45 protein-coding genes and 6 pseudogenes (1 of these 51 running past the window's edge) are annotated in these 57,671 nt (G+C 70.9%); 24 read left to right on the top strand and 27 right to left on the bottom strand.

Annotation, left to right across the window (positions count from 1 at the left end):
- Both treZ and QMK30_RS22110 read right to left on the bottom strand, forming a co-directional pair.
- Positions 1-708, bottom strand: partial view of a malto-oligosyltrehalose trehalohydrolase gene (treZ, locus tag QMK30_RS22115; RefSeq protein WP_283520021.1) — the beginning only. Its footprint begins 1,047 nt before the window's first position; the window shows 708 of its 1,755 coding nt (coding positions 1-708); it begins with the start codon at positions 706-708; its stop codon lies beyond the left edge, outside the window.
- Positions 709-748: 40 nt separating this feature from the next.
- Positions 749-1,299 (bottom strand): annotated as a pseudogene (locus QMK30_RS22110) (GNAT family N-acetyltransferase); the annotation flags it as partial.
- Between the two features lie 15 nt (positions 1,300-1,314).
- Between QMK30_RS22110 and QMK30_RS22105 the strand changes: the two are divergent.
- Complete coding sequence (locus tag QMK30_RS22105) at positions 1,315-1,725, top strand: hypothetical protein (RefSeq protein ID WP_283520020.1); 411 nt, start codon at positions 1,315-1,317, stop codon at positions 1,723-1,725.
- Here the strand turns inward: QMK30_RS22105 and treY are convergent.
- Positions 1,621-3,990, bottom strand: coding sequence for a malto-oligosyltrehalose synthase (gene treY / locus QMK30_RS22100; RefSeq protein WP_283520019.1), 2,370 nt, complete (start codon positions 3,988-3,990; stop codon positions 1,621-1,623). The two genes, QMK30_RS22105 and treY, sit on opposite strands and share 105 nt — an antisense overlap.
- 81 nt (positions 3,991-4,071) lie before the next feature.
- Here treY and QMK30_RS22095 point away from each other — a divergent pair, with 81 nt between their 5' ends.
- Entirely contained in the window at positions 4,072-5,427 is a 1,356-nt protein-coding gene (locus QMK30_RS22095) for an MFS transporter (RefSeq protein WP_283520018.1), read from the top strand.
- On the opposite strand, the gene glgX is transcribed toward QMK30_RS22095, so the two are convergent.
- Positions 5,381-7,525: a glycogen debranching protein GlgX gene (glgX, locus tag QMK30_RS22090; protein WP_283520070.1), complete on the bottom strand. Its 2,145-nt coding sequence runs from the start codon at positions 7,523-7,525 to the stop codon at positions 5,381-5,383. The genes QMK30_RS22095 and glgX overlap by 47 nt on opposite strands.
- Positions 7,526-7,722: 197 nt before the next feature.
- Here glgX and QMK30_RS22085 point away from each other — a divergent pair, with 197 nt between their 5' ends.
- The 4 genes from QMK30_RS22085 (at position 7,723) to QMK30_RS22070 (ending at position 12,134) form a co-directional block, all read left to right on the top strand.
- The gene (locus tag QMK30_RS22085; protein WP_283520017.1) at positions 7,723-8,595 is read left to right on the top strand and encodes a Tat pathway signal sequence domain protein; all 873 of its coding nucleotides are present in this window, start codon (positions 7,723-7,725) and stop codon (positions 8,593-8,595) included.
- Between the two features lie 67 nt (positions 8,596-8,662).
- Positions 8,663-9,985: a copper amine oxidase gene (locus QMK30_RS22080; protein ID WP_283520016.1), complete on the top strand. Its 1,323-nt coding sequence runs from the start codon at positions 8,663-8,665 to the stop codon at positions 9,983-9,985.
- 110 nt (positions 9,986-10,095) lie between these two features.
- A complete protein-coding gene (locus tag QMK30_RS22075; RefSeq protein ID WP_283520015.1) occupies positions 10,096-11,331 on the top strand; it encodes a DUF5919 domain-containing protein in 1,236 nt (411 codons plus the stop codon).
- 80 nt (positions 11,332-11,411) lie between these two features.
- Positions 11,412-12,134: a 3'-5' exonuclease gene (locus QMK30_RS22070; protein ID WP_283520014.1), complete on the top strand. Its 723-nt coding sequence runs from the start codon at positions 11,412-11,414 to the stop codon at positions 12,132-12,134.
- A 42-nt stretch (positions 12,135-12,176) separates the two neighbouring features.
- Here the strand turns inward: QMK30_RS22070 and QMK30_RS22065 are convergent, their stop codons facing one another.
- Positions 12,177-13,034, bottom strand: a complete 858-nt coding sequence (locus tag QMK30_RS22065; RefSeq protein ID WP_283520013.1) for a phosphotransferase enzyme family protein — start codon at positions 13,032-13,034, stop codon at positions 12,177-12,179.
- Between the two features lie 157 nt (positions 13,035-13,191).
- Between QMK30_RS22065 and QMK30_RS22060 the strand changes: the two genes are divergently transcribed.
- The 4 genes from QMK30_RS22060 to mgt are packed head-to-tail and all read left to right on the top strand — an operon-like array spanning position 13,192 to position 17,502.
- Positions 13,192-14,109 carry a carbohydrate ABC transporter permease gene (locus QMK30_RS22060; protein WP_502963195.1) on the top strand — a complete coding sequence of 306 codons (918 nt, stop codon included), beginning with the start codon at positions 13,192-13,194 and terminating at the stop codon, positions 14,107-14,109.
- Complete coding sequence (locus QMK30_RS22055; protein ID WP_283520012.1) at positions 14,106-14,945, top strand: carbohydrate ABC transporter permease; 840 nt, start codon at positions 14,106-14,108, stop codon at positions 14,943-14,945. Before QMK30_RS22060 ends, QMK30_RS22055 begins: the two co-directional genes overlap by 4 nt.
- On the top strand, positions 14,945-16,237 hold the full coding sequence (locus tag QMK30_RS22050) for an ABC transporter substrate-binding protein (protein ID WP_283520011.1): 1,293 nt from the start codon (positions 14,945-14,947) through the stop codon (positions 16,235-16,237). Before QMK30_RS22055 ends, QMK30_RS22050 begins: the two co-directional genes overlap by 1 nt.
- A 56-nt stretch (positions 16,238-16,293) precedes the next feature.
- A complete protein-coding gene (gene mgt, locus QMK30_RS22045) occupies positions 16,294-17,502 on the top strand; it encodes a macrolide-inactivating glycosyltransferase (protein WP_283520010.1) in 1,209 nt (402 codons plus the stop codon).
- A 42-nt stretch (positions 17,503-17,544) separates the two neighbouring features.
- On the opposite strand, the gene QMK30_RS22040 is transcribed toward mgt, so the two are convergent.
- On the bottom strand, positions 17,545-19,824 hold the full coding sequence (locus QMK30_RS22040; RefSeq protein ID WP_283520009.1) for an MMPL family transporter: 2,280 nt from the start codon (positions 19,822-19,824) through the stop codon (positions 17,545-17,547).
- Positions 19,825-20,202: 378 nt separating this feature from the next.
- Here QMK30_RS22040 and QMK30_RS22035 point away from each other — a divergent pair, with 378 nt between their 5' ends.
- The 5 genes from QMK30_RS22035 (at position 20,203) to QMK30_RS22015 (ending at position 24,187) form a co-directional block, all read left to right on the top strand.
- Complete coding sequence (locus tag QMK30_RS22035; protein ID WP_283520008.1) at positions 20,203-21,399, top strand: S8 family peptidase; 1,197 nt, start codon at positions 20,203-20,205, stop codon at positions 21,397-21,399.
- Positions 21,400-21,497: 98 nt separating this feature from the next.
- Positions 21,498-22,049, top strand: a complete 552-nt coding sequence (locus QMK30_RS22030) for a DUF1697 domain-containing protein (RefSeq protein WP_283520007.1) — start codon at positions 21,498-21,500, stop codon at positions 22,047-22,049.
- Positions 22,042-22,413 (top strand): nuclear transport factor 2 family protein, encoded by a 372-nt coding sequence (locus QMK30_RS22025; RefSeq protein ID WP_283520006.1) that lies wholly within the window; start codon positions 22,042-22,044, stop codon positions 22,411-22,413. The genes QMK30_RS22030 and QMK30_RS22025 overlap by 8 nt, the downstream gene beginning before the upstream one ends.
- Before the next feature lie 28 nt (positions 22,414-22,441).
- On the top strand, positions 22,442-23,467 hold the full coding sequence (locus QMK30_RS22020) for a ketopantoate reductase family protein (protein ID WP_283520005.1): 1,026 nt from the start codon (positions 22,442-22,444) through the stop codon (positions 23,465-23,467).
- Between the two features lie 54 nt (positions 23,468-23,521).
- Positions 23,522-24,187 (top strand): mycothiol-dependent nitroreductase Rv2466c family protein, encoded by a 666-nt coding sequence (locus tag QMK30_RS22015; protein ID WP_283520004.1) that lies wholly within the window; start codon positions 23,522-23,524, stop codon positions 24,185-24,187.
- 104 nt (positions 24,188-24,291) lie between these two features.
- On the opposite strand, the gene QMK30_RS22010 is transcribed toward QMK30_RS22015, so the two are convergent.
- The 14 genes from QMK30_RS22010 to QMK30_RS21950 form a co-directional block, all read right to left on the bottom strand.
- On the bottom strand, positions 24,292-25,038 hold the full coding sequence (locus QMK30_RS22010; RefSeq protein WP_283520003.1) for a sirohydrochlorin chelatase: 747 nt from the start codon (positions 25,036-25,038) through the stop codon (positions 24,292-24,294).
- 6 nt (positions 25,039-25,044) lie between these two features.
- Positions 25,045-25,926 (bottom strand): ABC transporter permease, encoded by an 882-nt coding sequence (locus tag QMK30_RS22005; protein ID WP_283520002.1) that lies wholly within the window; start codon positions 25,924-25,926, stop codon positions 25,045-25,047.
- Positions 25,913-26,707, bottom strand: a complete 795-nt coding sequence (locus QMK30_RS22000) for an ABC transporter ATP-binding protein (RefSeq protein ID WP_283520001.1) — start codon at positions 26,705-26,707, stop codon at positions 25,913-25,915. Before QMK30_RS22000 ends, QMK30_RS22005 begins: the two co-directional genes overlap by 14 nt.
- 42 nt (positions 26,708-26,749) lie before the next feature.
- Positions 26,750-27,859: an aliphatic sulfonate ABC transporter substrate-binding protein gene (locus QMK30_RS21995; RefSeq protein ID WP_283520000.1), complete on the bottom strand. Its 1,110-nt coding sequence runs from the start codon at positions 27,857-27,859 to the stop codon at positions 26,750-26,752.
- A 218-nt stretch (positions 27,860-28,077) separates the two neighbouring features.
- The gene (locus tag QMK30_RS21990; RefSeq protein WP_283519999.1) at positions 28,078-29,406 is read right to left on the bottom strand and encodes a sulfate adenylyltransferase subunit 1; all 1,329 of its coding nucleotides are present in this window, start codon (positions 29,404-29,406) and stop codon (positions 28,078-28,080) included.
- Positions 29,407-30,345, bottom strand: a complete 939-nt coding sequence (gene cysD / locus QMK30_RS21985; RefSeq protein WP_283519998.1) for a sulfate adenylyltransferase subunit CysD — start codon at positions 30,343-30,345, stop codon at positions 29,407-29,409.
- Entirely contained in the window at positions 30,342-30,899 is a 558-nt protein-coding gene (gene cysC / locus QMK30_RS21980) for an adenylyl-sulfate kinase (RefSeq protein WP_283519997.1), read from the bottom strand. The genes cysD and cysC overlap by 4 nt, the downstream gene beginning before the upstream one ends.
- Positions 30,899-31,612, bottom strand: a complete 714-nt coding sequence (locus QMK30_RS21975) for a phosphoadenylyl-sulfate reductase (protein ID WP_283519996.1) — start codon at positions 31,610-31,612, stop codon at positions 30,899-30,901. The genes cysC and QMK30_RS21975 overlap by 1 nt, the downstream gene beginning before the upstream one ends.
- Complete coding sequence (locus QMK30_RS21970; protein WP_283519995.1) at positions 31,609-31,788, bottom strand: hypothetical protein; 180 nt, start codon at positions 31,786-31,788, stop codon at positions 31,609-31,611. The genes QMK30_RS21975 and QMK30_RS21970 overlap by 4 nt, the downstream gene beginning before the upstream one ends.
- The gene (locus QMK30_RS21965) at positions 31,785-33,482 is read right to left on the bottom strand and encodes a nitrite/sulfite reductase (RefSeq protein WP_283519994.1); all 1,698 of its coding nucleotides are present in this window, start codon (positions 33,480-33,482) and stop codon (positions 31,785-31,787) included. Before QMK30_RS21965 ends, QMK30_RS21970 begins: the two co-directional genes overlap by 4 nt.
- A gap of 193 nt (positions 33,483-33,675) precedes the next feature.
- Positions 33,676-33,759: a putative leader peptide gene (locus QMK30_RS38525; RefSeq protein ID WP_349362105.1), complete on the bottom strand. Its 84-nt coding sequence runs from the start codon at positions 33,757-33,759 to the stop codon at positions 33,676-33,678.
- A 205-nt stretch (positions 33,760-33,964) separates the two neighbouring features.
- Positions 33,965-34,534 (bottom strand): GNAT family N-acetyltransferase, encoded by a 570-nt coding sequence (locus tag QMK30_RS21960; protein ID WP_283519993.1) that lies wholly within the window; start codon positions 34,532-34,534, stop codon positions 33,965-33,967.
- A 51-nt stretch (positions 34,535-34,585) separates the two neighbouring features.
- Positions 34,586-35,908 carry a helix-turn-helix domain-containing protein gene (locus QMK30_RS21955; RefSeq protein WP_283519992.1) on the bottom strand — a complete coding sequence of 441 codons (1,323 nt, stop codon included), beginning with the start codon at positions 35,906-35,908 and terminating at the stop codon, positions 34,586-34,588.
- Between the two features lie 218 nt (positions 35,909-36,126).
- A complete protein-coding gene (locus tag QMK30_RS21950; RefSeq protein WP_283519991.1) occupies positions 36,127-37,773 on the bottom strand; it encodes an acyl-CoA dehydrogenase family protein in 1,647 nt (548 codons plus the stop codon).
- A gap of 17 nt (positions 37,774-37,790) precedes the next feature.
- Between QMK30_RS21950 and QMK30_RS21945 the strand changes: the two genes are divergently transcribed.
- Entirely contained in the window at positions 37,791-39,017 is a 1,227-nt protein-coding gene (locus tag QMK30_RS21945) for a YihY/virulence factor BrkB family protein (RefSeq protein ID WP_283519990.1), read from the top strand.
- Between the two features lie 254 nt (positions 39,018-39,271).
- Here the strand turns inward: QMK30_RS21945 and QMK30_RS21940 are convergent.
- Positions 39,272-39,719 (bottom strand): annotated as a pseudogene (locus QMK30_RS21940) (VOC family protein).
- Positions 39,720-39,785: 66 nt separating this feature from the next.
- Here QMK30_RS21940 and QMK30_RS21935 point away from each other — a divergent pair.
- Both QMK30_RS21935 and QMK30_RS21930 read left to right on the top strand, forming a co-directional pair.
- Positions 39,786-40,496, top strand: a pseudogene (locus QMK30_RS21935) (response regulator transcription factor); the annotation flags it as partial.
- 395 nt (positions 40,497-40,891) lie between these two features.
- Positions 40,892-41,995 (top strand): sensor histidine kinase, encoded by a 1,104-nt coding sequence (locus tag QMK30_RS21930; protein WP_502963197.1) that lies wholly within the window; start codon positions 40,892-40,894, stop codon positions 41,993-41,995.
- Between the two features lie 239 nt (positions 41,996-42,234).
- Here QMK30_RS21930 and meaB read toward each other — a convergent pair whose 3' ends face one another.
- Genes meaB through QMK30_RS21915 form a run of 3 tightly spaced genes read right to left on the bottom strand, consistent with a single transcriptional unit; the run spans position 42,235 to position 47,340 of the window.
- On the bottom strand, positions 42,235-43,227 hold the full coding sequence (gene meaB / locus QMK30_RS21925; RefSeq protein ID WP_283519987.1) for a methylmalonyl Co-A mutase-associated GTPase MeaB: 993 nt from the start codon (positions 43,225-43,227) through the stop codon (positions 42,235-42,237).
- A gap of 4 nt (positions 43,228-43,231) precedes the next feature.
- Positions 43,232-45,451 carry a methylmalonyl-CoA mutase gene (gene scpA / locus QMK30_RS21920; protein ID WP_283519986.1) on the bottom strand — a complete coding sequence of 740 codons (2,220 nt, stop codon included), beginning with the start codon at positions 45,449-45,451 and terminating at the stop codon, positions 43,232-43,234.
- Positions 45,451-47,340, bottom strand: a complete 1,890-nt coding sequence (locus tag QMK30_RS21915) for a methylmalonyl-CoA mutase family protein (protein ID WP_283519985.1) — start codon at positions 47,338-47,340, stop codon at positions 45,451-45,453. The genes scpA and QMK30_RS21915 overlap by 1 nt, the downstream gene beginning before the upstream one ends.
- A gap of 173 nt (positions 47,341-47,513) precedes the next feature.
- Between QMK30_RS21915 and QMK30_RS21910 the strand changes: the two are divergent.
- The 4 genes and pseudogenes from QMK30_RS21910 to QMK30_RS21895 all read left to right on the top strand — a co-directional run.
- Positions 47,514-47,984: pseudogene (locus QMK30_RS21910) on the top strand (alpha-ketoglutarate-dependent dioxygenase AlkB); the annotation flags it as partial.
- A 115-nt stretch (positions 47,985-48,099) separates the two neighbouring features.
- Complete coding sequence (locus QMK30_RS21905; protein ID WP_283519984.1) at positions 48,100-50,661, top strand: SpoIIE family protein phosphatase; 2,562 nt, start codon at positions 48,100-48,102, stop codon at positions 50,659-50,661.
- 258 nt (positions 50,662-50,919) lie between these two features.
- Positions 50,920-52,110, top strand: a complete 1,191-nt coding sequence (gene rsgA / locus QMK30_RS21900; RefSeq protein WP_283519983.1) for a ribosome small subunit-dependent GTPase A — start codon at positions 50,920-50,922, stop codon at positions 52,108-52,110.
- A gap of 142 nt (positions 52,111-52,252) precedes the next feature.
- Positions 52,253-53,647, top strand: a complete 1,395-nt coding sequence (locus QMK30_RS21895; protein WP_283519982.1) for a DNA-3-methyladenine glycosylase 2 family protein — start codon at positions 52,253-52,255, stop codon at positions 53,645-53,647.
- A 176-nt stretch (positions 53,648-53,823) separates the two neighbouring features.
- Here the strand turns inward: QMK30_RS21895 and QMK30_RS21890 are convergent, their stop codons facing one another.
- The 3 genes from QMK30_RS21890 to QMK30_RS21880 form a co-directional block, all read right to left on the bottom strand.
- A complete protein-coding gene (locus QMK30_RS21890) occupies positions 53,824-54,195 on the bottom strand; it encodes a PPOX class F420-dependent oxidoreductase (protein WP_283519981.1) in 372 nt (123 codons plus the stop codon).
- 75 nt (positions 54,196-54,270) lie between these two features.
- Entirely contained in the window at positions 54,271-54,753 is a 483-nt protein-coding gene (locus QMK30_RS21885) for a DUF456 domain-containing protein (protein ID WP_283519980.1), read from the bottom strand.
- Positions 54,754-54,789: 36 nt separating this feature from the next.
- Positions 54,790-55,836 carry a helix-turn-helix domain-containing protein gene (locus QMK30_RS21880; protein ID WP_283519979.1) on the bottom strand — a complete coding sequence of 349 codons (1,047 nt, stop codon included), beginning with the start codon at positions 55,834-55,836 and terminating at the stop codon, positions 54,790-54,792.
- 186 nt (positions 55,837-56,022) lie between these two features.
- On the opposite strand from QMK30_RS21880, the pseudogene QMK30_RS38860 reads away from it, so the two are divergent.
- Both QMK30_RS38860 and QMK30_RS21865 read left to right on the top strand, forming a co-directional pair.
- Positions 56,023-56,312: pseudogene (locus QMK30_RS38860) on the top strand (S8 family serine peptidase); the annotation flags it as partial.
- A 714-nt stretch (positions 56,313-57,026) separates the two neighbouring features.
- Positions 57,027-57,671, top strand: a pseudogene (locus tag QMK30_RS21865) (protein phosphatase 2C domain-containing protein); the annotation flags it as partial.

Below are 57,671 nucleotides of genomic sequence, written 5' to 3'. Positions count from 1 at the left end.
GTAGTCGCGCAGCCAGGACAGCGCGCTGCCGAGCAGGAACGCGCGGACCTCGTCGGAGCCGGGGGCGTCAAGATTGACGGCCGAACCCCACGGTGTGTGGTGGGTGTCGGTGAAGTACGGCCCGAAGAGAGGCAGGTAGTCGCCGGAGGGGCCGAGGTGGTTGTGGACCACGTCGAGCACGACGCCCAGACCGAGCCCGTGCGCCGTGTCGACAAAGCGCTTCAGCCCGTCGGGCCCGCCGTACGGCTCGTGCACGGCCCACAGCGACACCCCCTCGTACCCCCATCCGTGGACGCCGGGGAACGGGCAGACGGGCATCAGCTCGACATGCGTGACGCCCAGCTCCACCAGATGCCCGAGCCGCCCGGCGGCGGCGTCGAAGGTGCCTTCCGGGGTGTACGTACCGACGTGCAGCTCGTAGAGGACCGCGCCCGGCAGCGGGCGCCCCGCCCACGCGCCCGGCAGGCCGGCGGAACCGTGATCCACGACGGCACTGAGTCCGTCGGGCCCGTCCGGCTGGCGGCGCGAGCGCGGGTCGGGCAGGACCGGGCCCTCGTCCAGCGTGAAGCCGTAGCGGGCGCCTTCGTCCGCGTCCGCCTCGACGGCCCACCAGTCGTCCCGCGCCGGATCGCGCCGCATCGCCACGGCGCTGCCCGCCAACTGGAGCGTCACCCGGTCCGCATGCGGTGCCCACACCTCGAAAAGCACTGGCGGCCCCTCTCGTCGTCGATGCCGACACCATCGTGCTTCAGACGAAGTGGATCCGCTCCTGAATCACCGGATGTCCAGCCTTGGCGAATGCGGCGGCCATCGGCGTATTGCTCTGATCGGTGGCTCCGGCGACGACCTGCGCACCCTCGGCGGCCAGGAAACGCGTGCACTCGACGAGCAGGTCGTACGCGTAACCGTGGCCGCGCTGCTCCGGTACGACCCCGATGAAGCCGATGCACGGCCCCTGCGTGTTGCGTGCCGGGATGTGGAGCCCGGCCAGGTCACCGCCCTGGGTGTGGGCGAGCTGCCACCACTCGCGCGGCGACGGGCACCAGCGGAAAGAAGTCCAGCTCCTCCCGCGCAGCGGCCTCCAGGCCGCTCTCCGTGCTGTCCGCCTGCCGCGACGGCGTGCAGTGCGTGGGCGTCCAGGGTGCCCACCTGGACCCGGCGCAGCAGATCGAGGATCACCCCGTCGTCGGGCTCCGGCCGGAACTCCAGCCGGCCCGGCCGTTCCGGCAGCCCACAGGCCGTCGTCCACTCGTAACGGAAACGCTCGACCAGAAGCTTCATCCCGGCGGCTTCCACTGCGGCGCCGCGGTCGTCATGGTCTCGGTCTTCGTCAGCTTCCTGTTCATCGACCGGATCGAGATGAAGCAGCTCGCCGTGGGGCTCACGGTGGCGGTGCTGTTCGACGCGATCGTGCTGCGGGCCCTGATCCTGCCCTCGGCGATGGCGCTGCTCGGCGAGCGCTGCTGGTGGCCGCTGCGGACGGGCGGTACCGGCCCGCCGGGCGCGGGGGAGGGCCGGGGCGCACCGACGACCGCGGTCCGGGCCCGGCGCCGTCCGCCCGAGTCCCCGCTCGACCTGTTCGGCCTGATCAGCGGCGGTCGCTCCGAGTTCCCGTCCGCCCTACTCGGCCCGACCACCGGCCGGCACCAGCAGCGCCACCGGCGCCTCCGCGAACAGGTCGGTCACCCGCACCGCCCCCGTGAACTCCCTTCGCGGCGCGAGTAGATCGGCCCACTCTCCCTCCGGAAGCACCAGCTCCGTCTCCTGCCAGCCGCCCGCTTCCGCGAGCCGCAGTGAGAGCCGGGTGACGGCCGTGACGACCCGGCCGGTCCGGCAGAACGCCACGCAGTGCCCGGCCGCCGGACCCGTGACGGTCAGCGGCTGGTACGTCCCCGACTCGCCGAAGGCCTCCGGGCGCCGGCGCCGCACCCCCAGGGCCGCCTTCGTGAGGGCGTACTTCTCACCGGACAGGCCACCGGCTTTGTCCCCGTCGCGGTCGAACAGGACGGGCCGCCGGTTGTCCGGGTCCACCAGGACGAGGGACTCGTGCTCCGTGCCCTGGTAGACATCCGGCACCCCCGGCATTGTCAGGTGCACCAGCGCGGCCCCGAGCACATTGGCCCGTACGTACGGGTCGATGTCCCGTGAGAACGCCGCCACCGTTTCGAACGGCGGCCCCGCGGGCCCCGCCGCCACGAAGTCGGCCACCGCCTGCTCGTACGCCGGGTCCTGCTCGGTCCAGCTGGTGTGCAGCCCCGCCTCCCGGACGGCCTTCAGGAGCGCGGGCGTCAGCCGCTGCGCGTCGGGGGCGCCGAAACCGAGCGCGGTCTGCCAGGCGGCCCACGCCAGATGCGGGTCGGGGGCGGACACGCCCGCCAGCTCCGTCAGCAGCCCGGCCCACCGCTGCGGGCACTCGGACAGCACCGTGATGCGGGCCCGTACGTCCGCGCTGCGCTTCGTGTCGTGGGTGGAAAGCACCGTGCCGGTGGCCGGCCAGTCGCGCGCCAGACGGGTGCAGAAGTCGTGGAAGTCCGCCGGGGTCACCGCGGGGAATCCGGGATCGCCGCCCACCTCTGTCGCCGAGAGCAGCGGCACGTACCGGTAGAAGGCCGTGTCCTCGACGGACTTGGCGCGCAGCGCCGACGAGGTCTGGGCGAAGCGCGCGCAGAACGCCGCGTGGTCGGGGCCCGATCCCAGCCTGCCCAGCGCGAGGTCGCGCACCACATCGACGACCGCGGCCTCCTCGGGCACCGAGAACACGGCCTTCACCTGCAGCACCGCCGCCATCGGAACGGCGGCCTCCGCGCTCTCGGGGCAGGGGCCGCCCGCCGTCACGTACGGCCGGTAGACGGGGACCCGCACCAGCAGCTCCCGCACCGCGGTCCGCAGCGCCCAGGGCGCGTGGTCGCGCAGGGCGGGGTCCGCCGCGCAGATCCGCTCGGCCGTGCGGACCAGGAAGCGCGTCTCGGCGGCCAGCTCATGGGTGATGACCCGGTACGCGGCCCGGCGCACCGTCGCGTCCCAGTAGCCGCCGCGGTCGCCGGAGGGGCCCGCGAAGTCCCGGTAGTGGTCGATGAGTTGGCCGACGCCCACCGGGTCGGTGAACAGGCCGCCGATCCGGTGCAGCGCGTCGTATCCCGTCGTCCCGGCGACCGGCCACTCCGCGGGCAGCCGCTCCTGCCCGGTGAGGATCTTCTCCACGACGGTCCACAGACCACCACCGGTCGCCTCCGCCAGCCGGGTCAGATACGCCTCGGGGTCGGCGAGACCGTCCGGGTGGTCGATGCGCAGCCCGTCCACCACCCCGTCCCGCACCAGCTCGATGATCTTCGTATGGGAGGCGGCGAACACCTCCGGGTCCTCCACCCGGACCCCGATCAGGTCCGAAATGGTGAAGAAACGACGGTAGTTGAGCTCGGTCCGGGCCAGCCGCCACCAGGTGAGCCGGTACCACTGGGCGTCCAGCAGCTCGGGCAGCGGCAGCCCGGCCGTGCCCTCGCGCAGCGGGAACTCGTGGTCGTAGTACCGCAGGACATCGCCGTCGATCCGCAGGGCGTCCAGCTCGTCACCGATCGGGTGTCCAAGGACGGGCAGCAGCATTTTGCCGCCGCCCGCCTCCCAGTCGATGTCGAACCAGCGGGCGCAAGGGGAGGCGGGCCCCTCCTTGAGCACGTCCCAGAGTGGCCGGTTGAGGCTCTCGGGAGACGGCAGGGCCATGTGGTTCGGCACGATGTCGATGACCAGGCCGAGCCCGTGCGCCCGCGCGGTGCGGGACAGCGCGCGCAACCCCTCCTCGCCTCCCAGTTCGGCCCGCACGCGTGCGTGGTCCACGACGTCGTACCCGTGCTGGGAGCCGGGTACGGCCTCCAGGACCGGCGACAGATGCAGATGGGAGACCCCGAGGGCGGCCAGCTGGGGCACCGCGTCCTCGGCGGCCGAGAAGGGGAAACCGGAATGGAGCTGGAGGCGATAGGTGGCGGTCGGCGTCATGCGAACGTACGTACCCGCATTCGGGGCTTCTGTGTCATCGACCCATGCGTCCGTCTCCGCAAGGAGGCCTACGTTCGACCGATGTCCGGCACTTTTCGCACCTACCGCGAGGTTGTCGCCCTGACGGGACCTGTCCTGCCTGTCCTCTCCTTCCTCGGCAGGCTCCCGACCGCGATGTGCCAGCTCGGGAGTCTCCTGCTGGTCGCCGAGACCAGTGGCAGCCTCGCCACGGCGGGGCTCGTCGGCGGCGCGCTCGCGGCAGGCCAGACGCTGGGCGGCCCCGTCCTGGGCCGAATGGCGGACCGGCACGGGCAGCGGACTGTCGTCCTGGCCGCCGCCCTCGTCAACGCGGTCGCCGTGACGGCGCTGGTGCTCGCAGCCCTCGACCGGACGGCCACCCTCCCGCTCGCCCTCGTCGGTGCGCTCGCCGGTGCGAGCGTGCCGCAGGTCGGGCCGATGGCCCGGACCCGGTCCGTCGCTCTCGCCCGGCAGTCCGGCGCGGACGAACGGGTGGTTGCCGCCGTGCTGTCCTTCGAAGGCACCCTCGACGAGGTGTCGTTCGTCCTCGGCCCGGCCTTCGTCGGCCTCGCCGTGGCATTCGCCCACCCGGCCGCCGCCCTGTTCGTGGCGGCGGGGACGCTGGCCGTCTGCGGCACCTGGTTCGCCCTGCATCCGACGGCGGCGCGAGTACGCCGCGCGTCCCGGACGGCGTCGTCCGTCCGTACGGGACTGTCCGGGCAGGTGTACGCGCTGCGCACCGCGATGGTCCTCCAGGGCGCGATGTTCGGCGCGTCGCAGGCGGGCATCACCGCACTCACGGAGCGCCTCGGACAGCCGGGACAGGCCGGGCTCGTCTACGCGGCGATGGGTGTCATGAGCGCGGTGGCCGGCCTGGCGATGGCGGCCGTCCCGGCCCGGATCCAGTTGACCACCCGCTGGCGGGCCGCGACGGCGGCGCTGATCGTGCTCTCCGTGCCGCTCCTGTTCGTCACGTCGCTGTGGGCGCTGTACGCCGTCGTCGTCGTGCTCGGCGTCGCCTACGCGCCGCACCTGATCACGATCTTCGGCCTGACCGAACGGATCGTCCCCGAGAGCAGGCTGGCGGAGTCCATGGCCTTCCTGACGAGTGGCATCGTCGGCGGCCAGGCGCTGGCCCTCGCGGTGTCCGGCCGGCTGGCGGAGACGCAGGGGCCGCCGGCGGCGTTCGCGGTGGCCGTGGGGGCCGCGGTCCTGTGCGGGGCCTTGGCGTGGGGCTCCCGCCCGGACCCCGGACCCCGGGACCCGGGCCCCGAGCGGGCCGAAGAGCGGGACCCGGGCGCCGAGCGGGCCCAAGAGCGCAGGACGGGCTCACACCGTCTGAGTCCGTCCGGCGACCGAGGACCGGGTCTGCCTACGCCGGCCGCTGCAGCACCACCAGGCTGCGCCCGATCATCGTGACCTGCTCGCCCCCGGCCACCTTCGGCCCCGTCCCCGGCGGTACCCCGTCCGGCAGCGCCGTGTCCACCACGACCACCCACTGCTTGCCGTGATTCACCGGCACCACGAACTCCTGCGTCTTGGCGCTCGCGTTGAACATCAGCAGGAAGGAATCGTCCGAGATCCGCTCGCCCCGCGGACCCGGCTCCGAGATCGCATGGCCGTTCAGGAAGACCGTCAGCGCCTTGGCGTGCGCCGCCTGCCAGTCCGGCTGGGCCATCTCCTCGCCCTCCGGGGTGAACCACGCGATGTCCGAGAGATCGTCGTGCGTGCCCTCCACCGGCCGGCCGTGGAAGAACCGCCTGCGCCGGAAGACCGGGTGGTCCCTCCGCAGCCACACCATCGCGCGGGTGAAGGCGAGCAGAGTGTTGTCCTCCCCGTTCTCGCCCTCTTCCCCTTTGGCCGCGGCCGGCTTCGGCCACTGGACCCACGACACCTCGTTGTCCTGGCAGTACGCGTTGTTGTTGCCGCGCTGGGTCCGGGCGAACTCGTCTCCGTGCGAGAGCATCGGCACGCCCTGCGACAACATCAGCGTGGCGATGAAGTTCCGCATCTGACGGGCGCGCAGTTCAAGGATGGCCGGGTCGTCCGTATCGCCCTCGGCCCCGCTGTTCCACGACCGGTTGTGACTCTCGCCGTCCTGATTGTCCTCGCCGTTGTCGTGGTTGTGCTTCTCGTTGTACGAGACCAGGTCGTGCAGCGTGAATCCGTCGTGGCAGGTAGTGAAGTTGATGGAGGCGAGCGGCCGTCGTCCGTCGTCCTGGTACAGGTCCGACGACCCCGTCAGCCGCCCCGCGAACTCGGCGATCGTCCGCGGCTCGCCCCGCCACATGTCCCGCACGGTGTCGCGGTACTTGCCGTTCCACTCGGTCCACAGTGGCGGGAAGTTGCCCACCTGATAGCCGCCCTCGCCCACGTCCCAGGGCTCGGCGATCAGCTTGACCTGGCTGACCACCGGGTCCTGCTGGACCAGGTCGAAGAAGGACGACAGCCGGTCCACCTCGTGGAACTGGCGGGCCAGCGTCGCCGCGAGGTCGAAGCGGAAGCCGTCCACGTGCATCTCGGTGACCCAGTACCGCAGCGAGTCCATGATCAGCTGGAGCACGTGCGGCGAGCGCATCAACAGGGAGTTCCCGGTCCCCGTGGTGTCCATGTAGTAGCGGGGATCGTCGGCGAGCCGGTAGTACGAGGCGTTGTCGAGACCGCGGAAGGACAGCGTGGGGCCCAGATGGTTGCCCTCCGCCGTGTGGTTGTAAACCACATCGAGGATGACCTCGATGCCGGCCTGGTGCAGCGCCCGCACCGCGGACTTGAACTCCAGCACCTGCTGCCCCCGGTCGCCCCACGACGCGTAGGCGTTGTGCGGCGCGAAGAAACCGATGGTGTTGTAGCCCCAGTAGTTGCTCAAGTTGGCGTCGGCGAGCCTGTGGTCGTTGACGAACTGGTGCACCGGCATCAACTCCAGCGCGGTGACCCCCAGTTGCGTCAGATGCTCGATGACCGCCGGATGCGCCAGCGCGGCGTACGTACCGCGCAGCTCGTCCGGGAGATCGGGGTGCAGCATCGTGAGGCCCTTCACATGGGCCTCGTAGAGGATCGTGCGGTGGTAGTCGGTGCGCGGCGGGCGGTCGTCGCCCCAGTCGAAGTACGGGTTGACCACGACGGAAGTCATCGTGTGCGGTGCCGAGTCCAGGTCGTTGCGCGAGTCCGGCTTCCCGAAGTGGTAGCCGTACACCGCCTCGCCCCAGTCGATCTTTCCGCTGATGGCGCGCGCGTAGGGATCGAGCAGCAGCTTGGCCGAGTTGCACCGCTGGCCGTACTGCGGGTCGTACGGGCCGTGGATCCGGTACCCGTAGCGCTGACCCGGCATGATGCCGGGCAGGAAAGCATGACGCACGAAGGCGTCGGCCTCGCGCAGTTCCACCGCCGCTTCCGAACCGTCGTCGTGCAGCAGGCACAACTCGATTCGCTCTGCGGCCTCCGAGTAGACCGCGAAATTTGTGCCGGCGCCGTCGTACGTGGCGCCGAGTGGGTATGCCTCTCCCGGCCAGACCTGCATAGACAAGACTCTTCCACTTCTGATCCGGCTGATGCGGGGCACTTGGCTCAGATCTTCCCGGAAAGTAGGGCAACCTCCTAGGACTTCGACCCGTCCTACCGGGTGACCACGCATACCCGGTATGCCAGTTGTCGCCGGAAGTGGCCGGCGCGACCAGCGTGGCGGCAGGGCGCCGGGGGGAATAGCAGGGGGGCAATGTGCACCAGACAGTGCGCCGTCATCTGGGGAAAGTGCTGGCAGGAGCCGCTATAGCGGTCACCGGCACGGCAGTGATGATCGGGATTACGCTGCCGGATTCGGCCGGAGCCGACGACGCGGCGGGCGCGCGCGGCACCGGACGGGCGGCGGTGGCCGGCTCCGCCCAGGGGGACCAGGGCGACCGGAACGGACAGGCCGGCCAGGACGGGCAGGGCGGACAGGGCGCCGCGGGCGGAGCGCCCGAGCCCGGCATCGTCGAGGGCGCCGCGGCGGACGGCGAGCAGGGGATCGGCAGGGACCCGCTCACCGACGACGAGCTGGAGCGCGTGGAGAAGCTCGCGATGACGCCCGCACAGTTCGCGGGCGGGCAGAACGTGGAGGGGGACCGCGGTCCCCAGCATCTCGCCACGAATCTGAGCGAACCCGAGCCGTCGGAGGCCGACGTGGCCGCGCCTCCGCGCCGCGCGGAGGTCTCGTACTACGACTACAAGAGCGACGAACTGGTCACGAAGACCGTCAACCTCGCCACCGGCAAGGTCGAACGCTCCTCCACCGTCCAGGGCGTCCAGCCCTCACCCAACCCGCGGGAGGTCCGCGAGGCGGCCGAGCTGATCCTCGGGAGCCCGCTCGGCGATGGCCTGAAGAAGGACTACCGGGACGCCACCGGCAAGCCCCTCACCTCCGTGGACCAGCTCCAGGTGAACGGCGGGGTCTACCGGCAGGAGCGCGAGGCGCAGGTGCCCGCGGCGCTCGGCAAATGCGGTGAGCACCGGTGCGTCCGCATCACGTCCAAGGTCAAGAACGGGCCGTGGATCGACACCCAGCACCTCGTCGTCGACCTGAGCGCGAGGACCGTCGGCCGCACCGACTGACCCGCCCGCCCGTCGCCCCACATTCACATCCCACATCTCGCACTTCCGTACGAGGGAGTCCCTTTTCATGCACTTCGACAGAGCTTCGCGCGTCCGCGGGCGCGCCGCTGCCGTCCTCGCCGTGGCCGCCCTGCTCGGCAGCCTGGCAGCCGCCACCGGGACCACCGCCACGGCGGCGGCCCCCAAGGAAATAGCCCGGACCGCACCCAAGGCCCCCACCCCGCCGGCCGACTGCAGCGCCGCGTACCGCATCGAACAGAAGCTCGACGGCGGCACCACCTGGCGCATGTGCTGGAGCTACGACAGCGACGCCGGCCTCGTCCTCGAACGGGTCTCGTACCAGCCCAAGGGCGAGCCCAAGCCGATCCGCGTCCTGACGACCGGCAAGCTCGCACAGGTCCACGTGCCGTACGACAACGGCAGGGCGGAGTACGACGACCTCACCGGCTTCGGCTTCGGCTACGGCCTGCAGGACCTGAAGCCGGCCGAGTGCCCCGGCGGCACCATCAAGACCGTCAAGGTCCGTGACGTGGGCAACGTCAAGGGCCTGTGCACCACCACGCGTGCGCGCGGGCACGCGTACCGGCTCGCCAACGACATGGGCACGAAGGTCTGGCAGGCGCAGGGCAAGGACCTGCTCGTCTACACCGTCAACAAGGTTTCCTGGTACGAGTACATCACCGAGTGGCGCTTCTCGTCCGACGGCACGATCTCGGCCAACGTCGGTGCCACCGGCAGCCTTTCGCCCGGCGACTACGACGCCGCCGACGGCCGCGGCTGGCCGATCGGCAAGGGCGCGCGCGACTACGCCACCAGCCACAGCCACAACGTCTTCTGGCGGCTCAACTTCGGCCTCGACGGCAACTCCAAGAACCGCGTAGAGCAGTACGACTCGAAGGTCACCGTGCCGCAGGGCAACGGCACGCCCAAGACCAGGACCACCCGCACCCCGGTCACCAAGGAACTCGCGGGCGACGCGAAGAACATGCGGTGGTGGCGGATGGTCAGCGCCACCGGCAAGAACAAGGACGGGCACGCGCGCAGTTACGAGATCGTCCCCGGCTCCTCCAACAAGTACCCGGGCCGCAGCTTCACCCAGCACGACGTGTACTTCACCCAGCACCGCGCGTGCGAGCAGTTCGCGAGCAACAACATCCGTAACTGCGGGGGCGCCAACGCGCCCAAGAGTGTCGACAAGTGGGTGAACGGCGAGACACTCAACACGCCCATCGCCTGGGTCAACATCGGGTTCCACCACATCGCCCGGGACGAGGACCAGCAGCCCATGCCCGTCCACTGGCAGGGGTTCCACCTCGCCCCCCGGGACGTAACCGCTATGAATCCGCTCACTCCGGCCGATCTTGCCGGGCAGAACGGACAGCACGACTAGGGGAGTTGAGAAAAGACCCTGCGGATCCTGCTGCACCGCCTCCCGCTCCCGGAGTACCCTTCCTTGATCGTTGAAGACGGGGGCTTCCAGGAGCTGAAGGCGGTGCGTGGGTGAGCTCGGGAGGGCTGGAACTGCCCCCCGGTGACGCGAGTCACGAGGGGGGTTCCGCAGACGTCCCACCCGGAGCGGTCTCGCTCGCGCGGCCGGTGGAGATCGGAGCGGAACTGGACTGGGGCGCGGACGCGTGGAGCGAGGTGCGTACGCGCGCCCAGCGGGCGGGGCGGGCCTACATCTGGCTGAACCTCGTGGAGCAGCGGCTGCGCGCCGTCGTGGCCGCGGTGCTCCGCCCCATCTACGAGCCGGTGCACGGCGAGGAGGACTGGGTCGTCGCGGCCGCCGGTCCTGCGGGCCAGGAGTGGGTGCAGCGCGCGGTGGCCGTACGGGAGGTCAGCCGGCGCAAGGGATATCTGCTCGATCCGGCCGACGACAACGTCCTGAGCTTCCTCACGCTCCCGCAGCTGCGGGAGCTCATGGTCCAGCACTGGCCGTGCTTCGAGCCCTACTTCGACGACCGGCGTGATGTCGAGCTGGCCCTGGACGAGCTGGAGGTCACGCGCAACGTCGTCTCGCGCAACCGGGCACTGTCCGAGGCGGTGCTCGCCCAGGCGGAGCGGGCGTCGGCCAGGCTGCTCGAAATCCTGGGCAGCGGGGCCGGTGTGCCGTCGTCCGACCGGCTGCGCGTCGACGCGGTCGAGGACCTGGTGGGGGACCGGTACGCGGACGTCGTCAGCGTCCACCCCGACCGGGTCCGCCTGCAGCGCCAGCTGCCGGCCGAGGACCTCTTCGGCGGGGCCCGGCGCCTCGACGCGATCGGGATAGGCCTGAATCTCCTCGTCCAGAACTTCTCCGGCCGGCGCCTGGTGCGGCTCGCCGAGTCGGGCTGCCGGATCCGGCTGCTCTTCCTCAACCCGGCGAGCAGCGCGGTCAAGCGGCGCGAGCGCGAACTGGGCCTGAAGAAGGGCGAGATGAGCCGCTCGGTGGAGATGAACATCCTGCACATGCGCCGGGTGCGCTCCAAGCTGCGCGATCCCGGGGCCTTCGAGATCCAGGTCTTCGACGAGACCCCGCGATTCACCGCGTACCTGGTGGACGGGGACGGCTCGGACGGCCTGGCCGTCGTCCAGTCGTATCTGCGCAAGGCGCGCGGAATGGAGGCGCCGGTGCTGGTCCTGCGGGGCGGCGGGCGCGGAGTGGTCCGGCACGGGCAGGACACCGAGCACGGACTTTTCGAGACGTACCGGGAGGAATTCGAGTCCGTGTGGACGGACTCGCGGCCGGTCTCCTGACTGTCAGTGGTGCGTGCGAGGGTTATTTCGAGCCGGGGAAAACCACGGGGGAAGCACACGCATCATGAAGGAGGGTCACCATGGGCTGGCACCGGGAGACGCTGGTCGGCTTCGACCTGGAGACTACGGGCACCGATCCGCGCGAGGCGCGGATCGTGACGGCCGCGGTCGTCGAAGTGAAGGACGGCGAGTCGATTCGGCACCGGGGCTGGCTGGCCGATCCGGGTATCCGCATCCCCGAGCAGGCGTCGGCGATCCACGGCATAAGCAGCGAACGGGCGGTCGCGGAGGGCCGGTCCGCGCGTGAAGTGGCCGACGAGATCGCCCAGGTCCTCACGGAGTACTGGGCGCGTGGCGTCCCGGTCGTGGCGTACAACGCGGCGTTCGACCTGACGATGCTCGCCGCGGAGCTGCGCAGACACGAGCTGCCCTCGCTCGCCGAGCGCCTCGGCGGCGTGGAGGCGGGCCCGGTCGTCGACCCGTACACGATCGACCGCGCCGTCGACCGCTACCGCAAGGGCAAGCGCACGCTGGAAGCGGTCTGCGTCGAGTACGACGTGGTGCTCAACGGCGCGCACGAGGCCGCCGCCGACGCCCTCGCGGCGGTCCGCGTCGCCTGTGCGATAGCCGAGCGCCACGCCGAGGTGGCCGCACTCGCCCCGCCGGAGCTGCACCGGCGCCAGATCGAGTGGTACGCCCAGTGGGCGGCGAACTTCCAGGAGTTCCTCCGCAAGAAGGGCACCCCGGACGCGGTGGTCGAAGCGACCTGGCCGCTCCGAGAGCTTGCCCCGGCAGCGGGCTGAGCGACCTCGACTCTCCCTGGTGGCCGCGCTCTGCCCATCCGTTCAGAACGGGTACCAGCGCACCTCGGGATCCTCCTCGCGCAGTGAGGAGACCCGCCGCCGGAATTCCGTCAGCGCCGCCGCGTTGGTCGGGGCGTGCTGGGCCACCCAGGCACAGCTGGCCGTCTCGCGGGCGCCGCGCAGCACCGTACAGCCGGACCACTCGCGCACGTCCCAGCCGTACGTCGAAGTGAAAGCGTCGTACGCCTCGGGCGCCAGGCCGTAGCGGTCCCGCGACAGGGCCATGACCACCAGGTCGTGCTCGCGGAGATCGGCGGAGAAGGTCTCCAGGTCCACCAGCACGGGGCCGTCGGGGCCGATGTGGACATTGCGGGGGAGCGCGTCGCCGTGGATGGGGCCCGGCGGCAGGTACGGGGTGAGCGCGGCGGCGGCGGCGGTGGCGAAGCCGTCGCGCCGCTCGCGCAGATACGCCGCGTCCGCCGGGTCGATCGCGTCGCCCGCGAGTCGCAGCCATCGCTCGACCCCGCCGAGCAGTTCGCGCGGGGGAAGCGCGAAGGAGGGCGGGGCCAGGGCGTGGACCAGGCGCAGCAGCTCGGCCACATCACGCGGCTCGGCCGGGCGTGCGGGCTCGGGCAGCCGGTGCCAGAAGGTCACCGGGTGGCCGTCCACCCAGCGCGGCTCGGGCTCGGCGGCCCGCACTGCCGGGACGCCCGACGAGGCGAGCCAGTGCGCGACGGCCAGTTCGCGCTCGGCCCGCGCCAGCAACTCGATGTCCCGGCGGCCGACCTTGACGACCAGGCCGTCCACGGCGAACACCGCGTTCTCGCCCAGGGCCAGCAGTTCCGCACGGGACCCCGGCCGCACCGCGGCCAGCACCTCACGCGCCCGTGCCTCGTCCATCAACATCTCCTAGCTATATCTCCCGGTGATCCAGGATCCCGGGATCGAAGTCTCGCATCCTCGCAGGTTGGCTTGACGAACCAACGGCCCGTCAGCACGATGACGAGGGCCGCCAGGGCGGCCAGACCAGGATGAGCCGCCCGAAGGAGTCGAATCAGTGACATGGGAGACCGCAAAGGCGCGGTCCAGGAAACGGCCGGGCAGCACGGCGGATCATGGTGCCTGGTTCCTGGTACTGCCCGCGCTGATCCCGATCCTCATCCTCAGCGTCGGCCCGCTGCTCTACGGCATCGCGCTGGCCTTCACCGACTCCCAGTCGGGCCGCACCGCACCCACCCAGTGGGTCGGCGCGCTGAACTTCCAGGACCTGCTGCACGACACGCTCTTCTGGGACTCCTTCCGCATCGGCCTGCTGTGGGCGGTCGGGGTGAGCGTCCCGCAGTTCCTGCTCGCGCTCGGTCTCGCCCTGCTGCTCAGCCAGAATCTGCGCTTCCGCTGGCTGGCCAGATCGCTGGCGATCATCCCCTGGGCGATGCCCGAGGTGGTCGTCGGCATCATGTGGCGTCTCGTCTACAACCCGGACGCCGGAATCCTCAACGAGACCATCCGCGATCTGGGCCTCGGTGACGGGCGCGACTGGCTCACTGGCCTGGCCACCGCGCTGCCCGCCGTGATCATCGTCGGCATCTGGGCCGGAATGCCGCAGACCACGGTCGCCCTGCTCGCCGGCCTCCAGAACACCCCGCACGAGCTGCACGAGGCCGCCGCCCTCGACGGCGCGGGCGCCTGGCGGCGCTTTCGCACCGTCACCTGGCCGGCCATCAAGCCCGTGGCCCTGGCCACCACCGCGCTCAACTTCATCTGGAACTTCAATTCCTTCGCCCTGGTCTACGTCCTGACCAACGGAGGCCCCGGGGGCCGCACCCGGCTCCCGATGCTCTTCGCGTACGAAGAGGCTTTCCGCTACGGCCAGTTCGGGTATGCCGCCGCCATGGGCTGCGTCATGGTCGCGGTGATCTCGGTGCTGCTCGCCCTCTACCTCGTCGGCCGCCTGAAGGGGGACGAAGACCAGTGACGCTCCGCACCAGCAGGCCCGCGCGCGCCGGCCAGTACTTCGCGCTCCTCGGATACCTCGTCTTCCTCGCCTTCCCTTTCCTCTGGCTCATCTCGACGGCCTTCAAGCCGCCCCGGGAGCTCGGCTCCCTGCACCCCACCTGGATCCCGAAGAATCCGACCCTCGACAACTTCCGGCAGGCCTTCGAGGAGCAGCCGCTGCTCCAGGCCGCCGCCAACAGCCTGATCGCCGCGCTCTGCGCCGCCCTGATCGCGGTCGTCATCGCGACCCCGATGGCCTATGTGATGGCCCGCCACCGCAATAAACTCTCGGCCGCCGCCACCGGCTGGGTCGTGATCAGCCAGGCGTTCCCGTTCGTCCTGGTGATCATCCCGCTTTTCCTGATCCTCAAGAACCTCCACCTGATCAACTCTCTGGTGGGGTTGGTGATGGTGTACGTCGTCTGGTCCCTGCCCTTCGCGCTCTGGATGCTGGTCGGGTACGTCCGGGCCGTACCGCGCGAGCTGGAGGAGGCCGCGTCCGTCGACGGGGCGGGCCGGCTGCGTACGCTCGTGTCGGTCACCGCGCCGCTGCTGGCCCCCGGCATCGTCGCCACCGCGCTGTTCGCGTTCATCACCGCATGGAACGAGTTCTTCTTCGCGCTCGTCCTGCTCAAGACTCCGGAGAAGCAGACGTTGCCGGTCGTGCTCACCCACTTCCTCGGCGCGGAGGGCGTGGCCGACCTCGGCCCGCTCGCCGCCGCCGCTTTCCTCGCCACCCTTCCCTCCCTGGTCGTCTTCGCGATCATCCAGAAGCGGATCACGGGCGGCATGATGGCCGGGGCGGTGAAGGCCTGATGCGCACCGCGATCCCCACCCGATTCGCCGCCGTGGCCGCCGTCTGCGCGCTGCTCCTCACCGGTTGCTCGGACGGCGACAAGGAGGCCGACGGGCGGATCACCCTGCGCTTCCAGTCCCTGGCCTGGCAGAAGGAGTCCGTCGACGCCAACAAGGAGCTCGTCGACGAGTGGAACGCCGCACATCCCGATGTCCGGGTCGAGTACGTCCAGGGCAGCTGGGACAGCGTCCACGACCAGCTGCTGACGTCGTTCGAGGGACGTGAGGCCCCCGACATCATCCACGACGCGTCCGACGACCTCGCCGACTTCGCGTACGGCGGCTATCTCGCCGATCTGCGGAAGCTGCTGCCCGCCGGCCTCAAGGGCGACATTCCGCAGCGCAGTTGGCGGACAACGACGTTCGACAAGGGGATCTACGGCGTTCCGTTCCTTCAGGAGCCGCGTGTCCTGATCGCCAACGAGAAGCTCCTCAAGGCCTCCGGGGTCCGTATCCCCACCGCAGAGAAGCCATGGAGCTGGCAGGAGTTCCGGCAGGTCGCCAAGAAGCTGACCGGAAAGGGCAGGTTCGGCGTGGCCTGGCCGCTGAAGGAGCCGGTCTCCGCCACCCTCAACCTCGGGCTCTCGGCCGGCGGCGAGCTTTTCCACCGCGGCGACGACGGCAAGGTGAAGGTGCGCTTCACCGACGGCGACGCGGTGGTGCCGCAGACCGTCCACGACCAGGTCAACACCGATGGCAGCGCGTCCAGTTCGACGCTCGGCATGGGCGGTTCCGACACGCTGCCCGGTTTCTTCGGCGGCAAGTACGCGATGGTGCCCCTCGGCTTCTCGTTCCGCCAGCAGATCGTCCAGCAGGCCCCCGATGGTTTCGACTGGAAGGTGCTGCCCGCCCCGGCGGGCAGCGAGGGCCTGACCCAGGGGGTGAGCCCGCAGACCCTCTCGGTGGCCGAGGACAGCCCGTACAAGAAGGAGGCGGTGGAGTTCATCGACTTCCTGCTCCAGCCGGCGAACATGGTGCGGCTGGCCAAGGGCGACTGGATGCTGCCGACCGGTGGCCGGGCGCTGAAGGACCCGTCGCTGCGTACCGAGAAGGACGACTGGGCCACCGGCACCGCCCTCGCCGAGCATCTGCGTTCGGCGCCCGCCCAGTCGGTGCGTGGATATCCGGAGTGGAAGGACAAGGTCGCCACCCCCGCCTATCAGGAGTATTACAGCGGTGCGATCGACCGTGACGAGCTGGAGAACCGCCTGGTCAAGGACGGGGATCTGGTACTGGCCCGCTATCAGCGCTGAGCGGTAGGACCCTCAACATATTACACGAGACGTCTCGTCTCGTTACGGTGTGAGGCATGACTTCACCGAAGCGTGCGCGCAGCCATATCGCCATGTTCTCGATCGCCGCCCCCGGGCACGTCAACCCGAGCATCGAGGTGATCCGCGAGCTCGTCGCCCGTGGTCACCGCGTCACCTACGCGATCCCCGCGTCCTTCGCCGACAAGGTCGCCGAGACCGGCGCCGAGCCCGTCGCCTACACCTCGGTGCTCCCCACCGAAGGCGAACCCGAGGCGTGGGGCACCGAGCTGATCGACAACATCGAGCCGTTCCTGGCCGACGCCGTCCAGACGCTGCCGCAGCTGATCGAGGCGTACCGGGGTGACGAACCCGACCTCGTGATCCACGACATCACCTCATACCCGGCGCAGGTCCTCGCCCACCGCTGGGGCGTGCCCGCCGTCTCGCTCTCCCCGAACCTGGTGGCCTGGCAGGGGTACGAGGAGGAGCTCGCCGAACCGATATTCCGCGAGCTCAGGCAGTCCGAGCGCGGCAAGGCGTACTTCGAGCGCTTCCGGAGCTGGCTCGAAGCGGGCGGCCTGCCCGACACCGACCCCGACCGGTTCGCGGGCCGGCCTCGGCGCAGCATCGTGCTGATCCCCGAGGTGCTGCAGCCCAACGCCGACCGGGTCGACAGGTCCGTCTACACCTTCGTCGGCGCCTGCCAGGGCAAGCGTGCCGGGCAGGGGGAGTGGCGGCGCCCCGTCGGGGCCGAAAAGGTACTGCTGGTCTCGCTCGGCTCGACATTCACCAAGCAGCCCGCCTTCTACCGCGCCTGCATCGAGGCCTTCGGCTCGCTGCCCGGCTGGCACGTCGTACTCCAGATCGGCAAGCACGTCGACGCCGCCGCCCTCGGCGACATCCCCGGGAACATCGAAATCCACAGCTGGGTAGCGCAGTTGGCCATCCTTGAGCAGGCCGACGCCTTCATCACCCATGCGGGCGCCGGCGGCAGCCGCGAAGGGCTTGCAACTGGCACCCCGATGGTCGCGGTACCGCAGGCCGTGGACCAGTTCGGCAACGCCGACATGCTCGTGTCGCTGGGTGTCGCCCGCCGGATCGACACCGAGGAGGCCACCGCCGAGGCGCTCCGGACGGCGGTCCTCGGCCTTCTGGCCGACCCCGAAGTGGCCCGCAGGGCCGAGGAGATCCGCCTCGGCATGGGATCCGAGGGCGGCACCGGGCGGGCAGCCGACCTCATCGAGGCCGAACTGCCCGCCCGGTGACGCGCGTACGGAGAATCAGGCGACCGTCGGACCCGCACCCGCTCAGATCCGCACCCGCTCGGACTCCACCGAAGGAGCGGGCGGCGGCGCCACCACCGACTCGTCGTGGGTCAGGTCCGGCAGCCACCGCAGCCACTTGGGCAGATACCAGTTGCGGTCGTCGAGCAGTGCCATGACGGCCGGCAGCAGCACGCCCCTGATGATCGTCGCGTCGATGAGCACGGCCGTCGCGAGACCGACCCCCATCTGCTTCATCGACTGCATCGACAGGGTGCCGAAGATGGCGAACACCGCCACCATGATGATCGCCGCACTCGTCACCACGCCCGCCGTGGTCACCACGCCGTGGGAGATCGCGTCCCGCGTGGTCCTGCCCTGGAGCCTCGCCTCGCGGATCCGCGAGACCACGAAGACGTGGTAGTCCATCGAGAGCCCGAAGAGGATCACGAAGAGGAACAGCGGAAGCCAGGAAATGATCGCGCCGACCCCCTCGGCGCCGACCAGCGAAGCCCCCCAGCCGTGCTGGAAGACGATGGTCAGAATGCCGTACGCCGCGCCCACCGAAAGGAGATTGAGGACGATCGACGTGATCGCGATCGTCAGCGACCTGAAGCACAGCAGCATCAGCAGGAAGGCGAAGACCACGACGAAGGCGAAGACCGGCACCACCGCGCCGACGATCTGGTCGTTGAAGTCCTTGGACCCCGCGACCTGACCGCTGATCGGTGCATCGACACCGTCGGCCCGGCCCAGGGTGTCCGGGCGTACCTGGTCGCGGAGCAGGTCCAGGCTCTTTTCGGCCTTTTTCTGGTCGGAGCCGCCGACCAGCGGTACATCGATCAGGGCGATGTTCTCCTTCGCGTGCGTGACCACCTCCACCGGGCCCTGGGACGCGCCCGAGGACACCGCCTGCGCCCGGAAGTCCGAGATCGCGCGGCGTACCGGCTCCGCCCCGATGTCGTCGGCGCGGACGACGACCTGCGCCGGGTCGGCACCACCGGGGAAGGCCGCGTTGACCCTCTCGTAGGTACGGACGATCGGCAGCGAGTCGCCGAACTCCTGGTCCAGCGTGAAGTTCTGGGTGTGCATGCCCACCGCGGGCAGGGCGATCGCGGCGAGTGCCGCCACCGACAGGGCGAGCGCGGCCCTGGGGCTGCGCAGCACCCGGCGCAGCACCGCGCGCCAGAACCGGCTCTCGCCGCTGCCGTCACCCCGCTTGAGGCGACCGATCAGCGGCACCCGGCCCTTCTCGACGCGCCCGCCAAGCAGGGAGAGCAGCGCGGGCAGCACGGTCACCGAACCGACCATCGCCACCGCGACGACCATCAGTGAGGCCAGCCCCATCGCCTGGAACTCGGCGAGCCCGGTGAAGAGCATTCCGGCCATCGCGACGCACACGGTCACGCCGGAGACGATGATGGCGCGGCCACTGGTCGCCGCCGCGATGCGCAGCGCGGTCTGCGCGTCGTGCCCGGCCTCCCGCTCCTCGCGCTCGCGCCGCAGATAGAACAGGCAGTAGTCGACGCCGACCGCCAGACCGACCAGCAACATCACGGAGTTGGCCGTGTCGGTCATCGGCTGCACATGGCTCACGACGCCCATCAGGCCCATCGTCGCGACGATCGCGGTGATGGCCAGGGCGACCGGGAGCAGCGCCGCGACGAGCGCGCCGAAAGCGATCAGCAGGATGCCCAGAGCGACTGGTACGGCGGAGAGCTCGGCCTGCTTGAAGTCGTCGCCGAAGGCCTCGTCGAAGGTTTTGTTCATGCTGGCGCCGCCGATCTCCTCGATCACCAGCCCGCGGTGCTCCTTCTGCACCCCTTCGACGGCCTTCAGTACCGTGTCGACCCGCTCGCCTGCGGTCTCGGGGTCGCCGCGGATGTTGAACTGCACCAGGGCGCTGTGCCCGTCCTTGGAGATGCTCCCGGTGTCGTACGGCGAAGTCACCGCGGTTACCTCACCGGTCGCTTCCACGGCCGACGTCACCGCGTCGACGGCCCGGCGGAATTCGGGGCTCTGTGCCTTCACCGAGCCGTCCTCGGCCTGGATCAGCACGGTCTCGCCCGCCGGTTCCTCAAGTCCCGCGTCCTCGACGATCCGCATCGCCTGCCCGACCTCGCCGGACAGTTGCTGGCTGTCCTTGACGTCGACGCGGCCCGCGGCCGAACCGAGCACCGTGGCGAGGACGACGAACAGCACCCAGATGCCGACCGCCGCCCACCGGTGCTTCGCGCTCCAGCCGCCGGCCCGCGCGGCGATGCCCCGTGGTGCGCCGCCCGGTGGCCGGCCGGCCCTTTTCGTCGCGCCCTCTGCCTTGCCCATGCCCCGTCGCCCCCCTCGTCAGTGGTGGCGGCACCGCGCCGCGACCTCCGCTTCGAAGCTATGGCGGTGGGTGGCTCGTCTCGTCCTACGTGCAGGGGAGTCGTAGATCGCGCGTCTCCTCCCTGCGCGCCGGCGGGCTCCTCACCGAGGTGGAAGAGATGGAAGAACGCCCCTTACACGTAAAGGAGTTGCGAGGGGTGTGTCCGACTTGGGGAGGCCCGCCCCATTTTTTATTACGAAAGCTTGTTTAGTAAGTAACAGGCGTATGCAGGTCTTGATCTGAGCGCGTCAATCAGCAAGTGTTTCGACCCAGCCACCGGAGATCTTCCGGGCCGGTGGCTGATCCCCCCACAAATCTGAACGAGGAGACCCCTCTTCATGGCAATTCACAAGCGCACCAACCGGATCAGGCTCACCGCGGCGATAACCGCGGTCGCGGCCGCGGCCGGTGTCGCCCTGCTCAACTCCCCCTTCGCCGGAGCAGCCCCCGCACAGGGGACCGTCTACGGGGTGGGCGCCGAGGGCGCCGTGGCCGGCAGCTACATCGTGATGCTGGACCAGAAGGCCGACAAGCAGGACCTGGCCAAGGAGTACGGCGGCAAGCTGAAGCGCAACTACAAGTCAGCCGTCAACGGCTTCTCGGCCAGCGGGCTTTCGGAGACCGAGGCCAAGCGCCTGGCCGCCGACCCGGCCGTCAGCAAGGTCGTGCAGAACAAGAAGTTCAGCATCGACGCCACCCAGGACAACCCGCCGTCCTGGGGCATCGACCGTATCGACCAGGCCGACACGGCCGGCGACAGCAAGTACACCTACCCGGACAGCGCGGGTGAGGGTGTCACGGCGTACGTCATCGACACCGGTGTCCGCATCACGCACAAGGACCTCGCGGGCCGCGCCACCCACGGCTTCGACGCCGTGGACAACGACGACTCCGCGGACGACGGCAACGGCCACGGCACGCACGTCGCCGGAACCATCGGCGGCACCGCCCACGGCGTGGCCAAGAAGGCCAAGATCGTGGCCGTCAGAGTCCTCGACGACAACGGCTCCGGCACGACCGAAGGGGTCGTCGCGGGCATCGACTGGGTCACCACGAACCACAAGGGCCCGTCCGTCGCCAACATGAGCCTGGGCGGCGGCGCCGACGAGGCCCTGGACGAGGCCGTACGCAAGTCCATCGCCTCCGGCGTCACCTACGGCGTCGCCGCGGGCAACGACTCCAGCGACGCGAGCCAGAGCTCCCCGGCCCGGGTGAAGGAGGCCATCACCGTCGCATCGAGCACCAAGGACGACGCGCAGTCCGACTTCTCCAACTTCGGCTCGATCGTGGACATCTACGCGCCGGGCTCGGACATCACCTCCTCGTGGAACGACAGCGACGAGGGCACGAAGACCATCTCCGGTACGTCCATGGCTACCCCCCACGTCGTGGGCGCCGCCGCGGTCTACCTGGCGGGCCACCAGGACGCCACCCCGGAGCAGGTCGCCACCGCGCTGACCGGGGGCGCGATCCCGGACAAGATCAGCAACCCGAGCGCCGGCACGCCGAACAAGCTGCTGAAGGTCGTCGAGTAGGGATTGCCTCGCAGCACTGAACGGGCGGTCGCCGTGCCCTCCCCCACGGGGTGCGGCGACCGCCTCTCTTCGCTGTGCGTGCGCCTATCTTTCTGTTCATGACCACCACCTACGCGGCGCTGCTGCGCGGCATCAATGTGAGCGGGCACCGGAAGGTCCCGATGGCGGAACTACGGGTCCTGATGACCGAACTGGGCCACGGGAACGTCGCCACGTACCTGCAGAGCGGCAACGCGGTCTTCACCAGCGACGCCGACGCGGCCGAGGACGCGCTCGCCGCGAGCCTGGGGCAGGCCATCGAGGCACGCTTCGGGTTCGCCGTCGACGTCCTGGTCCGCAGCACCGCCTATCTGAGCGCCGTCGCCGACGCCTGCCCCTTCCCGGCCGCGGAGCTGGAGGGCAAGCAACTGCACGTCACCTACTGCTCCGAGCCGCTCACCGCCGAGCGCTTCGCGAGGATCGAACCGGCGGCGTATCTGCCCGAGGAGTTCAGGCTCGGCGATCGCGCCCTGTATCTGTACGCCCCGAACGGCCTCGGCCGCTCGAAGCTCGGCGAGGCACTGGCCAGACCTGCCCTCTTCAAGGGCGTCGTCGCCACCAGCCGCAACTGGAACACCGTGGTCAAGCTGGTGGAGATGACCCGTGACTGAGCCGTCCGCCGCCGTCGAAGCGGCCATCGAGGCCGAACTGCGCCTCCTCGACCCGGCCGTCCGCGCCTCCGCGGAGCTCCTCGAGGAACTCCTCCACCCGGAATTCAGTGAGTTCGGCACCTCGGGCCGCCACTGGGACCGGGAGTCGATCCTCGCCGCGCTCACCGCCGAGGGAGCCTCGGCGCCCAGGCCGGTCACCACCTCAAGGATGCGAGGCGCGCAACTCGCCCCCGACCTGGTGCACCTCACGTTCGACACGCAGTCGGGCGACCGCCGCTCGCACCGCAGCTCCTTGTGGCGTCTCACGGACAGCGGCTGGCTCCTCTACTTCCACCAGGGCACTCCGTTCAGTGCCGCCTCCTAGGGCGCGTCCGTATGGCAGGCTCGCACACATGCGCTACATCATCGTTGGAGCAGGAGCGGTCGGCGGCACCATCGGCGGACGGCTGGCCGAGAGCGGCCACGACGTGGTGCTCGTCGCACGCGGGGCACACTACGCAGCCCTGCGCGCCGCAGGGCTGCGGCTGACCACCCCCGAAGGCACCCAGGTCCATCAACTGCCCGTCGTCCAGGGCCCGGACGAGCTCACGCCGCTGCGGCGCGACGACGTACTCGTCCTGGCCGTGAAGACCCAGGACAGCACGGCCGCGCTCGATGCCTGGAGCGCCTGCCCCGTCACCGGCGGCGGTACCGCGGGCGAACTGCTGCCCCTGGTTTGCGCGCAGAACGGCGTCGAGAGCGAACGCCTCGCTCTGCGCCGCTTCCGCCGCGTCCACGCCATGTGCGTCTGGCTGCCCGCCATGCACATTGAGCCGGGTGCCGTCTCCGCCGCGGGGACCCCGCTGTCCGGCATGCTGCACCTCGGCAGGTATCCCACGGGCACCGACGAGACCACCCGGCACATCGCCGCCGACCTGGAGAAGTCCAGCTTCCTCGCCCCGGTCGTGCCGGACGTGATGCGCTGGAAGTACGCCAAGCTGCTGAGCAATCTGGCCAACGCGATCGAGGCCGTCTCCGGCCTGCTCACCAGCGACGAGGGGCGGGCCCTGTTCGCACGCGCGCTCGCCGAGGGGCAGGCCGTGCTCGCCGCCGCGGGCATCGGGGCCGCGGGCAAGGAGGAGCAGTCCGAGGCGCGCGACGGCCGGATCAAGTTCGATCCCTTCGACGGCTCGGAGCGCGTCGGCGGCTCTTCCTGGCAGAGCCTCGACCGCGGCACGGGCACGATCGAGGCGGACTACCTCAACGGTGAGATCGCCCTGCTCGGCCGGCTCCACGGCATCCCCACGCCGGTCAACGACACCCTGCAGCGTCTCGCCAACACCTTCGCCCGCGAGCGCCGGGCGGCCGGCTCCATGACCGTCGGCGAACTGGTGCAGGTGGTCGACGCGGCGGCGGAAACGACCGAAGTGGCCCACTGAGGCATCACCTGAATGGCCCGGGAGTCCAGGACATCCCCTGGCTGACCTCGTCGTATGACCACCGCCGCACGGACCACATCCGCCCAGGCCGCAGCCGCACAGGCTTCAGCCCCACGGACCACGACCGTCGACTTCTACTTCGACCCGGCCTGCCCCTTCGCCTGGATCGCGTCCCGCTGGATGCTGGAGGTGCAGCAGCACCGAGACATCGATCTGCGCTTCCACGTCATGAGCCTGTACCTGCACAACGAGGGCAATGAACTCCCGGACTGGTACCGCGACGTGGTGGACAGATCGATCGGCCCGGTCCGGGTCGCCGTCGCCGCGGCCGGGCCGCGGGGCGACGGGGTGCTGCGCGACCTCTACACGGCGCTCGGCGCCCGCATCCACCAGCGGAAGGACGAGGACTTCGACGAGGTGACGGCGCAGGCCCTGGCTGAACTCGGCCTGCCGGCCGACCTCGCCGAAGCCGCGCACTCCACGGCGTACGACGAGGAATTGGGCCGCGGCCACGACGCGGGCAAGGACCCGGAGGCGGGCTCCTACGTGGGTACGCCGACGATCCATGTCGACGGCACGGTCTGGTTCGGTCCGGTCCTGAACGCGATCCCGCGCGGGGAGGAGGCGGCGCGCCTCTTCGGCAGCTTCCGGGTCCTGGCCAACCACACGGACTTCTTCGAGCTCAAGCGCACCCGCACCGGAAGCCTGCGCTTCGACTGAGGCGGGACGGACCCCGCCGGGTCTCCATCGCGCAGCCGTAGCATAATTGACGGCGCGTCAGCATCCGGTCGGCTCGAAGCAGCCGTGCGGGCGAAACAGCGGTGTCAAGCCGACATGGAGGGCGCGAGCCGCTCCTGGTGGGTGTGGAAGCGCGTGAGGATCAGCCGCGCCAGCTCGGGTGCGTCACCGAGCACGTCGGCGCACACGTCGGCGTCCTCCGCGCCGTTCGCGATGCGGTCGGGCAATCGGCCCGGCGCGATGACGTACGGAGCGACCGCCACCCGGCGCACCCCGGCCGCCCGGAGTTCTCGTACCGCGTCCTCGGTACGGGGAAGGGACGCGGAGGCGAAAGCAGGCCGCACGGCGCACCAACCGGTGTGCCGCAGCTCCCGCGCGATTTCAGCGATCACTGCGATCGCCTCCGGGTCTGTGGAGCCCGCCGAGGCCAGGACCAGCCCGGTCGAGCGCTTGTCGCCGGGGGTGAGCCCGGCCTCGTACAGCCGCCGCTCCAGGGCGCTGAGCAGCAGTGGCGACGGGCCGAGCACCTCGGCCTGGTGGACGCGCAGCTGGGGGAGGCGCGCCGACGCCTCGCGCAGCACGGCGGGGATGTCGGACTTGGCGTGGAAGGCGCGGGTCAGCAGAAGAGGTACGGCCACCACGTCCCGCACGCCCTGCGCCGCCAGCCGCTCCAGGACCCGCGGGACGGCGGGAGCGTTGAAGTCCAGGAAGGCGGTCTCCACCCGCAGGCCCGGCCGCAGCCACCGCACACGCTCGCTGAGCGCGTGCACGGTGGCCGCGTGCCGCGGGTCGCGGCTGCCGTGGGCGACGAGGAGAAGGACCTGGCCGTGCATGGTGGATCAGCCCCTGACCAGGAGACCGCGGCTGCGCAGCACGCGGCGCTCCAAGGGGGAGAAGAGCAGCAGGTCGATGCCGATGCCGACGATCAGGATCAGGATGATCGTGGCCAGCACACCCGACATGTCGCTGTAGGTACGGAAGTTCTCCATCAGCTGGCCCAGACCGGTGCCCAGGTCGGGAGAGTTGGCGATGAGCTCGGCGGCCATCAGCGAGCGCCAGGAGAACGCCCAGCCCTGCTTGAGGCCCGCCAGGTAGCCGGGCAGTGCGGCGGGCAGCAGCACATGGCGGATGCCGTTGACGCCGGTCGCGCCGATGGTGCGTCCGGCCCGCAGGTACAGCGGCGGGATCTGGTCGACGCCGGCCACCAGACCGTTGGCGATGGAGGGCACGGCGCCCAGGAGCACCACGGCGTAGATCGTCGCGTCGGTCAGCCCGAACCAGATGATCGCGGCGGGCACCCAGGCCACCGAGGGCAGCGACTGGAGGCCCGACAGGATCGGCCCGATCGCCGCCCGGACGACCTTGACCCGGGCGACGAGCAGACCGAGCGGCGTGCCGATGGCGACCGAAACGGCGAAGCCGAGGGCGCCGCGCGAGATGCTCGTCCAGATGTAGCCGAGCAGGGTCCCGTCGAGCCACATCTGCTCGATCGAGTGCCATACGTCGAGCGGCCCCGGCAGGACGTAGTCGGGCTTCAGGTCGGAGACCGCGGCGACCTGCCAGAAGGTGATCACCAGGGCGACGGCGACAAACGGCGGCACCACCTTGGAGAGCAGAATCCTGCCCAGGCCCACCCGCTCGGTGGTGTGGGTCTCCAGGGCGTCCAGGCCGGCCTCCAGGCCGGCGAGGTCGCTCTTGGAGCTTGTGTCAGTGCTGGCCATGTCGGCGGATCTCCCCCCGCAGTTGTTCGGTGATCTCGACGGACAGGTCGGCGACCGCGGAGTCCTCGATCCGGCGCGGCTGCGGGATGTCGACCCGCCATTCGCGCGCGATGCGTCCCGGCCGGGACGACAGCAGCACCACGCGCTCGGCGAGGCGGACGGCCTCGCGGACGTTGTGGGTGACGAAGAGGACGGAGACGTTGGTCTCCGACCAGATGCGAGTGAGCTCCTCGTGGAGCACATCGCGGGTGATGGCGTCGAGTGCGGCGAACGGCTCGTCCATCAGGAGCAGTTGGCTGTCCTGGGCGAGTGCGCGGGCCAGCGCGACACGCTGGCGCATGCCGCCGGACAGCTCGTGCACCCGCTTGCCGTACGCGCCGGTGAGCCGCACCAGCCGGAGCAGCCGCTCCGCCTCCGGCGCCCGCTCCGCCTTGGCCATGCCCCGCATCTTGAGGGCCAGTTCGATGTTCTTGCCCGCGGTCAGCCACGGGAAGAGCGCGTGCTCCTGGAACATCAGGGCGGGCCGCCCGCCGGGCACGTCGATCGCGCCCGACGAAGGCTTGTCCAGCCCGGCCACCAGGTTGAGGAGGGTGGACTTCCCGCAGCCGGAAGCCCCCAGGAGGGTCACGAACTCACCGGGCGCGACATCGATGCTGATGTCGTCGAGCACCAGCTGCTGCGCGCCGGGCCGGCCGAACGACTTCGACACCTGGTCGATCCGGGCGGCGTACGACAGCGTGTCTACGGGCGCGGTGGCCTGCTTGACGAGCGTGGTGGCCATGAGCGTCACCTCCTGAGGGCGTTGCCGGATACGACGGATTGCTTACTTGGCGCCGAGCCCGGCGTCTTCGACGGCGGGCTGCTTCTCGGCCTTGAGGACCTTGTTGAGCAGCGTCAGGTCGTAAATGCCGTCGAGCAGCGGGTCCTTGAGCAGACCGGCCTTCACCGCGTGATCGGCCTCGTCCCGCAGCGTCGACGCGAGCGGGTCATTGAGGATGTCGACGTTGTCGAAGGCGGGTTCGAGGACCTTCGCAGGCAGTTCCTTGCCGGAGTCGGCCTTGAGCTTCGCGTTGACCGAGGCCTTGGCCTTGTCCGGGTTGGCCTTGATCCAGTCGTTGGTTTTCACCGAGCCGCGCAGGAAGGCCTCGACGACGTCGGGGTGCTCCTTGAGGAACTTCTGCGAGACGATCACGTTCGTAATGACGAACTTGTCGTCCTTCCACAGCTTCTTCTCGTCGAGGAGCACCTTGCCGCCGTCCGCGACGAGCTTGGACGCCGTCGGCTCCGGGACCCACGCGCCGTCCAGCGCACCGGACTGGAAGGACCCCGGGATGACCTTGTTCTCCTGGCGCAGTACCGTGACGTCGCCCTTGCCGGTGTCCGCGTCGACCTTCAGGCCCTTGGTCGACAGGTAGTTGAGCAGGGCCACGTCCTGGGTGTTGCCGAGCTGCGGGGTGGCGATGCGCTTGCCCTTGAGGTCGCCCAGGGACTTGATCTTCTTCGGGTTGACGACGAGCGAGACACCGCCGGAGGCCGAACCCGAGATGATCCGCAAGTTCTCGCCCTTCGACTTGGTGTAGCCGTTGATCGAGGGGGAGGGGCCGATCCAGCCGATGTCGATGGCGCCCGCGTTCAGTGCCTCGATCTCCGAGGGGCCCGCGTTGAAGACCTGCGGCTTGACCTTCGTGCCGCCGAGCTCCTTCTGGATCAGGCCCTTTTGGAGGCCCACCAGGGCGGTGGCGTGGGTGACGTTGGCGAAGTAGCCGATCCGCACCTCGTCCACACCGCCGACCTTCTCGCCCTTGGCGACGGGCGCGGTCTTTTCCTTCTCTGCGTCGGAGCCGTAACCGCACGCGCCGAGCGCGCCGATCAGCAGTGGAAGAGCGGCGGCGGCAGCGATACTGCGGCGCAGGGAGGGGCGGTTGGCACGCACGGGAGGTGTTCCTCTCGTTGGCCCGGTGCTACGTCACGCGGGACGCGACCGGGAAGTCGGCAGGTCTTCGTCTGTACGGCTTGTGGGGGGTGCGGGCGCGCATGCGGTGCGCGGACGTCATCGCGCACATCGCGCAACCCCGCCCGTGCCCGCGCCGAGCGTGCCGCTGCCGATGCGACCGCCCTCTCTGGCGAACGTCGCGTAGATGTCGATGCTCATCAGAAGTCCCAGCCGTCGTCGTCGACTTCGGCCACCACGTCGGGGGAGGTGAACGAGTCGCCCGCCATGCCGGCCGCCAGCGTCGTACCGTCGGCCGGGTCGATCAGCAGGAAGGAACCGGTTCGCCGCGAGTCGGCGTACGCGTCGAGCGCCAGCGGCTCGGCGGTACGGACCAGCACCCGGCCGATGTCGTTGGCGACCAGCTGTCCGGGCGCCGGGTGCTGGGACAGGTCGTCCAGCGTGAGCCGGGACGGGATGTCCTTGACGATCGCCTTGACCGTGCGGGTGGTGTGCTTGAGCAGGACCCGCTGCCCGACGACGAGCGGCTGGTCGGCCACATGGCAGACCGTCGCCTCGACGTCCTGGGTGGTGCGCGGGGCCGCCGCGCTCGGCGCGATCATGTCGCCGCGCGAGATGTCCAGGTCGTCGGCGAGGGTGACCGTCACCGACTGGGGCGCCCAGGCGATGTCTGTCGGGTTGCCCAGCACATCGATCCCGCTGACCGTGCTCGTAAGGCCCGAGGGCAGCACGGTCACGGCCTCGCCGACGCGCAGCGCGCCGGAGGCGATCTGGCCGGCGTAACCGCGGAAGTCGGGCAGCTCGGCGGTCTGCGGGCGGATGACGTACTGCACCGGGAAGCGGCCGGGGCAGTCGGCCAGGTCGTGGCTGACCGGCACGGACTCCAAGTGCTCCAGGACGGTGGGGCCGCCGTACCAGTCCATGTGCGCGGAAGGCTCCACCACGTTGTCGCCGGCCAGCGCCGAGATCGGGATGGCGGTGATCTCGGGCACGCCGAGGGAGGCGGCGTACGCCGTGAACTCCTCGGCGATGGCGGCGAATACGGGCTCGGCGTACTCGACGAGGTCCATCTTGTTGACGGCGAGCACGACGTGCGGGACGCGCAGCAGCGCCGCGACCGCCGCGTGGCGGCGGGTCTGCTCGACAACGCCGTTGCGGGCGTCCACCAGGACGACGGCCAGCTCGGCGGTGGAGGCGCCGGTGACCATGTTGCGGGTGTACTGCACATGTCCGGGGGTGTCGGCCAGGATGAAACGCCTGCGGGCGGTGGCGAAGTAGCGGTAGGCGACATCGATGGTGATGCCCTGCTCACGCTCGGCGCGCAGCCCGTCGGTGAGCAGCGCCAGGTCGGGCGCCTCCTGACCGCGCTTGAGGGACGCCGCCTCGACGGCCTCCAACTGGTCGGTGAGGATTGACTTCGAGTCGTGCAGCAGCCTGCCCACCAGGGTGGACTTGCCGTCGTCGACGGACCCGGCGGTGGCGAAGCGCAGGAGGGTGGTGGTGCTCAACTGCTCGTTGATGGTGGTCATTTAGAAGTACCCCTCGCGCTTGCGGTCTTCCATCGCGGCCTCGGACATCTTGTCGTCGGCGCGGGTCGCGCCCCGCTCGGTGAGCCGGGATGCGGCGATCTCGGTGATCACGGCTTCGAGCGTGGTGGCGTCGGAGTCGACGGCGCCGGTGCAGGACATGTCGCCGACGGTGCGGTAGCGGATCCGCCGCGTCTCCACCTGCTCGTGCCCCTTGGGGCCGCCCCACTCGCCCGCGGTCAGCCACATACCGGAACGCTGGAAGACCTCGCGCTCGTGGGCGTAGTAGATGGCCGGGAGTTCGATCTTCTCGCGGGCGATGTACTGCCACACGTCCAGCTCGGTCCAGTTGGAGAGCGGGAAGACCCGGACGTGCTCGCCGGGCGCGTGGCGGCCGTTGTAGAGCTGCCACAGCTCGGGGCGCTGGCGGCGCGGGTCCCACGCTGAGAACTCGTCACGCAGCGAGAATACCCGCTCCTTGGCGCGCGCCTTCTCCTCGTCGCGGCGCCCGCCGCCGAACACCGCGTCGAACCGCTCGGCCTGGATCTTCTCGGTCAGCGGCAGGGTCTGCAGCGGATTGCGGGTGCCGTCGGCGCGCTCGCGCAGCTTCCCGGCGTCGATGTACTCCTGCACGGAGGCGACATGCAGCCGCAGCCCGTGCTCGGCCACAGCGCGGTCGCGGTACTCCAGCACCTCCGGGAAGTTGTGCCCGGTGTCGACGTGCAGCAGGGAGAAGGGCACCTGCGCGGGCGCGAAGGCCTTGAGCGCCAGGTGCAGCATGACGATCGAGTCCTTGCCGCCGGAGAAGAGAATCACCGGTCGCTCGAACTCACCCGCCACCTCGCGGAAGATGTGCACGGCCTCGGACTCCAGGGAGTCCAAGTGGCTGAGCGCGTAGGGGCTTTCCAGGCCCTCGGTGGCAGCGCCGGCGGTCGTCGTCATGCCAGACCCCTTTCGGTGAGCAGTAGGTGCAGGGCGTCCGCGGACTCCTGCACGGTCTGCTGGTGCGACTCGATCCGCAGGTCGGGCGACCGGGGTTCCTCGTAGGGGTCGTCGACCCCGGTGAGTCCCGATATCTCGCCGGCCGCCTGCTTGGCGTACAGGCCCTTCACATCGCGTACGGAGCACACGTCCACCGGTGTGGCGACATGCACCTCCAGGTACGCGCTGCCCTCGGCCTGGTGGCGCCTGCGGACGGCCTCGCGGCTGTCGGCGTACGGCGCGATGACAGGCACGAGGGCCTTCACGCCGTTGGACGCCAGCAGTTCGGCGACGAAGCCGATGCGCTGGACGTTGGTGTGCCGGTCCTCGCGGCTGAAGCCGAGGCCCGCCGAGAGGAACTCGCGGATCTCGTCCCCGTCGAGCACCTCGACCCGGTGGCCCTCGCCGCGCAGCCGGTCCGCCAGCGCATGGGCGATGGTGGTCTTGCCGGCGCTCGGCAGACCCGTGAGCCAGATGGTGGCCCCAGTCACGTCGTTCTCCTGATCATTGGTCATCAGCCGTGCAGCCCGCATTCGGTCTTGTTGCTGCCGGCCCAGCGGCCGGCCCGTGCGTCCTCGCCCGCCGCCACCCGCCGGGTGCAGGGGGCGCAGCCCACCGACGCGTAGCCGTCCATCAGCAACGGGTTGGTGAGGACGCCGTGTTCGGTCACGTACGCGTCCACGTCGTCCTGCGTCCAGCGGGCGATCGGGGCGATCTTGACCTTCTGGCGCCTCACGTCCCAGCTGACGACCGGGGTGTTCGCCCGGGTCGGGGACTCGTCGCGGCGCAGGCCCGTCGCCCAGGCGCTGTAGCCCTTCAGCCCGTCTTCGAGCGGCGCGACCTTGCGCAGGGCGCAGCACAGGTCGGGGTCGCGGTCGTGCAGCTTCGGCCCGTACTCGGCGTCCTGCTCCTGGACGGACTGCCACGGCAGCAGCGTGATGACGTTGACGTCCATGACGGCCTCGACGGCGTCCCGGGTGCCGATCGTCTCCGGGAAGTGATAGCCCGTGTCGAGGAAGACGACATCCACACCGGGCCTGGCACGCGAGGCGAGGTGCGCGACGACCGCGTCCTCCATCGAGGACGTCACGCAGAAGCGGTCACCGAAGGTCTCGGCGGCCCACTTGAGGATGTCGATGGCGGAGGCGTCCTCAAGGTCCCGGCCGGCCTGTTCGGCCAGCGACTTGAGTTCCGCCTGCGACCTGCGGTCTTCCTGAACAAGCGTCATATCTCGTCCCCTCCACCGTCATTGCGCCGAACTCCCCGGCTGAGCAGCCCGAGGAACTTCAACTGGAAAGCGCGATTGCACGCCGCGCATTCCCAGGCGCCGTGCCCCGTCCCATGGGGACGCAGGTCCTCGTCGCCGCAGTACGGGCAGTGGAACGGCGCCGCACGCTCGCTCATGACAGGTCCTTCTCTTCGGCCCGCAGCGCCCAGGTCGCGAAGCGCTCGCCGTCCGCGCGCTGGTCCTCGAAACGCAGCAGCACCCGCTCGATGTAGTCGGGCAGTTCGGTCGAGGTGACCTTCAGGCCACGGACCTTGCGGCCGAACCCGGCTTCGAGGCCGAGCGCGCCGCCCAGGTGGACCTGGAACCCCTCGACCTGGTTGCCGTCGGCGTCCAGCATCAGCTGGCCCTTGAGGCCGATGTCGGCGACCTGGATGCGGGCGCAGGCGTTCGGGCAGCCGTTGAGGTTGATGGTGATGGGCTGATCGAACGCCGGGATGCGCCGCTCCAGTTCGTCGATGAGCGAGGCGCCGCGCGCTTTGGTCTCGACGATCGCGAGCTTGCAGAACTCGATGCCGGTGCAGGCCATCGTGCCGCGCCGGAAGGGTGAGGGAGTGACCCGGAGGTCCAGTGCCTCAAGTCCGGCGACCAGTGAATCGACCTGCGCCTCTTCGACGTCGAGCACGATCATCTTCTGCTCGGCGGTGGTCCGCAGCCGGCCCGAGCCGTGTGCTCCGGCCAGATCGGCGATCTTCGTCAGGGTCGTGCCGTCCACGCGTCCGACGCGCGGCGCGAAGCCGACATAGAAGCGGCCGTCCTTCTGCTTGTGCACCCCGAGGTGGTCGCGCCAGGTCCCGGTCGGCTGCTCGGGCGCGGGGCCGTCGACCAGCTTGTACTTGAGGTACTCGTCCTCCAGGATCCGGCGGAACTTCTCGTGGCCCCAGTCGGCGACGAGGAACTTCAGACGGGCACGGTTGCGCAGCCGCCGGTAGCCGTAGTCGCGGAAGATGCCGATGACGCCGCCGTAGACGTCGGGCACCTCGTCGAGCGGCACCCAGGCGCCGAGCCGGACGCCGAGCTTGGGGTTGGTGGACAGGCCACCGCCGACCCACAGGTCGAAGCCGGGGCCGTGCTCGGGGTGCTCGACGCCGACGAAGGCGATGTCGTTGATCTCGTGCGCCACATCGAGCTGAGGGGAGCCCGAGATCGCGGACTTGAACTTCCGCGGCAGGTTGGAGAAGTCGGGGTTGCCGATGAAGCGGCGCTGGATCTCGTCGATGGCGGGCGAGCCGTCGATGATCTCGTTCTCGGCGACGCCCGCCACCGGGGAGCCGAGGATCACCCGGGGGGTGTCGCCGCAGGCTTCGGTGGTGGAGAGCCCCACGCCCTCCAGGCGGCGCCAGATCTCCGGCACGTCCTCGATCCGGATCCAGTGGTACTGGACGTTCTGCCGGTCGGTGAGGTCGGCGGTCCCGCGCGCGAACTCCTGGGAGACCTCACCGATGACCCGAAGCTGCTCGGTGGTCAGCCGCCCGCCGTCAATGCGGACCCGGAGCATGAAGTACTCGTCGTCCAGCTCCTCCGGCTCCAGGATCGCCGTCTTACCGCCGTCGATGCCGGGCTTGCGCTGGGTGTACAGACCCCACCAGCGCATACGTCCGCGCAGGTCATTGGGGTCGATCGAGTCGAATCCGCGCTTCGAGTAGATCGTCTCAATGCGTGTCCGCACATTGAGACCGTCGTCGTCCTTCTTGAACTGCTCATTGCCGTTGAGCGGAGTGAAGTGACCCACGGCCCACTGACCTTCGCCACGGTGGCGTCCGGCCTTGCGGCGGGGCGCGGGGGCGGGGGACTGTTCGGGAGTGGCGGCCATGGTGGTTCGTCCTTCTCTGGCGGCTCGAAGGGGTGCGGAACGAAGGCGACCGTACCTCTGTGACCTGCGCGAACGCGGTCGGGCGCGACATGGAGAGGTACTCCGGCAGGCAGCCGGAGGTGACATGTGCGACAGGGGGATCGTCTCGTCCGCGACGGCGGGGACGGTGGGGAACGAGGCAGTGCTGGTGCTGTCAGCCCGCCGGACAGATGGCGCTGGACATGCGGCCGAGGTCGACGTGCCGCCGACTCACCAAGGCAACTCCAGCTGAAGACATGACGGAAGCGTGTCACGCGCATCTCGGACCAGTCCACCACTGCCCAACATGTGGACAGGACTGTCTCGACAAGTGAGACGATGTGCTGTCGGTCACTCGGGGAACGGGCGACGGAGGGGATGCCGAGGGGCCGCCAGGGGAGCCGCCGAGGGGGTGGCGCGGCCGACGCGCGGTGCGGACGAGTAGGGAGAGGCCGGTGAGTCGGTCAGGCCCTGGCCTCGGGCCACAGGCTCTCGGCCGTGACGTCGGGCTCGTCGGCCGTCTTCGTGTCGAACAGCCGGAAGCCTCGGCGCAGGTAGTTGTCCATCGCGTGCGGCCCGTCCTTGCTGCACGTGTGCAGCCACACCCGCTTCGTCTCCGGCCGGTCCGGCCACCGGTCCGCGAGGTCCCAGGCGCGGGCGGCGCCGTACGACAGTAGATGCCCACCGATCCGCCGCCCCCTGAAGGCCGGGATCAGACCGAAGTACATGACCTCGACGGCACCGTCGTCCTGCGCCACCAGCTCGACGAAACCCGCCGGGGTGCCCTTCTCGTACGCCACCCAGGTCTCGGTCCCGGGCTGTTCCACGGCCTCCCGCCACTGCGTGTGGGTCAGGGCGAGCCGGTCGGTCCACTGGATGTCACCGCCCACCGCGGTGTAGAGGAAGCGGCTGAACTCGGGGGAGGGGACCTCGGCCCGTACGATCCGGACGTCACCCTCGGGCTCCGCGGCCGGCCGCAGGTCGGCGGGCGAGGTCTGTTCCAGGGACCAGGTGGTCACCGTGCTGCTGCTCATGGCAGCCAGAGAACCATGCCCCGCCGCTCCGGCCAAAGCGGACCCCGGCGCTCAGCCTTCGGACGCGCCCGGGGCCGCGACCTCCCGCTGCCCGCGCCGCGCACGGGCGATCGCCGGGGCCGTGGAGTGCGGCAGCAGATCCGCCGGGTGCTCCGGGGGAACGACCGCCACCTCCATCTCGTCCACGAAGCGGTACGGGCGGTGCGCGAGGACCTCCGCGAGATGCCGCCGCAGCCGCGACATCTCCGCCCGCACGGTCACCGTGCGCGTCGGATCCCCGAAGAGCTCGGTCGCCAGCTCCGCCGCGCTGCAACCCTCGCGGTGCACGCTCAGCAGATACAGCAACTCGGCGTGGCGCGGGGAGAGCGCCTGGGTCCACTGTCCCGCCGCGCCGGACACGGTCACCGTCGACCGTCGCCGCCCACTCAGGTCCAGTACGACCCGGTTCGCCGCTTCTTCGTCCGGGGCCGACGGGGTCTCGTCGACCCGGATCAGCCAGCCGCCCGGCAGCGGCTCCACCGTGCACATCCCCAGCGACGGCAGCCACCTGCGGCCCGCGCGGAAGGTCTTGGGCAGCGGCAGCCGGTCGACCGGCGGCATCCCGGTCACCGCGGCGAGCCAGCCGTGCGCGTCCACCGCCAGCGCCCGGCCGCCCAGCCGGCACAGGACGGGTGCGGCCACCGACCGCAGCCGCTCGATCGTCACGAGATGCCGGTCGCGCAGTTCACCGACGGCCAGCCGCGCCACCGAGTCGACCAGCGCGAGCATCGCCGGGTGGAACGTGGAGTCGGGCCCGCTCACATCGATGATGCCCAGCAGCCGCCCGTCCCTGGGGTCGCGCACCGGCGCCGCCGCACACGTCCAGTTGTGCAGCGTACGGACGAAGTGCTCGGCCGAGTGCACCTGGACGGGCCCACACGACTCCAGGGCGGTACCGATCGCATTGGTGCCCGTGGAGTCCTCGCTCCACGCGGCGCCCTCCTCCAGGCAGATGGTGTTGGCCCGGCGCATGACCCCGCGGTTGCCGTCGCGCCACAGCACCCGGCCCTCCGCGTCCGTGACGACCATGATCTGCTGCGACGCGTCGGTGATCGCGGCCAGCCCCTTGCTGAGCGAGGGCAGCAGCTCACCGAGCGCGGTGGCCCTGCGGCGCCGCTCCACCTCCTCGGCCGGCAGCAGCGGACTGCTGGAGGACCGCTCGGGATCGATCCCGATACGCATCATCCGCTGCCAGGACGCGTCGATGACGGGGCGCGGCGCGATGCGCGAGGGCTCGCCGGAGAGCACGGCGTCCCGTATCCCGTGCAGCGCACGAACGGACTCGGCGGTATGCCGGGAACCCGGCAGGGCGCTGTCGGGTGGGCGGAACTTCACTGGATACTCCCCGACGGGCACGGACACTCGACGTCAGACGGTCACGGGCCATCGTGCCTCGCGGTCGGCCGCCGTGCAGTGCACTCCGTACAACCGGTGCAACGCTATGCAACTCCGTGCAACCCTCGCGCGCCCCGGCCCGGTTGTACGAGGGTGGCTTGTGCTCGGCCGGGTTGATGCCGCGTCGGCGCGACATCAACCCGGCCGAGCCGCAGCGTCTACGGGATGTCCGCCACCTCCGCGCGCGCCCGCTCCACGACGGACCCCAGGTCCAGCGTGTGCGGCAGCGTCCCGAAGGCCGCGCCCCAGTCCCCGCCGAGCCTCGACGCGCAGAACGCGTCCGCGACCTCCGGCGGCGCCCAGCGCACCAGCAGCGAGCCCTGCAGTACCAGCGCCATCCGCTCCACCAGCCGACGCGCCCGCCCCTCCATGCCGTCCAGATCGGCGAGTTCGGTCAGCAGCCCCTTGATCGCCCCGTCCAGCCGGTGATCGGCGCCGCGCGCCTGCCCGACCTCCGTGAGAAAGGCGTTGAGCGCCTGCGGCTCGCGCTGCAACGCCCGCAGGACGTCCAGGGCCTGTACGTTCCCCGAGCCCTCCCAGATCGAGTTGAGCGGCGACTCGCGCAGCAGCCGGGGCATCCCCGACTCCTCGACGTAGCCGTTGCCGCCCAGACACTCCAGGGCCTCGGCCGTGACCGGCGTGCACCGCTTGGTCACCCAGTACTTGGCGGCCGGCACCGCGAGCCGCAGCAAGGCACGGTCCTGCTCGGTGTCGCTGTCGTACGCCGCGGCCAGCCGCAGCGCGAGCGTCGTCGCCGCCTCCGACTCCAGCGCCAGGTCGGCCAGCACATTGCGCATCAGCGGCTTGTCGATCAGCTTCCCGCCGAACGCGCCCCGGTACGCCGCGTGGTGCGTGGCCTGCGCCACGGCCTGGCGCATCAGCGCCGCCGAGCCGATCACACAATCGAGCCGGGTGGCCGCCACCATCTCGATGATGGTGCGCACCCCGCGCCCCTCCTCACCGACCAGCCGCGCCCAGGTCCCGTCGAACTCCACCTCGCTCGACGCATTGGACCTATTGCCCAGTTTGTCCTTGAGTCGCTGGATCTGGAACACATTGCGCGTCCCGTCCGCCAGCACCCGCGGCACCAGGAAGCAGCTCAGCCCGCCCGGCGCCTGCGCCAGCACCAGGAAGCCGTCGCACATCGGCGCCGAGCAGAACCACTTGTGCCCGGTGAGCAGATACTCGCCCTCACCGGCCAGCGGCTGAGCGCTCGTCGTGTTCGCCCGGACATCGCTGCCGCCCTGCTTCTCCGTCATCCCCATGCCGAAGAGCGCCCCGGTCTTGAGCGCCCCGGCCCGCAAGTCCTGCTCGTACACATGAGAGGTGAGCCGGGGCTCCCACTCGGCGGCGAGCACCGGGTCCGTGCGCAGCGCGGGGACCGCCGCGTGTGTCATGGACAACGGGCAGCCGTGCCCCGCCTCGGCCTGCGTCCATACCAGGAAACCGGCCGCGCGCCGGACATGTCCGCCCGGCCTGCCCCAGGCGTCCGTCAGCCCCGCCGCGACGCCGCGCCCGAGGAGGCGGTGCCAGGCCGGATGGAAGTCGACCTCGTCGATCCGGTTCCCGTAGCGGTCGTGCGTCCGCAGAACCGGTGGATTCTCATTGGCCCTTGCCCCCCATTCCTGGGCCTGCGCCGATCCGGCGCTCCGGCCGAGCTCCGACAATTCGCCCTGTACTTCGTCAAGGATCGAGGGGTCCGTGTGCCGTTCCACGGCCTCGGACAGAGTCCGGTCGGCGGTGAAGACGTCGTACCCCACCAGGGGCGGAGCCTGATTGGTCACTGTGTGAGTGCTGGCTGCCATGCCGCTACGGTAAGGAGGTGCAGGCAGCAAAGGAAACACCCGAACGGCCCGAGGGCCGGCTCCACCGGGCCAGAGTGCTCTACCGCAACGTCTCCAAGCGGAAGTTGGCCTGGTTGCTGCTGAAGGACACGGTCAACTCGTGCATCGAGTACCGCATCCTGGGTCTCGCCGCCGAGGCTGCGTTCTTCACCCTGCTGTCCCTGCCGCCCCTGCTGCTCGGCATGATCGGCCTGCTCGGTTATGTCGACGCGTGGACCAGCGCCGAGTCGGTCGCCTCCATCGAGAAGAACATCCTGACCGCCGCCGAGGCCGTCCTGTCCGACCGCGGCGTCAACGACTTCGCCAAACCTCTCCTCGCGGACGTCACCAAGGGCGCCAGCCCCGACATCATCTCGATCGGCTTCGGGATCGCCCTGTGGTCCGGCTCCCGGGCCGTCAACGTCTTCATCGACACCATCACGGTGATGTACGGACTCGACGGCCACCGCGGCATCGTCAAGACCAGGCTGCTCGCCTTCCTGCTGTACATCGTCGCGCTGATCATCGGTGCGGTGGTGCTGCCGCTGATGGTGGTGGGACCCGACCGGGTGGTGGACCTCGTCCCGTTCGGCACGGAAGTCGTCAGTGTTCTGTACTGGCCCGTGGTGATACTGCTGTCCGTCATCTTCCTCACCACGCTCTACCACGTCTCGGTGCCCGTCCGTTCGCCCTGGATCGAGGACGTCCCCGGCGCACTGGTTGCCCTGGGCATGTGGGTGTTCGGCAGCTTCCTGCTCCGCATCTACCTGACCAGGACCGTCGAGGGCTTCACCATCTACGGCTCCCTCGCGGCCCCCATCGCCGTGCTCCTGTGGATCGGCATCTCCGCCTTCGCCGTCCTGGTGGGCGCCGCGGTCAACGCCGCCATCGACCGCGTCTGGCCCTCGGTCGCCACCGCCGCGGCCCGTGAGGCCAACGACCGTGTCCGTACGGCCCAGGCGGCGGCGGTGATCGCGCGCGCGGAGGCGGTGCGCGCGGCGGGCGAGGGCGACGACTACGACGCGTCCGACCCGGACATGCCCTCGGAGTTCCCGGAGCGCTGGTCGAGGTTCCTGCCGCCGGACGATCTGAAGTCCCGGCTGCACACCGGCCGCGACAAGGAGACCCGGGAGACCCGCGAGGCACGGGAGGCACGGGAGGCGCGGGAGGCGCGGGAGGCGCGGGAGGCAAGGGAGAACGAGGAGACCCGGGAGCAGCGCCCGTAGAGAGCCGGCGGAACGGCTCCTGGCGGGCCGCCGGCAGGAACCGCGCCGAGGGGCGCCCCTGCGACATTCCCTCGGAGCCCGTGTCCGGCTCCGACCCGGAAATGGGTTCGACCGGCAGCCGCGAGCTGCCACAGCGATCTTGACCTTCCCCGGCCCGGGGAGGCGCGCCTAACCTGGACGGTATGTACGCCGAGTGGGCATCGAGGCTCGATGGCGCTGTCGTTGCGTGACCTGGCCGGGCTGACTCTCGGTGCCTACACGGCGTTGGCGAACAGCGAGACACCGCAGCCGTCGGGATCCAGCACCACCGCGTAGCGCTGCCCCGAGACGGCGTCCCAGGGCTTGAGGTGGCCCGCGTACCCCGCCGTGATCAAAGGCGTCGTACGCCGCGTCGACCTCGGCCGGGCTGTCGCACAGGAACGCGAGACCGAGCCGCTCACCTGCCTGCGGCCGGGTGCAGCCCGGGTCGAAGGTGGCGACGGACTCCTCCGTGTCCCACCGGACACGCATGCCGCCGGGCAGGGTCGCCTCGGCGTGCGGCTGGGAGTCGGCCTCGGCCGGGACATCGAGGCCAAGCTTGCGGTAGAAGGCGAGAGAAGTGGCCGAGTCGGGGACGATCAGGCCGATCGCATCGAGTCGTGGAGTCTTGGATTCACCGTAGGCCGGGAGGGTCTCGCGGCTCTTGAAGAAATCGGACGTCATGGACGTCATGGATTCGTAAGGCGCCAGGAACGTGGTCGCCCCTGGTCGGCCGCCTACGGTGGTGGGATGGAGAACCAGCGGCACGGCAGTGATGTGCATGTCCTGGTCGTCGACGACGACCCGACGGTGTCCGAGGTCGTCGCCCGCTATCTCGACCGGGCCGGCTTCGCCGTGGACCGGGCCGCGGACGGGCCCGCCGCACTGCGGGCGGCGGCGGAGCGCTGGCCCCACCTGGTGGTCCTCGACCTGATGCTGCCCGGCATGGACGGCCTTGAGGTGTGCCGCGCACTGCGCGCCCAAGGACCCGTGCCGGTGATCATGCTGACCGCGCGGGGGGACGAGGACGACCGGATCCTCGGCCTGGAAATAGGCGCGGACGACTACGTCACCAAGCCGTTCAGTCCGCGCGAACTGGTGCTGCGGGTCGAATCCGTGCTGCGCCGCGCCCGGGCGGCCCAAGGCCGGGAGGGGCCGCGGCTGCGCGCCGCCGGCATCGACCTGGACCCGCGGGCCCGCCGCGTCACCCGGGACGGCCACGACCTGGCGCTGACCCTGCGGGAGTTCGACCTGCTCGCGTACCTGCTGCGGCGCCCGGGGCAGGTGTGCGGGCGCGAGCAGCTGATGCGGGAGGTGTGGGGCTGGGAATTCGGCGATCTGTCCACCGTCACCGTTCATGTCAGGCGGCTGCGCGGCAAGATCGAGGACGACCCGGCGAGGCCGCTGCTGATCCGGACGGTGTGGGGTGTGGGGTACCGGTTCGATGTACCTGTGGGTTCTGGCGGAACGCCGGGAGAGGTACCGGTGGAGTTCGGAGGGCCCCCGGAAGGCGTACGCCCGGGCCTCGGTGGGACGGGGGAGGCCGTACCCACGGGCTTCGGTGGGACCGGGGAGGCCGTACCTGCGGACTTTGACGGCCCCCCGGAGGCCGTACGTGCGGACCGTGCCGGGCCCCCGGAGGCCGTACGTGCGGACCGTGCCGGGCCCCCGGAGGCCGTACGTGCGGACCGTGCCGGCCCCCCGGAGGCCGTACGTGCGGACCGTGCCGGGCCCCCGGAGGTCGTGCCCGCGGGCCTTGATGGGCGTCCGGAGGTCGTACCCGCGGATCTCGATGGGCTCGCGGATGACGCACCCCGTACGGAAGAAGGCTGAGCGCCGTGCGCGCATTGCTGATCATGGCCGCCTTCGCCTTCCTCGGCGCCGCGGCCGCCGGACTCCTCGGGGCGCTCGCGCTGCGCCTGCTGCGACACCGTTCGGTGGTGGTCTCGCTGACGGTCATCGCCGCCGTCGCGGTCACCGCCATGCTCGCCGGGACCCTCTCCGTCGCCTGGGCGATGTTCCTCAACCGGCACGACCTCGGCGTGGTCACCACGGTCATCGCGATGGCCGCGGCGGTCTCCCTCGCCACCGCGCTGATCCTCGGCCGCTGGGTGGTGGCCCGCAGCAACGCCCTCACCCTGGCGGCCCGTTCGTTCGGCGACGGCGGAAGCTTCGCCGCGCCCGACCGCGGCGCCACAGCCGAACTCGACGCCCTGGGAAGGGAGTTGGCTGCCACCAGTGCGAAGCTGGGCGCATCGAGGGAGCGGGAGCGGGCGCTGGAGACTTCGCGGCGGGAGCTCGTCGCGTGGATCTCGCACGATCTGCGTACGCCGCTGGCCGGCCTGCGCGCCATGTCCGAGGCACTCGAAGACGGCATGGTCGCCGACCCCGAGCGCTACTACCGGCAGATCCGCACCGAGGTCGACCGCATGAACTCCATGGTCGGCGACCTCTTCGAGCTGTCCCGTATCCACGCGGGCGCGCTCGCCCTCAGCCCGAGCCGGATGTCCCTGTACGACCTGGTCGGCGACGCGCTCGCGGGCGCGGATCCGCTGGCCCGCGAGCTCGGAGTGCGCCTCGTCGGTGACGGCGTCGAGCCGCTGCCCGTCGAGGTGGACGGCAAGGAAATGACCCGCGTCCTGGCGAACCTGCTGGTCAACGCGATCCGGAGAACCCCGTCCGATGGGACGGTCGCGGTCGCCGCGCGGCGGGGGGAGCCGGGCACGGACACGGTCGTGCTCTCCGTCACCGACGGCTGCGGGGGGATCCCGGAACAGGACCTGCCGCGGGTCTTCGACACGGGCTGGCGCGGGACGGAGGCGCGGACGCCGCCGGCGGGGGCGGGGCTCGGGCTGGCCATCGTCCGGGGCATCGTGGAGGCTCATGCGGGGCGTGCGGCTGTGCGGAACGTGGTGGGGGGCTGCCGGTTCGAGGTGACGTTGCCGGCGGCGGAACGCTGAGCGCGGGCAGGGCCGGCGCCTGCGGCGCTGTTCCCTTACCCGCCCCTTCCCGCTGTGACGTTTTGCGGCTGCCGCCGCGTGCGGGGGATACCCCCGGGACGCCCTGCGGGCGTGTCCTCAAACCCGGACGGGCTGAAAGCCTTGGCCACTTCAGGCCGTTTGGCGTTTGAGGACCGGGGTCTGGGGCGGAGCCCCAGTTACGCAGGCAACCCCCACCCGCCCACGCCCCGCCCCACCCCCTACCCCGTCCGCCCCTGAAACGCCTCCAGGATCCGTTCCGCCGCCAGCGTCGCCGTCAACTCGCCGTCGCGGACCCGGCGTTCCAGGTCCGGGGTGACCTCCCGTACCTCCGGGTGGACCCGCAGCCGGTCCAGGAGTTCGTCGCGGACCATCGCCCAGACCCAGTCGACCTGCTGATCCCGCCGCTTCGCCGCGAGCCGGCCCGTCGTGTCCAGCAGTGCCCGATGCTGTTCGAGGCGCTCCCAGAGAGCGTCGAGGCCCGTGCCCTCGCGCGCGCTGCAGCACAGCACCGGCGGCGTCCACGCGGCGTCCACGGGGTGCATCAGCCGCAGCGCACCGGCCAGTTCACGCGCCGCGGACCGCGCGTCGCGCTCGTGCGGGCCGTCCGCCTTGTTGACCGTGATGACGTCGGCGAGTTCGAGGACGCCCTTCTTGATGCCCTGGAGCTGGTCGCCGGTGCGGGCGAGGGTCAGCAGCAGGAAGGTGTCCACCATGTTGGCCACCGTGGTCTCCGACTGGCCGACCCCGACCGTCTCGACCAGCACCACGTCGTACCCGGCGGCCTCGGTCACGATCATGGTCTCGCGGGTCGCCTTGGCCACCCCGCCCAGCGTGCCCGAGGTGGGCGATGGTCGTACGAAGGCCGCCGGGTCCACCGCCAGGCGTTCCATCCGGGTCTTGTCGCCCAGGATGGAGCCGCCCGTCCGGCTGGACGACGGGTCCACGGCGAGCACAGCGACCCGGTGCCCGAGGCCCGTGAGCCGGGTGCCCAGCGCGTCGATGAAGGTGGACTTGCCGACGCCGGGCACTCCGCTGATGCCGATCCGGCGGGCCGCCCCGGCGTGCGGCAGCAGCTCGGTCAGCAGTCTCTGGGCGAGTACCCGGTGGTCGGGCCGGGTGGACTCGACGAGCGTGATGGCGCGGGCGATGTACGCCCGCGACCCGTCGCGCACGCCCTTGACGTAGGTGTCGATGTCGATCGTGGGTGCCATCGGCTCAGAGCTCGTGACCGAGGGCGGCGGCGAGCTTCCTCACCAGGTCCTGCGCGGCGTCCGGGATCACGGTGCCGGGTGGGAAGACGGCGGCGGCGCCGGCCCGGTGCAGGGTCTCGACGTCCTGCGGAGGGATCACCCCACCGACGACGATCATGATGTCCCCGCGCCCCTCCGCGGCCAGTTCCTCCCGCAGTGCGGGCACCAGCGTGAGGTGCCCGGCGGCCAGCGAGGAGACCCCGACGATGTGCACGTCCGCCTCGACCGCCTGGCGCGCCACCTCGCCCGGCGTCTGGAACAGCGGGCCGACGTCCACGTCGAAGCCCAGGTCGGCGAAGGCCGTGGCGATCACCTTCTGGCCGCGGTCATGACCGTCCTGGCCCATCTTCGCGACCAGGATGCGCGGGCGGCGGCCCTCCGCCCGGTCGAACTCCTCGACCAGGACGCGGGTGGCCTCCACCGCCGGAGAGCTGCCTGCCTCGGTTCGGTACACACCGGAGATGGTACGGATCTGGCCCGAGTGGCGCCCGTACACCTTCTCCAGTGCGTCGGAGATCTCACCGACGGTCGCCATGGCGCGCGCCGCGTTCACCGCCAGTGCCAGGAGATTGCCGTCCAGGCCGTTGGTCTGATCCGCGCCCGCCCGCGCCGACGCGGTCAGGGCGCGCAGCGCGTCCTGGCAGGCGCCCTCGTCGCGCTCGGCCCGCAGCCGCCGCAGCTTCTCGACCTGCTGGACGCGCACCGAGGAGTTGTCGACCTTGTGCACGTCGATCCGCTCGTCGGTCTCCACCCGGTACTTGTTCACACCGATGACCGGCTGGCGCCCGGAGTCGATGCGGGCCTGGGTGCGGGCCGCCGCCTCCTCGACGCGCAGCTTCGGGATACCGGCGTCGATGGCCTGCGCCATACCGCCGGCCGCCTCGACCTCCTCGATGTGCTCCCAGGCGCGCCGGGCGAGGTCGTGGGTGAGCTTCTCGACGTACGCGCTGCCACCCCACGGGTCGATGACCCGGCAGGTCCCCGACTCCTGCTGGAGCAGCAACTGGGTGTTGCGTGCGATGCGCGCGGAGAAGTCGGTGGGCAGCGCGAGTGCCTCGTCCAGCGCGTTGGTGTGTAGAGACTGGGTGTGTCCCTGGGTGGCCGCCATCGCCTCCACACAGGTGCGGGTGACGTTGTTGAAGACGTCCTGCGCCGTAAGCGACCAGCCCGAGGTCTGGCAATGGGTGCGCAGCGAGAGGGACTTGGGGTTCTTCGGGCCGAAGGTCTTGACCATCCTGGCCCACAGGAGGCGCGCCGCGCGGAGCTTGGCGATCTCCATGTAGAAGTTCATGCCAATGGCCCAGAAGAACGAAAGCCGGGGCGCGAACGCGTCCACGTCGAGTCCCGCTCCGAGGCCCGCCCGCAGATACTCCATGCCGTCGGCGAGGGTGTACGCCAGCTCCAGGTCGGCCGTGGCTCCGGCCTCCTGGATGTGATAGCCGGAGATGGAGATGGAGTTGTAGCGGGGCATCTTCTGCGAGGTGTACGCGAAGATGTCCGAGATGATCCGCATCGAGGGCGTGGGCGGATAGATGTAGGTGTTGCGGACCATGAACTCTTTGAGGATGTCGTTCTGGATGGTCCCGGCCAGCTTCTCGGGCGGTACGCCCTGCTCCTCCGCGGCCACGATGTACAGCGCGAGCACCGGCAGCACGGCGCCGTTCATCGTCATCGACACGCTCATCTTGTCCAGCGGGATGCCGTCGAAGAGCTGTCGCATGTCGTAGATCGAGTCGATGGCGACGCCCGCCATGCCGACATCGCCCGTCACCCTCGAGTGGTCGCTGTCGTAGCCGCGGTGGGTCGGCAGGTCGAAGGCGACCGAAAGGCCCTTCTGGCCGGCGGCGAGATTGCGCCGGTAGAAGGCGTTGGACTCCTCGGCGGTGGAGAAACCGGCGTACTGCCGGATCGTCCACGGCTGGTTGACGTACATCGTCGGGTACGGGCCGCGCAGATACGGTGCGATGCCCGGGTACGTACCGAGGAAGTCGAGCCCTGTCAGGTCCTGCGAGGTGTACAGCGGCTTGACGGGGATGCCCTCGGGCGTGTTCCACACCAGGTCGCCGTCGCCCTTGCCAGTGCTCTCCTTGACGGCCGTGCGCCACTGGTCATCGGAGACCCCGGCCGTGGCCGCGGCCTCGCCCGGCTGCCCGAGCTCGACCTGTGAGAAGTCCGGGATCCGCATCACGCCACTCCGATTCGGTCGAGGGCGGAGGTGAGGACGGCGACCACGTCGCCGCCCGCGACGACGAACTCGTCGACCCCGGCCCGCTCAAACGTCTCACGCTGCTCGCCGGGACGTCCCGCGAGGTATACCCGCCGGGCGCCGGCCGACTTCAGTGCCTCGGCCACCGCGGCGGCGTGCTCGGCGTAGAGGGCGTCGCTGGAGCAGACGCACGCCACCTGGGCCCCGCTCGCCGTGAACGCGGCGGCGGCCGAAGCGGCGTCGACGGACACCGGGTCGTGGACCGGTTCGATGCCGCCGCTCTGGAAGAGGTTGGCGGCGAAGGAGGCGCGCGCGGTGTGCGCGGCGGCCGGGCCGATGGCGGCCAGGAAGACGCGGGGCCGGGCGCCGGTCTCGGCGAGGTGCGCGTCCGAGCGGGCCCGCAGCGCCTCGAAGTCCTCGTCGCGGCGCACCTTCGGCAGGCCACCTCCGGGCGTGGCGGGCACCGGGTCGCGCTCGACCGGAGCCTGGGCGAGCAGCGGGAACTCGCTCACCCCGGTGATCGGCTCGCGCCGCTTCGCCAGCTGCTTCTTGCGGCCCTGCCAGGTGGCGCCGATCCGCTCGGACACCAGGCCGGAGCCCAGGGCTGCCGCCTGGCCTCCCGCCCGCTCGATCTCCTGGAACCAGGCCCAGGCGGCCCGCGCCAGCTCGTCGGTGAGCTGCTCGACGTACCAGGAGCCGCCCGCCGGGTCGATGACCCGGCCCACGTGCGACTCCTCGACCAGGATCGTCGACGTATTGCGGGCGATGCGGCGGGCGAAGGCGTCCGGCAGACCCAGCGCGTGGTCGAAGGGCAGCACGGTCACGGCGTCGGCGCCGCCCACGCCCGCGGCGAGCGAGGCGACCGTGGTGCGCAGCATGTTCACCCACGGGTCGCGGCGGCTCATCATCACCGAGGAGGTCACCGCGTGCTGGCGCTGCGCCCCGGCCGCGGATCGCGCTCCGCACGCCTCGGCGACACGGGCCCACACCCGGCGGGCGGCGCGCAGCTTGGCGATCGTCAGGAACTGGTCGGCGGTGGCCGCGTACCGGAATTCCAGCTGGCCGCAGGCCGCTTCGACGGACAGTCCGGCCGAGGTGAGGTCACGCAACAGCGATACGCCGGTGGCGAGCGAGCAGCCCAGCTCCTGGGCGGCCGACGCGCCGGCCTCGTGGTACGGCAGCGCGTCCACGGTCAGCGCCCGCAGCCCCGGGTACTCCTCGTGGCAGAGCGCGGCGAGGGCGGCAGCGGATTCGGTGTGGGAGGCGAGCGCGCTGTGGTCGCCGGAGCGTGCCGCGTGGCCCAGCGGGTCGGCGCCGAGGTTGCCGAGCGCGGCCTCGGGGGCGACGCCCCGCTCCTCGTACAGGCGCAGCAACTCCCGTGTTGCTTCGGCGAATTCGGCGCCCGCGTCCAGCACGACGGGGGCCAGGTCGAGATAGACGCCGGCCAGGGCCCTGTCGATGCCGGACACCGGCACGCCGACCGCGCCGACGCTCAGCCAGATCGAGGCGACGCCGTTCTCCAGGTCCGCGAGGACGGCCTCATTGGTCCGTACGGGATCGGGCCGGTCGTGGCGCTGGCGCACGTCCCAGCCGGAGACCGCGCCACCTGCCGGCGTGCCGCCCCGGACGAACGGCGCGAAACCCGGATAGCCGGAGCTGTCCGCGTACGCGCCGTCGGCGGCGGTATAGAGGGGGCGGGCCGTGAGCCCGTCGTCGAAAGCTGTGGACAGCAGGCTTTCGGCCGCCGTGTCCGGGACATCCTTACCCGTTTTGCGCAGTACGCCGGCCACCAGGCTCTGCCACTGCTCATGGGTCGCGTCCGGGAACTCGGCGGCCAGCGAAAACCCGTCATCGGGGAGGACCGTCATGCTCAGATGTTAGGGGAACCGTGCAAAGGTGCAGGAGAGGGGAAGGCTGTGACCTTGCCCTCTCCTGCACGCCCTTGATCCTTTGGGCGTCGTGGCCTATCCGGCGCCCGGGTGTGTCACGGGCGTGTCAGGGGTGCGCCCGGGTGTGTCAGGGGCGCTGCCCCGGCCATTCACGCGGCGTCGAATGGCGGGCCGAGCAGCGGGTCATGTACGAGCGTGTGGTCGAGGTGCCGCGGCTGCTGTCCTTCTTCGGCGCACACGACCTCCTGCCGCACCCGAAGCTCGCCGAGGCCCGCTCCGCGCTGAGCGCGCACTACGCGGCCGAACTCGGTGAGCCGTTCACGACTGCGGGGCTCTGCTACTACCGGGACGGTCAGGACAGCGTCGCCTGGCACGGGGACGCGATCGGCCGGGGCAGGAAGGAGGACACCATGGTCGCGATCGTCTCCCTGGGAGCGCCCAGGCACCTTGCGCTGAGGCCCCGCAGGCCGGGCCCCTCCCCGGTGCACAAGCCGCTCGGCCACGGTGACCTCATTGTCATGGGCGCAAGCTGCCAGCGCACCTGGGAGCATGCGATTCCCAAGACGGCGCGTTCCGTGGGGCCCCGGATCAGCGTGCAGTTCCGCCCGCACGACGTGCGCTGAGCGGATACCGCGTCGAGCGCCGGGTGAATACGGACCTCTCCGTCTGCGCATCGCGGTTGTGCCGGTCCCCGCAAGGGCTGATTCTGTAGGTAATGAACCGGGCTGGTGTGGCGCTGTGAACGCGTGGGACGCGGCTGAGAGTGCCGACTTCCGTGGACCCCTCGACGTCACCAGGGCGGCCACGGCGGTACTCGACGCCCAGGACACGGTCGTCGGGTGGAGTCCCGCGGCGGAGGCGCTCCTCGGCTACCGGCCCGGCGAGATCGTCGGGCGGCCCCTGGACACGTTCCTGCCGCTGCGGCCGGTGTCCGCGCTCCCTCCCTCCGAGGAGGCCGTCCCGGCCCCGGATCCCCCGTTCGAAAGCAGCGAGATCCGGGTCGCGCGCCACCGGGCCGGCCATGAGCTGCTGGTCGCGACGGCGGTGTGCCTCCTGCCGGGCGCCGAGGGCGCCGGTACGCCGGTCGGCACGCCCCAGCGCATCCTCGTCGCGGCCGAGCTGGAGGGCCTGCGGCTGTGGGAATCCCGGCTGTCCATGCTGCACGGGCTGGCCACTCAGTCGCCCGTGGGTCTGGGTATCTACGACACCGACCTGCGGCTGACCTGGTGCAACGCTGCGTACGAACGCGAGATCGGGCGCCCGTTCGCCGCATTCCGCGGAATGCGGGCCGATGAGCTGTACCCCGGTGGCACCTTCGTGACCCAGGGGTACCCGAAGACCCTCGACGCGGTGATGCGCCAGGTGATCGAAACCGGCGAACCGGTCCTGGACCTGCACTTCCGCGCCGAGCAGCCCAGCGACCCGGGACCGGACCACCTCTGGTCCTGCTCCTACTACCGGCTGCAGAACGCTGACGGGCACGTGCTCGGAGTGTGCGAGGACGCCTTCGACATCACCGATCGCTACCAGGCGCAGAACCGGCTGGCCCTGCTCGTCGAGGCGGGCCGCGGGGTCGGCACCACGCTGGACGCGATCGTCACCGCCGAGGAGATCGCCGGGGTGGCGGTACCGGCCTTCGCCGATCTGGTGACCGTCGACTTCGGGAAGGCGGTCCTTGAGGGCGAGGTGCCGGTCACCGGCGGTTCGGCGTCGATGGGTCTCGTACGCGTCGCCTGGCGCTCCGGCGGTGCGCAGGACACGAAGCCGTCGAACCCGGGCACCGGCACGGATGTGTGCGCGGAGGGGGCCGAGGAAGCGGAGGAATCGGCCGCGCGCAGCGGCCCGGAGGCGCCGGGGGAGCGGGGAGAGCCGAGTCGGCCCGGGGCATCGGCCGAGCCTCTGGAGCCTGCGCCGCGCGAGCCGCTGCCCGTGGACTACCCGCCCGGCTCGCCCCAGGACCGCAGCCTCGCCTCGGGAGGGCTCGTACTCGACGAGAACACCCTGGTCGTTCCCCTGCGCGGCGGAGGCAGCACCCTGGGGCTCGTCACCTTCGTCCGTGGCCCGCACGCCGCCGCTTTCGACAGTGGCGAAGTCGCCCTGGCCCACGAGTTGGTGGCCCGTACCTCCGTGTCCGTCGACAACGCCCGCCGCTTCACCCGTGAACGCACCGCGGCCCTCGCCCTGCAACGTCAACTGCTACCGCAGCACGTGCCGCAGCAGTCGGCGGTCGACCTCGCCTACCGCTATCTCCCCGCGGACGACCAGACAGGGGTGGGCGGTGACTGGTTCGACGTGATCCCGCTGTCCGGGACACGGGTCGGCCTCGTGGTGGGGGATGTGGTCGGCCACGGCCTGCAGGCCGCCGCCACCATGGGGCGCCTGCGCACGACCGTGCGCGCCTTCGCCCAAATGGACATGTCCCCTGACGAGTTGCTCACCCGGCTCGACGATCTGGTGGGGCAGGCGGCGGAGGAACAGTCGGACGTCTCCGGCAAGGCGGCCGGCTCGTACGCCGATGTGACCACCGGGGCGACCTGCCTCTACGCGGTCTACGACCCGGTCTCGCGGCGCTGCGTGATGGCCCGCGCCGGACATCTGCCGCCCGCGATCGTGTACCCCGACGGCCGGCTGACCTTCCCGGACCTCCCGGCCGGTCCACCGCTGGGCCTCGGCGGCCTGCCCTTCGAGTCCATGGAGATCGAGCTGCCGGTGGGCAGCCTGGTGGCCCTCTTCACCGACGGCCTGGTCGAGGCCCGTGACCGTGACATCGACGTGGGACTCGACACGCTGGGAAGGGTGTTGAGTGACCGTCAGAAATCCCTGGAGGAGCTGTGCGACCGGGCGGTGGCTGAGCTTCTGCCCGACGGCACCACAGCCGACGACACGGCTCTGCTGCTCGTCCGTACCCGCGAACTCGACGCCCGCCAGGTTGTCGACTGGGAGCTGCCCGCTGAGCGCGTCGCGGTGAGCCACGCCCGTGAGCTGGCCACCGGGCAGCTGCGCGACTGGGGGCTCGAGGACCTGACGTTCGCCACCCAGCTCGTCGTCAGTGAACTGGTCACCAACGCGATCAGGTACGCCGAAGGCCCATTGCACCTGCGCCTCATCCGTGACCGCACCCTGCTGTGCGAGGTCGCGGACACCGGCCACACCTCACCGCATCTGCGGCACAGCGCCGAGGACGACGAAGGCGGCCGAGGGCTGTTCATCGTCGCGCAACTCGTCCAGAGGTGGGGAACGCGGTACACGCGGTCGGGGAAGACCATCTGGACCGAGCAGTCGTTCCCCTCGGCGGACTGACGCGGCCCGGTGGGCCGACCGATAAATGGTTGGCACCCGGCGCCGGTGCGGGGCTAGGGTTTTCCGTGTTGCCGAGCGACGCGGTGCGTCGTCCCGGGGTGTGTCGGTTCGTTGAAGAAACAGGAGGTGAGGGCATTGATGAATGTCACCCGCATTCAGGAGTTCATCACCGTTTCCATCCCTGTGGTCTCCGGCTGACACCCATCCGTTTTCCGCGCGCCGAGCGCGCCGCCGGGGCCACCCTCCGAAGGGTTCCCCTTGTCCAGATCGTTCAACGCTTCGCTCAACACCCCCTCCACCTCCGGTACTTCCGCCGAGCCCGACGACCGGCGTGCTCTCGCCGCCTACGGCTGGGACGAGGACTGGGCCACCGAATTCGCCCCGTACGCCGCGCAGGGCCTGCGGCCCGGCCGGGTCGTACGGGTCGACCGCGGCCGGTGCGACATCGTCACCCCGGCCGGCACCGTCCGCGCCGACACCGAATTCGTGGTGCCGCGCGACCCGATGAAGGTCGTGTGCACCGGCGACTGGGTCGCCGTCGACCCGGTCGGCGATCCGCAGTACGTACGGACGCTCCTGCCGCGGCGTACCGCCTTTGTGCGGTCCGCCTCGTCCAAGCGCTCCGAAGGTCAGGTGCTGGCCACCAACATCGACCACATCGTCATCTGTGTGTCCCTCACGGCCGAGCTCGACCTCGGGCGCATCGAGCGGTTCCTCGCGCTCGCGATGTCCAGCTCCAGCGGCGACGCGCTGTTGCGCGGAGCGACGCCGTCGAAGGAGAGCCTGGCCCAGCCGGTCGTCGTGCTCACCAAGGCAGACATGGTGCCGGACGCCACCGGGCTCTCCTACCTCGTCGAGGATGTCGCGGCCACCGCGCCCGGCGTGCAGGTGCTGCCCGTCAGCGCCGCGACGGGCGACGGCATCGACGTACTCGCCGCCATGATCTCCGGCGGTACGAGTGTGCTGCTCGGGGTGTCGGGCGCGGGCAAGTCCACCCTCGCCAACGCCCTGCTCGGCGAGGACATGATGGATGTGCGAGCCATCCGTGACGTGGACGGCAAGGGCCGGCACACCACCACCACCCGCAACCTGCTGGCCCTGCCCGGCGGGGGAACACTCATCGACACGCCGGGACTGCGCGGGGTCGGGCTGTGGGACGCCGAGGCGGGCGTCGGACAGGTCTTCTCGGAGATCGAGGACCTGGGCGCATCGTGCAGGTTCCACGACTGCGCCCACGAGGCGGAGCCGGGCTGCGCGGTGCTCGCCGCCCTGGCCGACGGCTCACTGCCGGAACGCCGGCTGGAGAGCTACCGCAAGCTGCTGCGGGAGAACCGCCACATCGCCGCCAAGACCGACGTCAGGGTGCGCGCCGAGATCGGCCGTGAGTGGCGGATGAGGTCCGCGCAGGGCCGGGCCGCGATGGAGGCCAAGCGGGGCCGTCACCGCTGACCCGTTCAAGCGCCGGGCAGGCCCGATTCCGGGTCTGCCCGGCGCTTGAAACGCGGGTTCGAGGATCCCGCCGCGCGCACCCGTACGTGGTGTCCGAATCCCGCGAGCCCGGAGTCCGCGGCGGGCGCACACTGAGGGAGTGATGGACGAAGAGACCAGGTACGAGGCGGTCAGCAGCCGCGACGCGCGTTTCGACGGCGAGTTCTTCTTCGCCGTCGCGACCACCGGCATCTACTGCCGCCCGAGCTGCCCCGCCGTCACGCCGAAGCGCAAGAACGTCCGCTTCTATCCGACCGCGGCCGCCGCTCAGGGCAACGGCTTCCGGGCCTGCCGCCGCTGCCGCCCCGACGCCGTACCCGGCTCCGCCGACTGGAACGCGCGCGCCGATGTCGTCGGCCGTGCCATGCGCATGATCGGCGACGGAATCGTGGACCGCGAGGGCGTGCCCGGCCTGGCCGGTCGGCTCGGCTACAGCACCCGGCAGGTGCAGCGCCAGCTCACCGGCGAGCTGGGGGCCGGACCCGTCGCGCTGGCCCGCGCGCAGCGCTCGCACACCGCCCGAGTGCTGCTCCAGACCACCGGGCTGCCCATCACGGAGATCGCGTTCGCCTCGGGCTTCGCGAGCGTGCGGCAGTTCAACGACACCATCCGGCAGATCTACGCCCGCACCCCGAGCGCGCTGCGCGTGGAGGCGGGCACCGGGACGGGCGGCGGCGCGGGGGCGAGGGCGGCCGACAGCACCGGCGCGCCCGCCCTCGCGGCCGGGATCCCGCTGCGGCTCGCGTACCGGGGGGCGTACGCGGCCCGCGAGGTGTTCGGCCTCCTCGCCCGCGAAGCACTGCCCCGCGTCGAGGAGGTCATCGGCGAGCCCGGCGCCCGCACCTACCGGCGCACCCTGCGGCTGCCCTACGGCACAGGCATGGCCGCCGTGAACGAAGCGCCGCACAGCGGCTGGCTCGACGCCCGGATCCACCTCACCGACCTGCGGGACCTCACCACCGCCGTACAGCGGCTGCGCAGGCTCTTCGACCTGGACGCCGACCCGTACGCCGTCGACGAGCGGCTCGGCGCCGACCCCCGCCTCGCACCGCTCGTCGCCGCCCGCCCCGGACTGCGCTCACCCGGCGCCGCAGACCCGGACGAGCTGGCGGTACGGACCCTGGTCGGCCAGAATGACGCCGTACGGCTGGTCGAGACGTACGGGAAGGCTCTGGACCTCCCGTGCGGCGCCCTCACCCACCTCTTCCCCGAGCCCGGCGCCCTCACCGGGGCCGACGACCCCGCGCTGCGCGCCCTCGCGACCGCGCTCGCCGACGGCGCTGTACGCCTCGATCCGGGCGCCGACCGAGAGGAGGCCGAACAGGCACTCCTGACGCTGCCCGGGATCACCGCCAGGACCGCGGGCCTGATCCGGATGCGGGCGCTCGGCGACCCCGATGTGGCACCGTCCGGGGAGCCGGACGCGGAAGCCTGGCGCCCCTGGCGCTCGTACGCGATGCGCCACCATTGGGCGGCGGATCCGGGGAGTGCGGCTTAGGTACTGCATGCGGTTGCAGTATTAGGGGCGAGCGGCGGCCGGTTGTGGGGTGCCGGGGTGCGCCGGTCACCCGGGCGACGCCCCGCCGGCCGCCGGGTCACCGAGGGGCGGCGCGGCAGTCTCCGGGGCCGCTCGGCAAGTGGGGAGCGGCGTGTTCGTCCGCCCAGATTTCCCCGTCACGGCGTGTCCAGGCCCCAGCTGTGGATCTTGTTCGGGTGGATCCGGATGATCTCGTCACTGAAGTGCGGGCCCAGCTCGTGCGGCCCGGTCAGCAGCTCCGCCTCACCCCGGATGTCCACCCCGCGCACCGCCCACGGCTGGAAGCTCACGATGTCGTCGACCACCAGGGCGACCTTGGAATTCGCCTGGAGGTTGCGCCACTTCTTCGTCGTGCCCAGGGCATGGCCGCCCACCAGGATCGTGCCGTCGTCCTGCGGGAAGAAGCCGACCGGGTTGGCCTGCGGCTGCCCCTTGGCGTCGACCGTGGCCATTCGTCCCAGGCGCTGGGTCTTGAGATACGCGCGTTCTGTTTCGCTGAAAGCGGTCATGGGGCCACCCTCACACGCCCGTTGACCACCCACATCGGCCCGAGGGCCTAGGCCTCGCGCGTACTTCGCTTCCCCTCAGCCCCAGATCACCGCCCCCAGCCACGCCCCCACCACCAGCAGGCACGCGAACAGCTCCACCAGCACCGGAAGGCCGACGGCGCGCATGACCGTGCGCGTGGAGGCCCAGCCGCCCCGGTGGCTGCCGAGCCGCGCCCGCTCCGCCCCGTAGATTCCCCCGACGAACCCCGCGATGCCGCCCACCACCGGCACCAGGAAGAAACCGGCGATCCCGGCGAGCCCGCCCACGAGCAGCGTGCGCGAGGGAGCCCCCGACGCATTGCGTCGGCGGCTCGGCAACAGCGGTTTCAGCGCCTGGTTGAGCAGCAACACGGCCGTCGCGCCGATCAGGACGCCCCAGGCGAGGCTCGTCGGGGCTGCCAGCGACCACCACAGCACGGCCGCCCACACGATCGCCTGACCCGGTACACCGGGGACGAGCACGCCGAGCAGACCCAGCAGCAGCACCAGGCCGACCGCGACAAGCTGCCATGCACCCATCTGTCAAGCGTGCAGGAGCCGGAGCGTTCTCGCAGGTCAAGCGAGCCGGGGCGGGCCGCTCCCGGCCGGTCCCGCGCCGCCGCGGCCGTCCCCGCCCGGCCGGTCCCGCGCCACCCAGCCCCGCTCGTACGCGTGCCAGCCCAGTTGCAGCCGGGTCGTCACGCCCGCCAGCTCCATCAGCCCCTTCACCCGGCGTTGCACGGTCCGCAGCCCCAGTTCCAGCTGCTTGGCCACGCTCGCGTCCGTCATCCCGGCGAGCAGCAGCGAAAGCACCTGGAGGTCCGTGGCGTCGGGCCCCCGGCCCGGTTCCTCCGCCACGCCGTCGCCCTCCCCGAGCCGCAGCGGCAGCGCCTCGCGCCACACCGCCTCGAAGAGCCCCATCAGCGACTCCAGCAGCCCGCTGGCATGGACGACGAGCGCCGCCGGCTCCGCGCCGCGCCCGGTCAGCGGCACCATCGCCAGCGTGCGGTCGGCGACGACCAGCTTGGTCGGCACCTTCTCCACCACCCGGACCTGCTCCTCGCGCCCCAGCGCGGCGGCCAGCTCGCTGATGCCGGTCGGCAGCGCCAGCACCTCGCGCTCGATGACCACGCGATACGTCACCCCGCGCGCCGCCGCCCGCTTCTCCGCCTCGCTGTCCCGCCCGGCCACCACGTTCGGCCGCCCGGTCACCAGCGCGCACACCTCGCTCGACGCGCCCAGCTGCAGTTGCAGGAAGCGGTGGGCGACCGCGCTCGCGCCCGTCACCACCTCGACCAGATCGTGCACGGCCGGCTCGGCCGCCTCCGAGCGGTACTCCTCGGCGAGCAGCGTCGCCGCCAGCTCTGCCTGCTCCAGCTCGTGCCGCTGCTGGGTGAGGAGCGCGCCGAGGGCGACCCCCGGCGGCGCCGCCACCCAGCGCCCCGTGCGGGCGGAGGACTGGGCGGCGAGCCCATGGCTCTCCAGGCGGCGCAGCGCCCGCTCCGTATCGGCCTCGGGGAGCGCCAGCCGGTGGGCGAGGTCGGGCACCTCCCCGGCGCCGACGGCGACGAGCGCGCGGTACGTCGACTCCTGTGCCTCATCGAGACCTATGGCTCCCAGCACTCCTGGACCCCTCCCCGGACGCGGATCTGGCAGGTCGTGGCGGTCGTGGCGGAAATCGGCCACGGCACAATCCCGCCGCACACATCATCCTTGCACCACCCGTCCCTCTGCCAATGTGGCGCCACCGCAGCACCAACAGCTTCTACACATAGGGCGTTTGCACCTTATGTGCGGAATGGCATGGGGGGAGCGGTGCTGGCCTGGGCCGCGGGCTACGACGGCACGGGCACCAAGGTCGCCGTGCTCGACACCGGCGCGGACGCAGAGCACCCCGACCTCAAGGGCCGCATCACCGCCGCCGAGAACTTCACCGACTCGCCCTCCACCGAAGACCGCCAGGGCCACGGCACCCACACCATCTCCACGGTGGGCGGCTCGGGCGCGGCGAGCGACGAAAGAAGAAGGGCGTGGCGCCCGGCGCCGACCTCCTCAACAAGGTGCTCAACGACGGTGGCGCCGGGGCGGCTTCCTGGATCGGGGTCGCCCCCGCGTTCTGGGGCGACAGCGAACATGTCGGCCTGGCCGGTTCCTTCGGCGACATCGGATCGATGCAGTTGAGCCGCGACGGTGAGATGATCGGTGAATCTCCTTACCCATTCGGAGTCTTCGACGTACCGTCAGAGGAAGCCGAGTACGAATGGGCGCCGCCCACCACCAAGTTCGGGCAGCCCGCGGCAGTCTGGAAGCGCTCCACCGAGACGCGGACGGTCTGGAAGTTCCGTTCCGAGCTCGACGAGAGCGCCTACTCCCAAGGGGTGCCGCTGCTCTTTCCGGGCTACCAACTCCCGGGGGACGGCCGTAAGACGCTCCCCGCACAGGACGGTCAGGAGATCGCCCTCAGTGTGAGCGGCCATGCGGGCTGCACGCCTGGAACTCTGACGGCGGCGAAGCTCTCGTACTCCTAACGACGGCGGCGCGACCTGGACCGAGGCCGAGGTCGGGCAGCAGTCCGGCACCTGGACCGCGACCGTGAACCACGCGGGCGCGACGGGCAAGCCGGTCACGCCGAAGACCGAACTGACGGACGCCAAGGGCAACTCCGTCACTCAGCTCGTGGTGCGCGCGTGCGACGTGCGTTAGCCACGACCCGTCCGCCGGGCGTCCTTCCCGTGGGGGGTGGGGTCGCCCGGCGGACGACTTTTTCCTGATGACCCGTTTTCGTACGGCCTTCGCGGTGGACAATAAGGGGCATGAGCCAGCAGGGGGAGAGGCGCGCCACGCACGAGGACGAGTGGTGGAGTCGGCTGTACGACGACGAGACCACTCCGGACACGGGCCCCGCCCCGGCGGGCGACACTCTGGACGACAGATTCGACTCCGCGGTGGGCACGGTGGGACCACCGGCAGCGGAGCCGCCGGCGGCCTCGACGACACCGGGACCACGGGCTCCAATGGCTCCGGTGTCGTCGAGGCCACCCCCGGAGCTGAAACCACCGGAGCCGTCGCCCCCACCGGAGCTGACGCCACCTGCACCGGCCTCACTGACGCCGCCTCCACAGCCTCCGGCACCGCCGGTCATGCCGCGCCAGCGCGCTCCCTGGGAGCCGCCGGAGCCCCCGCAGGCGTCCGCCCGGATCGACGCACCCGCACGGCCCGCGACGCCCACTCGGTCCGCCCCGCCCGAGGCGCCCACCTCGCCCCCGCCGCCCGACACTCCCGCAGCCCCGCACCCGGGAGCCGCGCCGCCGGAGGCCTGGCGCCCGGGCCCCAGCCCGGCACCCCACCACCAGGCCGAGGGCCGCGCCGCCTGGGACGCGACGGCGCCCCCGGAGGACTGGCGGCCTGCGCCCCCTGGCCCACGCCGGCCGGCCGGGCTCCCCCCGGGCCCGGACGCG

The sequence above is a fragment of the Streptomyces sp. H27-C3 genome (assembly GCF_030063415.1).
GTDB lineage: Bacteria > Actinomycetota > Actinomycetes > Streptomycetales > Streptomycetaceae > Streptomyces.
Note: the sequence above shows the minus strand (reverse complement) of the source record. Positions and strands in the feature narration are given on the sequence as shown.

Bases quoted from the DNA above. Each gene is read 5' to 3' on its own strand.
- QMK30_RS22020 (WP_283520005.1), top strand. From the start codon at position 22,442: ATGCGCTACATCATCGTTGGAGCAGGAGCGGTCGGCGGCACCATCGGC.
- QMK30_RS38525 (WP_349362105.1), bottom strand. From the start codon at position 33,759: ATGTCTTCAGCTGGAGTTGCCTTGGTGAGTCGGCGGCACGTCGACCTC.
- QMK30_RS21915 (WP_283519985.1), bottom strand. From the start codon at position 47,340: ATGACGGTCCTCCCCGATGACGGGTTTTCGCTGGCCGCCGAGTTCCCG.
- QMK30_RS22010 (WP_283520003.1), bottom strand. From the start codon at position 25,038: ATGCACGGCCAGGTCCTTCTCCTCGTCGCCCACGGCAGCCGCGACCCG.
- QMK30_RS22050 (WP_283520011.1), top strand. From the start codon at position 14,945: ATGCGCACCGCGATCCCCACCCGATTCGCCGCCGTGGCCGCCGTCTGC.
- QMK30_RS22000 (WP_283520001.1), bottom strand. From the start codon at position 26,707: ATGGCCACCACGCTCGTCAAGCAGGCCACCGCGCCCGTAGACACGCTG.
- QMK30_RS22040 (WP_283520009.1), bottom strand. From the start codon at position 19,824: ATGGGCAAGGCAGAGGGCGCGACGAAAAGGGCCGGCCGGCCACCGGGC.
- QMK30_RS22095 (WP_283520018.1), top strand. From the start codon at position 4,072: ATGTCCGGCACTTTTCGCACCTACCGCGAGGTTGTCGCCCTGACGGGA.
- scpA (WP_283519986.1), bottom strand. From the start codon at position 45,451: ATGCGGATCCCGGACTTCTCACAGGTCGAGCTCGGGCAGCCGGGCGAG.
- cysC (WP_283519997.1), bottom strand. From the start codon at position 30,899: ATGACCAATGATCAGGAGAACGACGTGACTGGGGCCACCATCTGGCTC.
- QMK30_RS22015 (WP_283520004.1), top strand. From the start codon at position 23,522: ATGACCACCGCCGCACGGACCACATCCGCCCAGGCCGCAGCCGCACAG.
- QMK30_RS21960 (WP_283519993.1), bottom strand. From the start codon at position 34,534: ATGAGCAGCAGCACGGTGACCACCTGGTCCCTGGAACAGACCTCGCCC.
- QMK30_RS22005 (WP_283520002.1), bottom strand. From the start codon at position 25,926: ATGGCCAGCACTGACACAAGCTCCAAGAGCGACCTCGCCGGCCTGGAG.
- mgt (WP_283520010.1), top strand. From the start codon at position 16,294: ATGACTTCACCGAAGCGTGCGCGCAGCCATATCGCCATGTTCTCGATC.
- QMK30_RS21950 (WP_283519991.1), bottom strand. From the start codon at position 37,773: ATGGCAGCCAGCACTCACACAGTGACCAATCAGGCTCCGCCCCTGGTG.
- QMK30_RS22065 (WP_283520013.1), bottom strand. From the start codon at position 13,034: ATGGACGAGGCACGGGCGCGTGAGGTGCTGGCCGCGGTGCGGCCGGGG.
- QMK30_RS21965 (WP_283519994.1), bottom strand. From the start codon at position 33,482: ATGGCCGCCACTCCCGAACAGTCCCCCGCCCCCGCGCCCCGCCGCAAG.
- QMK30_RS21885 (WP_283519980.1), bottom strand. From the start codon at position 54,753: ATGGGTGCATGGCAGCTTGTCGCGGTCGGCCTGGTGCTGCTGCTGGGT.
- QMK30_RS21975 (WP_283519996.1), bottom strand. From the start codon at position 31,612: ATGACGCTTGTTCAGGAAGACCGCAGGTCGCAGGCGGAACTCAAGTCG.
- glgX (WP_283520070.1), bottom strand. From the start codon at position 7,525: ATGCAGGTCTGGCCGGGAGAGGCATACCCACTCGGCGCCACGTACGAC.
- QMK30_RS22035 (WP_283520008.1), top strand. From the start codon at position 20,203: ATGGCAATTCACAAGCGCACCAACCGGATCAGGCTCACCGCGGCGATA.
- QMK30_RS22070 (WP_283520014.1), top strand. From the start codon at position 11,412: ATGGGCTGGCACCGGGAGACGCTGGTCGGCTTCGACCTGGAGACTACG.
- treY (WP_283520019.1), bottom strand. From the start codon at position 3,990: ATGACGCCGACCGCCACCTATCGCCTCCAGCTCCATTCCGGTTTCCCC.
- QMK30_RS22105 (WP_283520020.1), top strand. From the start codon at position 1,315: ATGGTCTCGGTCTTCGTCAGCTTCCTGTTCATCGACCGGATCGAGATG.
- QMK30_RS21890 (WP_283519981.1), bottom strand. From the start codon at position 54,195: ATGACCGCTTTCAGCGAAACAGAACGCGCGTATCTCAAGACCCAGCGC.
- QMK30_RS21990 (WP_283519999.1), bottom strand. From the start codon at position 29,406: ATGACCACCATCAACGAGCAGTTGAGCACCACCACCCTCCTGCGCTTC.
- QMK30_RS21930 (WP_502963197.1), top strand. From the start codon at position 40,892: ATGGCCGCCTTCGCCTTCCTCGGCGCCGCGGCCGCCGGACTCCTCGGG.
- QMK30_RS21895 (WP_283519982.1), top strand. From the start codon at position 52,253: ATGGACGAAGAGACCAGGTACGAGGCGGTCAGCAGCCGCGACGCGCGT.
- QMK30_RS21970 (WP_283519995.1), bottom strand. From the start codon at position 31,788: ATGAGCGAGCGTGCGGCGCCGTTCCACTGCCCGTACTGCGGCGACGAG.
- cysD (WP_283519998.1), bottom strand. From the start codon at position 30,345: ATGACGACGACCGCCGGCGCTGCCACCGAGGGCCTGGAAAGCCCCTAC.
- meaB (WP_283519987.1), bottom strand. From the start codon at position 43,227: ATGGCACCCACGATCGACATCGACACCTACGTCAAGGGCGTGCGCGAC.
- QMK30_RS22030 (WP_283520007.1), top strand. From the start codon at position 21,498: ATGACCACCACCTACGCGGCGCTGCTGCGCGGCATCAATGTGAGCGGG.
- QMK30_RS22080 (WP_283520016.1), top strand. From the start codon at position 8,663: ATGCACTTCGACAGAGCTTCGCGCGTCCGCGGGCGCGCCGCTGCCGTC.